51 protein-coding genes (2 of these 51 only partly in view) are annotated in these 57,671 nt (G+C 59.9%); 8 read left to right on the forward strand and 43 right to left on the reverse strand.

What is annotated here, in order from left to right; all coding sequences use genetic code 11:
* From PI93_RS20790 to PI93_RS20825, 8 genes are all read right to left on the reverse strand, one after another.
* A protein-coding gene (locus PI93_RS20790) for an ABC transporter ATP-binding protein (RefSeq protein ID WP_236105769.1) crosses the window boundary here: on the reverse strand, positions 1–476 show its 5' portion. The gene continues 400 nt to the left of window position 1, outside the view; only the first 476 of its 876 coding nucleotides appear in the window; its start codon is at positions 474–476; its stop codon lies beyond the left edge, outside the window.
* Positions 473–874, reverse strand: a complete 402-nt coding sequence (locus PI93_RS20795) for a VOC family protein (RefSeq protein WP_039365218.1) — start codon at positions 872–874, stop codon at positions 473–475. Before PI93_RS20795 ends, PI93_RS20790 begins: the two co-directional genes overlap by 4 nt.
* Positions 875–979: 105 nt before the next feature.
* A complete protein-coding gene (locus PI93_RS20800) occupies positions 980–1,975 on the reverse strand; it encodes an ABC transporter substrate-binding protein (protein WP_039365216.1) in 996 nt (331 codons plus the stop codon).
* Positions 1,976–2,038: 63 nt separating this feature from the next.
* A complete protein-coding gene (locus tag PI93_RS20805) occupies positions 2,039–2,968 on the reverse strand; it encodes a fumarylacetoacetate hydrolase family protein (protein WP_039365214.1) in 930 nt (309 codons plus the stop codon).
* Between the two features lie 484 nt (positions 2,969–3,452).
* Positions 3,453–4,952, reverse strand: a complete 1,500-nt coding sequence (mctP, locus tag PI93_RS20810) for a monocarboxylate uptake permease MctP (RefSeq protein ID WP_039365212.1) — start codon at positions 4,950–4,952, stop codon at positions 3,453–3,455.
* Positions 4,952–5,131, reverse strand: a complete 180-nt coding sequence (locus PI93_RS20815) for a DUF3311 domain-containing protein (protein WP_039365210.1) — start codon at positions 5,129–5,131, stop codon at positions 4,952–4,954. The genes mctP and PI93_RS20815 overlap by 1 nt, the downstream gene beginning before the upstream one ends.
* A gap of 424 nt (positions 5,132–5,555) precedes the next feature.
* The gene (locus tag PI93_RS20820; protein ID WP_039365208.1) at positions 5,556–6,539 is read right to left on the reverse strand and encodes a sulfonate ABC transporter substrate-binding protein; all 984 of its coding nucleotides are present in this window, start codon (positions 6,537–6,539) and stop codon (positions 5,556–5,558) included.
* Between the two features lie 247 nt (positions 6,540–6,786).
* Positions 6,787–7,704: an MBL fold metallo-hydrolase gene (locus PI93_RS20825; RefSeq protein WP_039365206.1), complete on the reverse strand. Its 918-nt coding sequence runs from the start codon at positions 7,702–7,704 to the stop codon at positions 6,787–6,789.
* A gap of 437 nt (positions 7,705–8,141) precedes the next feature.
* Between PI93_RS20825 and PI93_RS20830 the strand changes: the two genes are divergently transcribed.
* From PI93_RS20830 to PI93_RS20840, 3 genes are all read left to right on the forward strand, one after another.
* On the forward strand, positions 8,142–9,020 hold the full coding sequence (locus tag PI93_RS20830; protein WP_039365204.1) for an RNA polymerase sigma-70 factor: 879 nt from the start codon (positions 8,142–8,144) through the stop codon (positions 9,018–9,020).
* A gap of 116 nt (positions 9,021–9,136) precedes the next feature.
* Entirely contained in the window at positions 9,137–9,553 is a 417-nt protein-coding gene (locus PI93_RS20835; RefSeq protein ID WP_039365202.1) for a cupin domain-containing protein, read from the forward strand.
* 162 nt (positions 9,554–9,715) lie between these two features.
* Positions 9,716–10,720: a LysR family transcriptional regulator gene (locus PI93_RS20840; protein WP_039365200.1), complete on the forward strand. Its 1,005-nt coding sequence runs from the start codon at positions 9,716–9,718 to the stop codon at positions 10,718–10,720.
* A gap of 4 nt (positions 10,721–10,724) precedes the next feature.
* Here the strand turns inward: PI93_RS20840 and PI93_RS20845 are convergent, their stop codons facing one another.
* From PI93_RS20845 to PI93_RS20905, 13 genes are all read right to left on the reverse strand, one after another.
* Complete coding sequence (locus PI93_RS20845; RefSeq protein WP_039365198.1) at positions 10,725–11,219, reverse strand: Ohr family peroxiredoxin; 495 nt, start codon at positions 11,217–11,219, stop codon at positions 10,725–10,727.
* 21 nt (positions 11,220–11,240) lie between these two features.
* The gene (locus PI93_RS20850; RefSeq protein WP_039365196.1) at positions 11,241–11,996 is read right to left on the reverse strand and encodes an SDR family oxidoreductase; all 756 of its coding nucleotides are present in this window, start codon (positions 11,994–11,996) and stop codon (positions 11,241–11,243) included.
* A gap of 9 nt (positions 11,997–12,005) precedes the next feature.
* The gene (locus PI93_RS20855; RefSeq protein WP_039365307.1) at positions 12,006–12,485 is read right to left on the reverse strand and encodes a carboxymuconolactone decarboxylase family protein; all 480 of its coding nucleotides are present in this window, start codon (positions 12,483–12,485) and stop codon (positions 12,006–12,008) included.
* A gap of 304 nt (positions 12,486–12,789) precedes the next feature.
* Positions 12,790–13,218 (reverse strand): Rossmann-fold NAD(P)-binding domain-containing protein, encoded by a 429-nt coding sequence (locus PI93_RS20860; RefSeq protein WP_039365194.1) that lies wholly within the window; start codon positions 13,216–13,218, stop codon positions 12,790–12,792.
* Complete coding sequence (locus PI93_RS20865; protein WP_052240307.1) at positions 13,215–14,888, reverse strand: GMC family oxidoreductase; 1,674 nt, start codon at positions 14,886–14,888, stop codon at positions 13,215–13,217. Before PI93_RS20865 ends, PI93_RS20860 begins: the two co-directional genes overlap by 4 nt.
* Before the next feature lie 27 nt (positions 14,889–14,915).
* Positions 14,916–16,439 carry an aldehyde dehydrogenase family protein gene (locus PI93_RS20870; RefSeq protein WP_080758954.1) on the reverse strand — a complete coding sequence of 508 codons (1,524 nt, stop codon included), beginning with the start codon at positions 16,437–16,439 and terminating at the stop codon, positions 14,916–14,918.
* A 20-nt stretch (positions 16,440–16,459) separates the two neighbouring features.
* Positions 16,460–17,482: an ABC transporter substrate-binding protein gene (locus PI93_RS20875; protein WP_224786099.1), complete on the reverse strand. Its 1,023-nt coding sequence runs from the start codon at positions 17,480–17,482 to the stop codon at positions 16,460–16,462.
* A gap of 64 nt (positions 17,483–17,546) precedes the next feature.
* Positions 17,547–18,368 (reverse strand): ABC transporter permease, encoded by an 822-nt coding sequence (locus tag PI93_RS20880; RefSeq protein ID WP_052240305.1) that lies wholly within the window; start codon positions 18,366–18,368, stop codon positions 17,547–17,549.
* Complete coding sequence (locus PI93_RS20885) at positions 18,365–19,222, reverse strand: ABC transporter ATP-binding protein (RefSeq protein WP_236105767.1); 858 nt, start codon at positions 19,220–19,222, stop codon at positions 18,365–18,367. Before PI93_RS20885 ends, PI93_RS20880 begins: the two co-directional genes overlap by 4 nt.
* 84 nt (positions 19,223–19,306) lie before the next feature.
* Positions 19,307–19,900, reverse strand: coding sequence for a glutathione S-transferase family protein (locus tag PI93_RS20890; protein WP_039365190.1), 594 nt, complete (start codon positions 19,898–19,900; stop codon positions 19,307–19,309).
* Positions 19,901–19,947: 47 nt separating this feature from the next.
* Positions 19,948–20,319, reverse strand: a complete 372-nt coding sequence (locus PI93_RS20895) for a RidA family protein (protein ID WP_039365188.1) — start codon at positions 20,317–20,319, stop codon at positions 19,948–19,950.
* 34 nt (positions 20,320–20,353) lie between these two features.
* Positions 20,354–21,484, reverse strand: coding sequence for an LVIVD repeat-containing protein (locus PI93_RS20900; protein WP_039365187.1), 1,131 nt, complete (start codon positions 21,482–21,484; stop codon positions 20,354–20,356).
* 11 nt (positions 21,485–21,495) lie between these two features.
* Positions 21,496–22,635 carry a cupin domain-containing protein gene (locus tag PI93_RS20905; protein WP_144400243.1) on the reverse strand — a complete coding sequence of 380 codons (1,140 nt, stop codon included), beginning with the start codon at positions 22,633–22,635 and terminating at the stop codon, positions 21,496–21,498.
* Positions 22,636–22,945: 310 nt separating this feature from the next.
* Here PI93_RS20905 and PI93_RS20910 point away from each other — a divergent pair, with 310 nt between their 5' ends.
* Complete coding sequence (locus PI93_RS20910; RefSeq protein ID WP_052240304.1) at positions 22,946–23,581, forward strand: FadR/GntR family transcriptional regulator; 636 nt, start codon at positions 22,946–22,948, stop codon at positions 23,579–23,581.
* A gap of 143 nt (positions 23,582–23,724) precedes the next feature.
* On the opposite strand, the gene PI93_RS20915 is transcribed toward PI93_RS20910, so the two are convergent.
* The 6 genes from PI93_RS20915 to PI93_RS20940 all read right to left on the reverse strand — a co-directional run bounded on the left by PI93_RS20915 (position 23,725) and on the right by PI93_RS20940 (position 30,050).
* Positions 23,725–24,522, reverse strand: a complete 798-nt coding sequence (locus PI93_RS20915) for a MetQ/NlpA family ABC transporter substrate-binding protein (protein WP_224786096.1) — start codon at positions 24,520–24,522, stop codon at positions 23,725–23,727.
* Between the two features lie 148 nt (positions 24,523–24,670).
* Positions 24,671–25,393: an aspartate/glutamate racemase family protein gene (locus PI93_RS20920; RefSeq protein ID WP_039365182.1), complete on the reverse strand. Its 723-nt coding sequence runs from the start codon at positions 25,391–25,393 to the stop codon at positions 24,671–24,673.
* A gap of 9 nt (positions 25,394–25,402) precedes the next feature.
* Positions 25,403–25,930, reverse strand: a complete 528-nt coding sequence (locus PI93_RS20925) for a carboxymuconolactone decarboxylase family protein (protein ID WP_052240303.1) — start codon at positions 25,928–25,930, stop codon at positions 25,403–25,405.
* A gap of 52 nt (positions 25,931–25,982) precedes the next feature.
* On the reverse strand, positions 25,983–27,071 hold the full coding sequence (locus PI93_RS20930) for an NAD(P)/FAD-dependent oxidoreductase (RefSeq protein WP_052240302.1): 1,089 nt from the start codon (positions 27,069–27,071) through the stop codon (positions 25,983–25,985).
* A gap of 248 nt (positions 27,072–27,319) precedes the next feature.
* Positions 27,320–28,738, reverse strand: a complete 1,419-nt coding sequence (locus tag PI93_RS20935) for an aldehyde dehydrogenase family protein (RefSeq protein ID WP_236105766.1) — start codon at positions 28,736–28,738, stop codon at positions 27,320–27,322.
* 271 nt (positions 28,739–29,009) lie between these two features.
* Entirely contained in the window at positions 29,010–30,050 is a 1,041-nt protein-coding gene (locus tag PI93_RS20940; protein ID WP_224786092.1) for a helix-turn-helix transcriptional regulator, read from the reverse strand.
* A 392-nt stretch (positions 30,051–30,442) separates the two neighbouring features.
* Between PI93_RS20940 and PI93_RS20945 the strand changes: the two genes are divergently transcribed.
* Positions 30,443–31,789, forward strand: coding sequence for a UbiD family decarboxylase (locus tag PI93_RS20945; RefSeq protein WP_039365178.1), 1,347 nt, complete (start codon positions 30,443–30,445; stop codon positions 31,787–31,789).
* Positions 31,786–32,358: a UbiX family flavin prenyltransferase gene (locus PI93_RS20950; RefSeq protein ID WP_052240300.1), complete on the forward strand. Its 573-nt coding sequence runs from the start codon at positions 31,786–31,788 to the stop codon at positions 32,356–32,358. Before PI93_RS20945 ends, PI93_RS20950 begins: the two co-directional genes overlap by 4 nt.
* An 86-nt stretch (positions 32,359–32,444) precedes the next feature.
* Here the strand turns inward: PI93_RS20950 and PI93_RS20955 are convergent, their stop codons facing one another.
* The 8 genes from PI93_RS20955 to PI93_RS20990 all read right to left on the reverse strand — a co-directional run bounded on the left by PI93_RS20955 (position 32,445) and on the right by PI93_RS20990 (position 43,686).
* A complete protein-coding gene (locus tag PI93_RS20955) occupies positions 32,445–33,356 on the reverse strand; it encodes an ABC transporter permease (RefSeq protein ID WP_039365176.1) in 912 nt (303 codons plus the stop codon).
* Positions 33,356–34,144: an ABC transporter ATP-binding protein gene (locus PI93_RS20960; RefSeq protein ID WP_039365174.1), complete on the reverse strand. Its 789-nt coding sequence runs from the start codon at positions 34,142–34,144 to the stop codon at positions 33,356–33,358. Before PI93_RS20960 ends, PI93_RS20955 begins: the two co-directional genes overlap by 1 nt.
* A 50-nt stretch (positions 34,145–34,194) precedes the next feature.
* The gene (locus PI93_RS20965) at positions 34,195–35,193 is read right to left on the reverse strand and encodes an ABC transporter substrate-binding protein (RefSeq protein ID WP_039365172.1); all 999 of its coding nucleotides are present in this window, start codon (positions 35,191–35,193) and stop codon (positions 34,195–34,197) included.
* A gap of 245 nt (positions 35,194–35,438) precedes the next feature.
* Positions 35,439–36,737: a protoporphyrinogen/coproporphyrinogen oxidase gene (locus tag PI93_RS20970; RefSeq protein ID WP_158453265.1), complete on the reverse strand. Its 1,299-nt coding sequence runs from the start codon at positions 36,735–36,737 to the stop codon at positions 35,439–35,441.
* Positions 36,734–38,428, reverse strand: a complete 1,695-nt coding sequence (locus PI93_RS20975) for a thiamine pyrophosphate-dependent enzyme (RefSeq protein WP_039365170.1) — start codon at positions 38,426–38,428, stop codon at positions 36,734–36,736. The genes PI93_RS20970 and PI93_RS20975 overlap by 4 nt, the downstream gene beginning before the upstream one ends.
* Before the next feature lie 60 nt (positions 38,429–38,488).
* The gene (locus PI93_RS20980; RefSeq protein ID WP_039365292.1) at positions 38,489–39,640 is read right to left on the reverse strand and encodes a porin; all 1,152 of its coding nucleotides are present in this window, start codon (positions 39,638–39,640) and stop codon (positions 38,489–38,491) included.
* 120 nt (positions 39,641–39,760) lie between these two features.
* Positions 39,761–41,512, reverse strand: a complete 1,752-nt coding sequence (locus PI93_RS20985) for a hydantoinase B/oxoprolinase family protein (protein ID WP_328803336.1) — start codon at positions 41,510–41,512, stop codon at positions 39,761–39,763.
* Positions 41,509–43,686 (reverse strand): hydantoinase/oxoprolinase family protein, encoded by a 2,178-nt coding sequence (locus PI93_RS20990; protein WP_052240297.1) that lies wholly within the window; start codon positions 43,684–43,686, stop codon positions 41,509–41,511. The genes PI93_RS20985 and PI93_RS20990 overlap by 4 nt, the downstream gene beginning before the upstream one ends.
* A gap of 362 nt (positions 43,687–44,048) precedes the next feature.
* Between PI93_RS20990 and PI93_RS20995 the strand changes: the two genes are divergently transcribed.
* Both PI93_RS20995 and PI93_RS21000 read left to right on the forward strand, forming a co-directional pair.
* Positions 44,049–45,044, forward strand: coding sequence for an ABC transporter substrate-binding protein (locus PI93_RS20995; RefSeq protein WP_039365168.1), 996 nt, complete (start codon positions 44,049–44,051; stop codon positions 45,042–45,044).
* A gap of 64 nt (positions 45,045–45,108) precedes the next feature.
* Positions 45,109–45,843: an aspartate/glutamate racemase family protein gene (locus PI93_RS21000; protein WP_236105764.1), complete on the forward strand. Its 735-nt coding sequence runs from the start codon at positions 45,109–45,111 to the stop codon at positions 45,841–45,843.
* A 1,019-nt stretch (positions 45,844–46,862) separates the two neighbouring features.
* Here PI93_RS21000 and PI93_RS21005 read toward each other — a convergent pair.
* The 8 genes from PI93_RS21005 to PI93_RS21040 all read right to left on the reverse strand — a co-directional run.
* Positions 46,863–48,725, reverse strand: coding sequence for a ShET2/EspL2 family type III secretion system effector toxin (locus PI93_RS21005; protein WP_080758952.1), 1,863 nt, complete (start codon positions 48,723–48,725; stop codon positions 46,863–46,865).
* A gap of 132 nt (positions 48,726–48,857) precedes the next feature.
* The gene (locus PI93_RS21010; RefSeq protein ID WP_039365162.1) at positions 48,858–49,865 is read right to left on the reverse strand and encodes a hypothetical protein; all 1,008 of its coding nucleotides are present in this window, start codon (positions 49,863–49,865) and stop codon (positions 48,858–48,860) included.
* A 992-nt stretch (positions 49,866–50,857) separates the two neighbouring features.
* Positions 50,858–51,586, reverse strand: coding sequence for a hypothetical protein (locus PI93_RS21015; protein ID WP_144400241.1), 729 nt, complete (start codon positions 51,584–51,586; stop codon positions 50,858–50,860).
* Between the two features lie 145 nt (positions 51,587–51,731).
* Positions 51,732–52,505, reverse strand: coding sequence for a fimbrial biogenesis chaperone (locus tag PI93_RS21020; RefSeq protein WP_039365160.1), 774 nt, complete (start codon positions 52,503–52,505; stop codon positions 51,732–51,734).
* Positions 52,506–52,636: 131 nt separating this feature from the next.
* Entirely contained in the window at positions 52,637–53,653 is a 1,017-nt protein-coding gene (locus tag PI93_RS21025) for a hypothetical protein (protein ID WP_144400239.1), read from the reverse strand.
* Between the two features lie 235 nt (positions 53,654–53,888).
* Positions 53,889–56,381 (reverse strand): CS1-pili formation C-terminal domain-containing protein, encoded by a 2,493-nt coding sequence (locus PI93_RS21030; RefSeq protein ID WP_144400237.1) that lies wholly within the window; start codon positions 56,379–56,381, stop codon positions 53,889–53,891.
* A 515-nt stretch (positions 56,382–56,896) separates the two neighbouring features.
* Entirely contained in the window at positions 56,897–57,415 is a 519-nt protein-coding gene (locus PI93_RS21035; RefSeq protein ID WP_039365152.1) for a hypothetical protein, read from the reverse strand.
* Positions 57,415–57,671 carry the 3' portion of a CS1 type fimbrial major subunit gene (locus PI93_RS21040; RefSeq protein ID WP_039365150.1) on the reverse strand. The gene runs 265 nt beyond the window's last position, so only the last 257 of its 522 coding nucleotides appear in the window; its start codon lies beyond the right edge, outside the window; it ends in the stop codon at positions 57,415–57,417. Before PI93_RS21040 ends, PI93_RS21035 begins: the two co-directional genes overlap by 1 nt.

A 57,671-nucleotide genomic window follows, 5' to 3' on the forward strand; every position in this document is an offset into this window, starting at 1 on the left:
TTCAGCATGCCGGGCACCCGCTCGTCGATCACATTGCGAGGTATGCCGCGTGTCTGCGCACACAAGCAAAGATTCTCGACCACGTTCAACCACGGCAACAGGTTGTATGTCTGGAATACGATGCCAACATGCGGGGACGGCGCTTTGACTTCGTTGCCGAACACCCTCACCACTCCGGACGGGTCGCATGGATACAGCCCGCCGATCAGTCGTAGCAACGTGCTCTTGCCGCAGCCGCTGGGGCCGAGCACCGCGACGAACTCGCCACGCGGCACCTCCAGCGAGAGCGGCTCCAGCGCCCGCACTCCGGCTCCCTCAAAGGTCTTTGCGACCTTACGCAGCGAAATTGCCTGCGCTGCGATCCCGTCGCCGGGCGCTGTGGCGCGCGGACGCACGGCGTCGGCCTCGGGCGAACTCATCACCTTCATCGTCAACACATCGCGCTCCTTGCGAGGAATGTGCGAGGCGTGCCTCATTTGCGCGCGCCAACCCAGCCGTTATGGGAGATGTCGAACACGTTGCCGAGCGGATCCCGGAATTTCTTCTCGTAGTACAGCGATGTCTTGTCGATCGGCAGATCCATGAAGAACTCGCCACCGTTCTGCGTGATGGCGCCCGACTGCGCATCGAGGTCGTCGCACCAGAAGCCGATGTGGTGAAAGCCCACAAAGTCCTTACCTTTGTCCAGGCCTGCCGACGCGTCGTTCTTGTAGTTCAACAGCGCGAGACACACCGTGCCGTCCGTGAGATAGACCCCGCTCGCCAGAGGAGAATCGGTCTGCCCCGCAATCGTCATGCCGAACGTTTCGCAGTAGAACTTCGCTGTCTCGGCCGGGTTAGGCACGGCGAGGGCAATGTGGCGCAGCTTGGCCATGGTTGTGCTCCTGTCTGTCGTTTGTGGTTGTTTGGGAAAACGGGCTTCATGAGGGCTGAAGTGCTTCAGTCGAGCCAAATCCTTCAACACCGGTTCATCAGCGAGTCAGTCAACGAACGCGTCTGTATAGATGTCCTCGCTCTTGACCTTGCCCCCCAGCCTGAACGCGCTGTCGATAAAAGCCGCCGTCTTGTTCATGCGCTCCGGCGACATCCAGCCGAGCTGCTTCTTCGACGCAGTCTTGTCGACGATCAGGTCGGCCGTCTCCGACACTTGCTGGGCAAGCACGTCTCGATCGAGCATGGGGTATTGCTTCACGATGATGTCGACCGTCTCTTTCTGGTGTGCCACCAGATAGTCGTAGCCCTTGTAGGTCGCTTGCACGAACTTGCGAACCATCTCGGGGTCCTTCCTGATCAGCTCGTCAGAGGTAACGACGCCGTTGCCGTAGATGTCCAGCCCATAGTCGGCATACTCGATGGCGCGAAGGGTCAGCTTCGCCTGACGCGCATCTTTCTGAATCACCGCGCGGTTCGAGCCGCGCCAGCATTCGGCGAGATCGATGCGGCCCTGAATGAGCGACAGATCCACCACAGAGGGGTCCATCTGCACAAGACGGAGATAGTCGCGCGGCAACTTGTTCTTTTCGAGCCATGCCGGTGCAATGTTCTGCACCGGGGACCCCGCGCCGCCGCCAAGGCGCTTGCCCGCCAAATCCTTCAGCGACGTGGCTTTGGTGTTCTCCTCCACGTAGCAGAGGCCGGCCGGCCAGCGGGTGTTGATCGCCCCCACCATGCGTGTCTGGCCACCGTTGGCTCGGTTGAGCGACACGCTCACCGGATCGCCGTAACCAAACTGAAACGCGCCGCGATCCACCTCGTTGACGGTCCGATTGCCGCCATAACCGCGCACCGCCGTGACGTCGAGCCCCACGTCACGATAGAACCCCTTGTCGATCGCCACCAGCACCCCAGCGGTACTGCCTTGCGGGACCCACGCCAGATTGAACGTCACGGCCTGTCCCGCCTGCGCCGCTCCGGCGGTGAACGCGACGCCCGCAACACACGCGGCCCAGTACTGAATTCGCTTGCCCCACTTCATGGTGTCTCCTGTGAGATGGCTTCTTGCAGTGCACACGAGGTTGCGGACTGACGATCGACTGGCTTATGCGGCAGCCACCGGATTGCGCAGCGTGCCAATGCCCGCGATGTGCGCTTCCATGACATCGCCCGGTTTGAGATAGATGCCACGCCCCATGCCCACACCGGTCGGCGTGCCGGTCGCGATCACGTCTCCCGGCTGCAACGTGAGAATCGTCGACAGATAAGCGATCTGCTCGCGCACGTTGAAGATCATCTCGGCGGTCGAGCCGTTCTGCATCACGTCTTCGTTCACCTTCAGGCGCATGTGAACGTCCTGCGGATCGGGAATCTGGTTGGCCGGCACGATCCACGGGCCGATCGGTGCGAAGGTGTCGAAGCACTTGCCGCGGAACCAGTCGAACTTGAAAGGGAAATCGGTGCGCATGTTCAGATCGCGTGCCGACACGTCGTTCACGACCGTGTAGCCCGCCACGCAATCGAGCGCGCGCTCGACGCTGATGTTGCGAGTCGTCTGACCGATCACCGCACCTAGTTCAATCTCCCAGTCGACCTGTTTGGACGCAGCGGGCATGCGCACGACATCGTTCTGGCCGATCACGGACGTATTCGGCTTCAAGAACACATAGGGTTGGCTGTCCGCCTTGGCCGCCAGCACCGTCCCCATTTCGTTCGCGTGCTCGACGAAATTCGACGCCGCACAGAACACCCGCTGCGGGCGCACCGGCGGCAGGATGTCGTTCACCCCGATCGTCAGCGGACGCATCTCGCTACGCTTCGCCTCTGCCTTCGCCGCGAATCGATCCAATTCCGGCGAAACGTCGGGCCATTGGGCAATCAGACCGTCAACCGACAGCGCCGCCCAGGCGGGCAACGCCCCGTCGAAGACGAGACGTGCCGCGTTGGCCAGATCAAAAAGTTGTTCGCCACTGAGCACCAGCGCCGCGCGCTCCGTCAGGCCGTTCCGGTAATTCGCCAATGCGTACCACACCATTTTTTCGTTCCTCGCGATGTTGTTCGGACCACCGTGCGCGATCACAACACCAAGGTTCGATGTCTCACGCCGCACGGTTAAATGCATGCTAGTCACATCACATATATGTGTAAACGATTTTATACATTTATAGGGTAAGCACCCATTTTTGCTGCGAAGCGGAAAAATGTTGTGGAATTACGCGATGATGGCTGACGAAGCGAGCAAGTGCGCCGACATTCGTCGTGGCGCGATGCGGCAAACGGGGAGATAAAAGAGGGGCGACGGCCGTGGCGAGAGGCCGCGCTGCATCGGAAAACTCAACGGCATCATTGAATGGCGCACGCTGGTCGTCGAGCGAAGTGCGTTGCACCGTGTAGATGCGGCTCGGGATGAAGCGCGCGAAGAGGACTGAGCGAAGGAGAACCGGTGCCACACATGCCGATGACGTGTGGCACCTTGAGTCGCGTGTGATGTCGCGCGACCCGAACGAGCATCAAAAGGTTTAGGCGCTGCGCAGCGCCGGATGCGCCCCCTTGCCAAGCACCACGTTGGCGATCACGGCAACGACGACATTCACCGCCAAGGCGATGAGGCCGGTGTAGAGGGATATCTTGTCCCCACCGAACATAAACGTGTGTACCGGCTTGATCCCGTCTGCGAATGCCAGCCAGCTTCCGTACACGATACCGACGGCCCAACCGCACAACAGCGCACGCGCCCCAAACCAGCTAACGAACAGGCCGAAGACCAGCGCCGGGAATGTCTGCAAAATCCAGACACCGCCGAGCAACTGCAGATCCAATGCGAACTGGGTCGGCAGGAACAGGATGAACACCAACGCCCCGAGTTTCACGACCAGCGACACAATCTTGGCCACTTTCGCCTCGCCTTCATGCGAAATATTCGGGTTGACGTAGGGCTTCCAGAAATTACGCGTGAACAGGTTGGACGCGCCGATGGACATCACGGCGGCCGGCACCAACGCCCCGATGGCAATCGCGGCAAATGCAAAGCCTGCAAACCAGCTCGGGAACAGGCTGTTAAACAGTGCGGGTACGACATCGTTGTTCGTCTGCACCTTCACGCCAGCGGCATAAGCCATGAAACCCAGCAACGCGATCAGGCCGAGCAGCACGGTGTAGGCCGGCAGGAACACGGCGTTCTTGCGAATCGTGTTCGCATCCTTCGCCGCAAAGACCCCGGTCAGCGTGTGCGGATACATGAACGCCGCCAAGGCAGAACCAAGCGCGAGCGTCGCGAACGGCAGGAACTGTGCAGGTTGCAACGTCAACCCCGTCGCGCCGCCCTTCCTGGCAAACACGTCACGTGCCGAATCGAACACAACGCCGTAACCGCCCAGCTTCGCCGGCACGACCACCACCGCCACGAGGACGACGATGTAAATCATCAAATCCTTGACGAACGCGATCAGCGCCGGGGCGCGCAGACCGGCGGCGTAGGTGTAAAGCGCGAGGATCACGAACGCGGCCAGCAACGGAAACTCGCCCGTAAGGCCCAGCGCCTTGATCACCACTTCCATACCGATCAGTTGCAGCGCGATGTAAGGCATCGTTGCCACGACACCCGTTAGCGCAATGGCGAACTCGAGCGGACGCGACTGATACCGGCCGAAAACGACATCCGCCGCTGTCACATGCCCGGCCTTGTGCGCTGCATGCCACAGCTTGGGCATGATCAGGAAAACAATCGGATAGACCAGAATCGTGTACGGCAGCGCGAAAAAGCCGTAGGCGCCCACGGCATAGACCAGCGCGGGCACGGCAATCACCGTGTAAGCCGTGTAGAAATCACCCCCGACAAGAAACCACGTGATCCAGGTACCGAAGTTTCGCCCTCCCAGCCCCCACTCGTCGAGGTTGGCTTTGCCTTTCGGTGCGTCGCCCGTCATCCAGCGCGAAGCCCAAAAACCCATGACGGTCACGAGGATGAAGAAAAACACGAAGACCGCCAGCGCAGTCCAGTTGATGCCCGAAGTGTCCATCACTCTTCCCCTTTCTTCAGACCGTTGCGGAACACTATCCAGATCAGCAACGACGTCAGCGGCACCCAGGCGAATTGATACCAGTAGAAGAAAGGAAAGCCCCAGAGCGATGGCAATTCCCGGTTGTAGAACGGGACCCACAACAAGCCGATAAACGGCAGCAATAGCAGTAACCGCATTTGCGTGTCTCTCCTCGCGTTTTCGTTGGATTGATGCGTATTGACTAGCCACTGATTTGCACTCTAGCCCATCGACGCAGGTTTTGCCGGGCGGGCACGGAACCCTGGAACTGCGGGGCTCGGCGGGGTTTTCGTGGCGTTGTGCGTGTTGAAACGGCAGGTCGGATCGCGTTGCAGTCGCGGTGAATTTGCCATGGCTTTTTCATGGCGAAGTTCGACGAATCGATGAGGAAATGCGCGAGGGTGGAACGGATAGCCCACGTGACAAACGCGGCGCCCGGCAACGATGCCGAACGCTTCGGATATTTCATGAAAGCCCGACATGCGTGACGGGCAGGATGACCGTAGACACGATCATCCCGTTACGCCCGGTGACGGCCACTCGGTGTGGCGAACTCATGGCGGGATTCCCGCCATGGAGCACTCACCCAAGCGATGGCGGTGCCGCCTGTGCGACGTCGATACGCTTGGGCAAGAGATTGAGTTCAAGGAACGCGTCTGCGATCTGCTGCTGCTCGGCCAGCGTCGCGCGCGTGATGCGATCGATGCCGAACTGCTGACGCGACAGTACCAACTCAACCGCATCGCGCGGCACACCCCACAATTGCGCGTACTCGGAAGCCGCGGCCGCACGATTGGCCTCGACCCATTTGTCGACGGCATTGAGCTCTTCGATCACCACGCGCAATACGTCCTCGTTGTGCTGCACGTAGGTGCGCGACGTGAAGAAGTACAACCGGTTCCCGACGAGGCCAGTGCCATCGGTCACGAGACGGGCGTCGAGGGACTTCTGCGCGACGGCGAGGAACGGATCCCACACCAGCCAGGCGTCGACCGAGCCGCGCTCGAACGCGGCGCGCGCGTCGGCGGGTTGCAGGAAAACCGGCGTAATGTCCTGCGGTCTCAGGCCAGCCTGTTGCAGCAGACGGACATAAAGATAGTGGGTGTTTGAGCCTTTCGTGAACGCGACACGCTTGCCCTTGAGCTGCGCGAACGCGCTGATCGGCGAGCCCTTCGGCACGAGCAGGCCTTCGCTCCTGGGCCGCTTCACGCTCTGACCGTAGTACACAAACGGCGCACCGGCCGCGAGGGCGAACACCGGGGGCGCTTCGCCAACGTCGCCGAAATCGATCGAGCCGACGTTGAGCGCCTCCAACTGTGGTGGCCCCGACGGGAATTCGGTCCACGTCACGTGCACACCGAGCGGCGCGAGTTGCTTTTCCAACGTGCCGCGCCCCTTGAGCAACGTCAGCAGCCCTTTCTGATTGCCGATACGCAGCACCCGGCCCCCGGAAGCGGCGCCTGTGCTCGATTGTGCGAATGTGCCCGGGGCGACGACGGCACCCGCTAGCGCGGCGGCGCCGGTCGTAAGCAAGCGGCGGCGGAAGGGGGAGAAGGAGGCGGCCATGGAGAATCCATCGAAGTTGACAGTGTCGTCCAGACTAATCAGCCACCGCCCCGATGGGAACGAATCGCTTGTGGAATGCTTATGACGCTACGCCGAGGTGGCCGTTTTCGGACTCGATAAGTGCCCCATGACAATGCAGACTCGATCGGCGGGACGGTGCCTACGGATCCTCCCGCCGACGGCATGGGGCACGCCCGGCCTAGGCCTGGCGCTTCACGCCCCGGATACCTGAAAACCCGTCACACGCTCAGAAGTCCCAGAGCACCGGCACCCAACGATAAGCGTCGCCGTTGCGTGCAATGCGTCCCACCGAAGGGAACGGCAGATGCGCCGCCACGAGCAACCCTCGGTTTTCCGCCAGCTCTTCGAAGAGCCCGATGCGAACGCGCGTCGACTCTTCCGGGTCGTGTTCGAAGCCGTTCTGCCAATCGGGATGATCGAAGCCGACCGGAAACATGGCGTCGCCGGCAAAGGTCAGTCGTTCGTCGCCCGAAACGATATCGACCACGCAGTGCCCCGGCGTATGGCCGCCCGTGATACGTGCGATCACGCCCGGCGCGACCTCACGTGTCTCCTCGAATACATGCAATTGCTCACGATATTCGTTATAGAAGCTTGTCGCGGTAGTACGCAGGACTGCCGGCACCGGCGTCGGCATGACGGTATGCGAGAAGTCGGGCGAGGTCCAGAACGCAACCTCGGTCGCCGACACGTGGATGCGCACATTCGGGCTTAGGCGCGCCTTGACTTCCGGGACCAGCAGCCCGCCCACGTGGTCCATGTGCATGTGGGTCACGATGATGTCCGTGACAGACTCCAGATCGATTCCCGCCGATTGCAGTCGGCTGGGGAACTGCCCCGCGCGCGGGAAGCCCGGGAACTGCCCGCCCAGTCCGGCGTCGATGAGAATCGTCTGACTGCCGCTGCGAACCACCATCACGTTCAGCGGCCAGTCGAAAGCGTCCGGCGGCATGCACATGCTATCCAGCCATGCCGCCAGATCGGACGGCGCGACATTGGTCGCCATGGTCGAGGTCGGCAGCGGCAACACGCCGTCGCTGATCACCATCGCATCGATATCGCCGACGCGAAGCGCGTAACGGGAAGGCACCAGATCGACAGGGCGGTTGCCGCTGGCAAACAAGATGTTGTCTGAAGTGGGCATCGTAAATCTCCTGAATAATGACCAGCCGGGACGACCGGACTCTGTTTCGTGGGAGGAACTGCGTTGAAACGTCAGCGGTGCCGGACACGCGGGAACGCGGTCCAGCCGGCGTTGATGCTGTCTTGCAGCGGCCGTCGGCCATGCGAAGCACCGGAGTCGTCGACTCCCTTCGCTTACCTCGGAAAAGGCCCTCGCGTATTCGAAGGCGTTCTTCTGTCTGGTGAGGGCATCGTAGGTGCGGCTGCATACGGGCGGTAGATCTGCGGGAGGAAGCGCGCTGTTGTGCTGCGCGCACCAATACTCCGGCGACAGCGCCTCGCGCGCCGCGATCGGCGCTCGATTTGGCGAGACGACGCGACACTCGCTTGCCGACACCCAGGCGCTGCGGCAGAATGAAGCGCTTTCCATCTCACTGCCGCTGGCGTTGGCCACGACACATGACCGACTCCCTACTCCTCTTCGAACGTCAGCGCCCCCGCCTGTATGCCATCGCCTATCGGATGCTGGGCACCGTGGCCGAGGCCGAAGACGTGGTGCAGGAAGCATGGCTGCGCTGGGATGGCACCGACCGTCTCGCCGTCGAGAACGCCGAGGCTTGGCTGGTGACCATCACGACGCGCTTGTCCATCGACCGCCTGCGGGCCGCAAAGGTCGAACGCGAGCATTACACAGGCGCGTGGCTACCCGAGCCAATGCTCATGTCTCCGCCGTCGACCCCCGAGCAGGACCACGAGCTTGCTGACGACGTTTCGGTGGCGTTCCTGTACATGCTGGAGCGCCTCTCCCCCGACGCTCGTGCCGCTTTCCTGATGCGCGACGTGTTCGATGCGGACTATGAGGACATCGCACAAACGTTAGGCAAGACGCCGGCCGCCGTGCGTCAGCTCGTGCGCCGCGCCCGACTGCAGTTACGCGAGGGAACGCCGCGCGAAGCCGTGCCGCGCGCCACGTTGCATCGACTGTTGCTGGCCTTCGCAGACGCCATGCAGCGCAGCGACTTTCACGGTCTCCACGCCCTGCTGAGCGACGACGCCGAACTGATCGGCGACGGTGGCGGCAAGGCCACGAGCTTCAGCAGTCTGGTGGGAGGCAAGCGCCTTGCGCAGTTGTTCTACGCCGGCAAGCGCAGGTTCCGCGACGCGCTGCGCACCGAGGTGGTTCAGGTCAACGGTCAATGGGCTCTGTTGCGGTTCATCGACGACAAGCTTGAGTCCGTACAGTCCTACGAAACGGATGGCAAACGCCTCACGCGTGCACTGGTGCAACGCAACCCCGACAAACTCGCGCGTATCGCCGCCGAGATGGCAAAACCCTGACGCACGGGCCGGCTTTGGTGCGTGGCGCGCAACATGGTGATCCCCTGCGCGGTGCTACCGCAGCACCGCAGGCGCTCCTACGATGAGGACCTCACTTCCCTTGCCGAGGACATGCCATGCTGAAGTTCATGAAGTTCGCCACACGCGCGTTACCCCTTGCCGCTGCCGGCGCATTCCTCGGACCGGTCACCCACGCCGCACCGCCACAACCCATCGTGACCGAGCTGATGGACAAGGCCCTGCCGGACCTTCCCGGCAAAGACGCACTGATGCTCACCGTCGACTACCCTCCCGGCGCAGCCGATCCGATTCATCGTCACAACGCCTATGGCTTTGTGTACGTGCTCGAAGGCAGCATCGTCATGCAGGTCAAGGGCGGTAAGGAAGTCACGCTCAACGCCGGTCAGACGTTCTACGAGGGTCCCGAAGACATCCATACCGTCGGCCGCAATGCCAGCCAGACCAAGCCGGCCAGGTTTCTGGTGGTGTTGATCAAGCAGCAAGGCGCACCTGCCCTGATTCCGGTCAAGTAACCCTCCCCCCGATTTCCCCTACGCCGCTTCCCCGCGCCCCGCTCCCGGGCGTGCCTTGAAGCTGGCCTTCCTTTGGGAGGGCCAGTTTTTTTTGTCTGATGTCACAGAACGCGTTGCTGGGCCGTCTTACCAGCAGGAACAACCAACCGCGAATCTGTCATCATGCCGACGCCCTTACCCGCCTCACCGCTCGCCCCGCCCTCCAATAGTGCGGACGCTCTGGCCGACAGCTTCACGACAAGCTATGCCGGTGTCGTGGCCTTCATCGCCGTGGCGGCGGAAGGCAACTTTGCCAAGGCGGGCGACCGTCTGGGCATCGGACGTTCGGCGGTCAGCCGAAGCGTGCAGAAACTGGAAGATCAGCTCGGCACGCGACTCTTTATTCGTACCACCCGCAGCACCTCACTGAGCGCGGAAGGCAAGCGCTTCTACGAACAGTGCCATCCGGGCGTGGAACGGATCATTCAGGCCCTGGAGGACATGCGAGAGATGCGCCAGGGACCCCCTTCGGGGCAATTGCGAGTGTGCTCGACGGTAGGGTTCGGGCGAAAGATCGTGGCACCCCTGCTCCACGGGTTTCGGGCGGCTAATCCGAACATCTCGATCGATCTGGTGCTTGACGACGGGCCCACGGACTTCACCACGGACCGTATCGACGTATCGTTCAGAAACGGCCGTATGGAAGACAGCCGGGTGATCGCGAAGAAGGTCATTCCCATGCAGATGATGCTGTGCGCCGCCCCCGACTACGCCGCCAAACACGGCCTTCCCAGGACCGTCGACGAGATCGCCAGGCACCAGTGCGTGAATTTCCGGTTTGCGTCCGGACGCGTGTACGAATGGGAGTTCAAGCTCGACGGCCAGTTGCGCAAGGTCTCGCCGAACGCCATGCTGACGTTCAACGACGCGGATCTGGTGCTGCAATCGGTGCTCGACGCTCAGGGTATTGCGCAAATGGCGGCGTATCAGGTGTGCGACCACATACGGGCCGGACGATTGGTCACCTGTCTGCCACAGTTCGCCCCCGACGACCGGGGACACTTCATGTGCTTTCTGAGTCGCCAGCATTTGCCGACACGCATTCGCGTTTTCATCGACTACATGACAGAGCACATACGTGCGATGGACTTGCAGATTCTGGACGACCGGCAACTCAAGCAAGCGTAGACGGCTATTGGGTCAGCCCCACGACGCTCTGAATACCGTGCTGCGTCATCTTGAAATACGGACACAGGCGTTCCGTGTTGCGCACCAGTTCTTCGGCCACGACCTTGGCGATGTCAGGCAAGTGGATGTTGAGGTCGGCGGTGAGGGCAAACAAGCCGTCAACGGGATCCCGGCCAAAGGTGATCGTCGCGGTCACCGAAGCGTCGGGAATCGATAGGCCCGCGCGTTCGGCCAGCATGCTGAGCGCGCCATGAAAGCAGGCCGCATAGCCAGCGGCGAACAACTGTTCAGGATTTGTGCCGCCGCCCACACCGCCCAGCTCGACGGGCAGGCGCAACTCCACGAACAACTCGCCGTCGTCGGAGATCGCGATGCCCGAGGCGCGGCCATCCGCGACCTCCCCGCCGCGTACCGTCACGCTCGTGGTGTACAGAGGATGAAAATCCTCGCCACGGTACTTGTCCAGAAGACTGTGAGGAGGAGGCCGCAGTTTGCTCATTGAAGGTCCCCGTGTTCTCCGCTACTTTTTGTCGTTCGTGCGGCTGAACCAGGTTTCGAAGTCGATCTTGCCCAAACGCGCATCCGGGCCGGGCACCAGCGTGTCGTCGTCGAGCGCCGCACCGAAGTAACGTGCGCCGGGAGTGGCGTGAACCGTGCGCGAGTCGCCGATCTTGCGCAGGTACCGTTGCGCCAGCTCGGCCAATCGTACCCGCTCCGGTCCTGCGACTTCGACGATGCCGTTGACCGGGGCAGCCAGCGCCGCATCGGCCATGGCCAATGCCACGTCATCGGAGGCGATCGGCTGAATGAACGCGGTTGAGAGCTGCACTTCGCCACCTTGCCCCGCCGATTGCACGATACTGCCCAGAAACTCGAAGAACTGCGTGCAATGCACGATGGTGTACGGAATGCCGCCTTGCTCGATAAGGGCTTCCTGCGCAATCTTGGCGCGGAAATACCCGCTCTGGGCCAGACGCTGCGTGCCCACCACCGAGAGCGCAACGTGATGACGCACGCCGGCCCGCGCCTCGGCCGCGAGCAGATTGCGGCCCGACGTCTGAAAGAACGTCAGCACGGCTTCGTCCTCGAACGAGGGGGAGTTGGCCACATCGACCACGGTGTCAACGCCGACGAGTGCATCGTCGAGCCCCTCGCCGGTCAGGGTATTCACGCCCGTGGCAGGCGACGCGGCGATGGCCTCATGCCCACGTTCGATCAGCACCCTGACGAGTTTGCTGCCGATCAACCCAGTCCCACCGATGACCAGAATTTTCATGACGGCTCCTCAGTTGAATTTCGCCTTGTCCAGGCCATAGGCCTTGTCGGCCGAACCCGGCACGGTCCGGAAGCCTACGTTCAGACGGTTCCAGCCGTTGATTGCCATGATCGCGAAACTGAGGTCCGAAATTTCCTTTTCCGTCAGTTCGGCACGCACGCGTTCATAGATTTCGTCCGACACGCCGTGAGCGGCGAGCGTGGTCAGCGCTTCGGTCCAGGCGAGGCAGGCGCGCTCGCGCGGCGTGAATTCGGTGGATTCGCGCCAGATCGCAATGTGATGCAGGCGCAGTTCGTGTTCGCCGCGAATCTTGGCTTCCTTCACGTGCATGTCCAGACAGAAGCCGCAGCCGTTGATCTGGGAAGCACGGATCTCGACGAGACCCAGGATCGACTGCTCGATCGCGCTCGACTTCAGGAGCATGCCCAATTCGACGAGCTTCTTGAACAGTTCGGGCGATTGTGCAAAAGCGTTCAGACGTTGACTCATGATGACTACCTCGATGGGTTGGCGCGTCCCGGCAATGCCTGACGGGCGTCGCAAAAGCTTGAACAACGCCTGAATCGTAGGCCCGTAAGAAAGCCAGCAGAAGGCCCCGGCAAGGGAGCATCGTGTTGCTTCAATAACAACAATGCTGACATGCGCTATTTCGGGAAGGGATTACCGCAGGGGGAGTCATCCGACGGGGTGGCCCGGGGTGCGCGCGTGGCGCGATACCCCGCGTCGGCCTCGCGAGCCGTGGGTGGCGCCAGGCGGCAAGGCTGACGAGCGCCGCAAGCGCGGGCTATCAGGCTCAGAAACTACAACAATCGCAAAGCAATTCCGGATTCAGCAGGTCGGGCGGGCGTCCGCCCAACCTGCCGAAACCGAACGCGGCGACAAGGTTCTCCACCGCACGACCAATATCGGGCGACGACATGGCCCGCACGCCCGCTCGCGTCATCGCCTCGATGTCCATCTGCGGCTCGCTCGGTGTCAGGCAGCACACGGCCTGAAGTGCGTCGAGACCGGCGAGCATCTGCGCATCGATCACATCGCTCGCCCCCACCAGCGCGGCCGCTGCCGAGCGAAGATGCGCGCTCAGAACGTCGCGCGACATCGCCTCTGCCGGGTCGCACATCGCCACATCGAAAAAACGGTCGAGACGTTCGATGGCCGCCTCATCCAGTGGCTGTGTGACGACCACGCGATGCCGCCGCAGTCCGGCGAGCGCGAGCTTCATGCCGGCACCGCTTCGGTGTCTGCGCGCACCACCTCGTCGGTACGCATCGGTACACGCCCGCGAATCATGTCGGCCGCGCGTTCGGCAATCATGATGACCGGCGCGTTGATGTTGCCCGAGGTCAGATCCGGCATCACCGAGGCATCGATCACGCGCAGCCCTCGGACCCCCTTTACGCGCAGTTCGCTATCGACCACCGCCATCGGGTCATCGTCACGCCCCATCCGGCAGGTGCCCGCCGGGTGGTGGACCGTAATCGCCGTCTTGCGAATGAATGCGTCGATATCGGCGTCGGACGAGCTCGACGGTCCTGGCGCGATTTCCGCCCCGATATACGGGGCAAGACTCGGCTGCGCGGCCAGATCGCGCACAATTCGCACGGATGCGCGCAACGCCGCCCAATCGTAAGGCGTCGACAGGAAATTCTGATGGATGCGTGCTTTGGCGGAAGGATCGCTCGAGGCGAGCCGCACCTCCCCTCGACTTTCCGGATGCAGCAACACCGTGCGGCACGCAAACCCATCGTTGAACGGCTGCTTGATCGGCTTGAAGTAGGGCCATGCCCCGAGCGGGGCAGCGGTCAGCAACAGTTGCAAGTCGGGAGCATCGCTGGACACCGGCGCCTCGCCACTATGCATGAAACCGACGACGCCGCCCGGCACATCCGCCGCAAATCCCTTGCCCGTCAGATACGCGCGGATCAATTGCACGCCGATTCGGTCGAGACGCATCATGCGGTGGAATGGCCCCGGTGTCGCGCGGCGATACATCACGATCACCGACGGATGATCCTGAAGATTGCGGCCAACGCCCGGACTTGCCACTTGCGTCCGGATACCGATCGTCGATAGTCGCTCGGGGTCGCCAATGCCCGAGAGCATCAGCAATTGCGGCGTATTGATGACACCGCCCGACAACAACACTTCGCGGCTAGCCAACGCCACGTGCTTGACGCCGTTCTGCCAGTACTCGACCCCGACCGCCTTGTCGCCTTCGAGCACGATGCGAGAGGCGAGCGCATCGACTTCGACCCACAGCCCCGCACGCGCACGCGCCGGATGCAGATAGGCTCTGGCGGCACTACAACGACGGCCGTTGTGAATCGTCATCTGGAGACGGCTGAAGCCGGCTTGTGTCGCGCCGTTGTAGTCATCGATCCAGGGGTGCCCGGCCGTCACGGAGGCTTTGGCAAACGCCCCCAGCAACGGGTCCTCGTAGCGACACCGCTGCACGTTCAGTGGCCCGTCGCCGCCACGAAATGCGTCACCGCCCTCCTCCCAGCGCTCCTGTTTGCGGAAATACGGCAGCACCGCCTCGAAGGACCAGTCGCGCACGCCGTAGTCGCGCGCCCATCGGTCGAAGTCGGCGCGATTGCCCCTGACGTGCGCCATGGCGTTGACCGACGACGACCCGCCAACCACCTTGCCCCGCGCACATTCCACGCTGCGTCCGCCGACATTCTCCTCAGGCTCGCAGTCGTACATCCAGTCGTGCAACCGCTTGGTCAGGATCTTTCCCCAGCCGAGCGGAATATGAATCCACGGGTCGCGATCCCACCCGCCGGCCTCCAGCACGAGCACACGAACGTCGGGGTCTTCGGTCAGACGATTTGCGAGCGTGCAACCCGCCGAACCCGCGCCAACGATGATGTAATCAAATGTGGTTTGCATGCCTGCGTCCTGCAATCGGTTGACGGGTCAGCAAGGCGCGGCAACGCGGCGCAGACTGACGTGAATGTTCTTTTCCTGCGTGAACGACAACATTTCGCCGAGACATTCCTCGCGCCCCATGCCCGACTGCTTCATACCGCCAAAGGGTGCGCCGAGAAAATGTTTGCCGACTTCGTTGATCCACACGTACCCGGCATTCACGCGCGACGCGGTGCGCATGGCCTTCTCCAGATCGTTCGTCCAGATGGCGCATGTCAGCCCATAGTCAAGCGCATTCACGTCGGCAAGCATCTGCGCTTCGTCGCGCCATTTGATGATCGACAGCACGGGACCGAAGATCTCCTCCTGCGCGATGCGCATTTGCGGATCGACATCGGAGAACACCGTCGGCTCGACGTAGTAGCCGTTTGCCAGCGCCGGGTTGTCGGGCACCTTGCCGCCGAACACGAGTCGCGCCCCCTGCTCATGCGCCGATGCAATGTATTCCAGTACCCGCGCGTGTTGCGCATGACTGATGATCGCGCCCATGCTCGTTTTCGGGTCGGTCGGAAGACCGGGCACAAAGGCCTTGCATCGCTCGGCAATACGCTCGATGACCGCCTCGTAGACACTTTCGTGCAGGAACAACCGGCTGGTCGACCCGCACGACTGGCCGCACCAAGTGAAGTTCATGCCGGCCACTGCCCCGGCAGCAAGCGCGTCAGGATCGACATCGGGGTAGGCAATCAGGGCGTTCTTGCCGCCCAGCTCCAGCAACATCGGCTTGATGCGCTCTGCGGCACCCCGCGCCACCGCCCGCCCCGTCGGTATGCTGCCGACCAGCCCGAGCATCGCCACGCCGGGGTGCGACACCAGCGACTCGCCCACCTCTCGCCCGCCGTTGAGAATCGACACGACGCCAGGCGGAAATAGACCGCCAACGATCTCGGCAAGCCGCAACGAGGACAGCGGGGCCTGCTCTGGCGGTTTGATGATCACCGCGTTACCCGCCGCAAGCGGCGCCGCCATCTTGCCCGCGGCGAACATGAACGGATGGTTGAACGCCACGATTCTGGCGACGACGCCGACCGGTTCGCGCACCGTGAAGTCGAGCGCCTCCGGCCCCATCGGAATCGACACCCCCTTCATCTCGGTGACGAGTCCGGCGAAGAACTCGAACAGCGCCGCCGCGACCATCACGTCGCCCGCCATTTCGGCGACGGGATTGCCACAGTCGGCGGCGTCGAGCAACGCGAGATCGGCAGCATGCTTGCGCATTTCGACGGCGGCCGCCTTGAGCACGCGCGCCCGCTCCAGCGGCGGCGTATCGCGCCACACGGCAAATCCCTCGCGGGCGGCGGCGACTGCGGCATCGACATCGCTGGCGTCGCCGATCGCCGCACGGCCGATGCGCGATCCGTCACCAGGGCTAAAAACGTCGGCATAGCGCCCCGAACGCGGAGCGTGCCATGCGCCGCCGTAGTAGAGCCCGTCATGTGCCGGCAGGACCAACCCTGGAACACTGTCTCGCGTTGCGGAGCTTCCGGAAGTCGGGGAAATCTCAGACGTCATGGCTGTCATCTCCGGTCACCTCATTTACGCAACGGCTTGGCGGCCGTCAGGAACTTCATGTCGAAACCGGCACTCGGCTTCGCGCCCGCGTCTATCGAACCCTCTTTCTGGAGGATGTCGAACATCTCGCCCCAGCGTTTGCCATCGACCCAGCCGATGCCGTTCGCCGCCGTGTCGGCCGAATACATCGTGTGCTTGAAATCCGCGTCGAGCTGCTCGGCGAGGATCTTCTCCTGCCCCTTGTATTCGGGGTTGGCCTTGACCACGATGGCGACGGCCTCGTCGGGATGGGCGATGACATAGGCGAACGCTTCCATGTAGGCGTTCACGAAGCGCTGAACGAGTTGCGGATTCGCCGCCACCATCTTGTCCGAGGCGAACATGCCCGAGCCGTACACGTTCAGCCCATGATCGGCCGCCTGCAATATCGAGAGCGAGCCCGGCCCGCCGGTCTTCTCTTCGAGCAACGGCACTTCGGCGTCGATATACCCCGGTACGGCATCGACGCGCCCCATCACCAGATAGTTCTCATAGGGCGGTGCCACCGTGCTCTGCTTGATGTCCGCAAGCGACATGCCGTTCTTGCTCAGGAAGGCCTTGAGGAACACATATGTCGAACCGGCAGGATGCACGCCGACATTCATGCCCTTGAGATCCTTGGCCGAATTGAGCGGCTTACGCGACTTGACCGACACCATCGCCAGCGGGCTTTTCTGATTCACGGCCACGAGCGTGGTATTCGATGCCCCTTGTGTGCGGGCAACCATCAACGTCGAGAGGTCGCCGAATCCGAATTGCGCGCTGCCGTTGGCCACCATGCGCAGTGCGTCGACCGAGCCGGTGCCTTTGCGGATCGCTGTCACGTTGATGCCCTGCTTCGCGAACATGCCCTTGTCGCGCGCCACGAAGAACATCGCGTGGTTGCCGCGCACGATCCAGTCCAGTTGGACGATAACGTCGTCGGCGGCCACCGCCGGGGCTGCCGCCCCCAGCAACGACATCGACACGAGAAGAACCGAAAACAGTTTGCTCAATCTGCTCACGCTGGTACTCCTGCAAGAAGGAACGCTAAGAAAGTTGACGCAACGACATCCCGGCGAATGGCGTTCAGTGACGCGCTTCGCCTCCCCATGTAATGAAGCGGTGCTCGAACCACTCGACGGCGTAATAGAACAGCACGCCGAGCAGCGATACTTCGACGAGTGCCGCAAAGACCAGCGGCATCTGCATCTGTGTCGAGGCGAACTGAATCACGTAGCCCAGCCCTGCCGAGGCGCCGGCAAATTCACCGACGATGGCGCCGATGACGCTCAACGTGATCGCGACCTTGATACCGGCCATCAACGCGGGCAACGAGTGAGGGATCTGCACGCGCATCAGAATCTGGGTTCGTGTTGCGCCGACCGACTTGAGCAGCGCCACCAGATTCGGATCGGCCGAGCGCAGGCCCACCAGCATGTTCAGTGCCACCGGGAAGAACGCCATCACGACGATGAGAAGAATCTTGGGCATCAGGTCGTAGCCGAACCAGAGCACGAATATCGGCGCGAGCGCGATCTTGGGCACGTTCTGGAAGACCACCATCAACGGATAGACAGCGCTGCCCAGCCGCTCGAAACGCGCGATACAGATGGCAAGGGCCGCGCCCACCACGGAGGACAGCACGAATCCGTAAAGCACCTCTCGCGCCGTCACCCACGCGGCGGCGGCAAGTTCGGACTGCTTCGCCACCAATGCACCGACGATCTGCGTGGGTGTCGGCAACACAAATGCCGGCACATCGAACACGCGTAATCCGGCTTCCCACAGCACCAGCAACGCGATCATCAGCGCGACTCCCGGCCCGGCGCGCCACAGACCGCGAAAGGGTTTCGGGGCGGCACGGCCGCGCGCGCCAGCCGGTACGACGTCAGTTGGCGACGCACTCATGATGTCCTCCCGGCCCGATGGCCCTCTTTGAGACGTTTGCGCAGATGCGAGGCCGTCTGGGCAAATGCCAGCGTGGCGTAACTATCTTCGTTGCGGGGATACGCCAGCGGCACCGTCAGACATTCGAGAATGCGCGCGGGCCCGGTCGCCATGACCGTGACTTCGCGCGACAGGAATACGGCTTCGTCAATCGAGTGCGTCACGAAAACGATCGTCTTGCCTGTGCGCTTCCAGAGATCGAGCAGAAAATCGCTCATCTCCTCGCGGGTGATGGCATCGAGCGCGCCGAACGGTTCGTCCATCATCAGCACTTCCGGATCGAGCGCCAACGCTCGCGCGATCGAGACACGCTGCCGCATGCCACCGGACAACTGCGACGGCTTGCGATCCACCGCATGCCCCAGCCCCACGATGTTGAGCAATTCGAGCGCGCGCGTGCGAATGGCATCCTTGTCGCGCAGCGTGCCAACCAATTCCATCAGCAGACAGACGTTATCGAACGCGCTCTTCCACGGCATGAGCGCCGCATCCTGAAACACCAGGCCGATGCGACGCTGCCGGACCGCCTCGGCCGGCGTCATGCCGCCCACGCTTACCCGGCCGGTCGTGGGCGCCTGCAATCCCGCAAGCACCTTGAGCAGCGTGCTTTTGCCACAGCCGGACGGCCCCACCAGCGAGGTGAATCCGCCGCGCTCGACCGACAAATGAATGTCGTTGAGCACACGATTGATACGCCCCTGCGTCTCGAAATCGACGCAAAGACCGCTGACGCTGATGTACGGCTCAGACGATGTCGTCGCCGTCGCCGTCGAGCGGGTCCGCGGCGACATCTCCGGCTGATCGGGACTTGCCATAGGGAGACTCCAGTCTTGCTGTTTTATTGGAATATCGCCGCGCCCCGGTGAGCACGCGGCAAGCACGTCTGCATCGATGCCCGCTTACCCTGCGCTCGTGGCTTTCACGAACGCCGGACGCTGCTCGATGCGGGCCAGCCATGCCGTAATGCCGCGCAACGCCGGCAACTCGAACGGGAAATTCACGCAGCGCTTGACCAGCGGTGCCAACGCCACGTCCGCGAGACTGAACGACTGCCCGGCACACCACGGCACCTCACGCAGATGGGTGTCCAGAATCTTCAGCTCGGCAGCGAGGTTCGGCCCTGTATCGGCGGACTGTTCATCCTTCGGCTTCTTCGCGTCCTTGAAACCCGCGAGATAGACCGGGTTGAGCGATGCCAGTGTCCAGTCCATCCAGCGCTCGACGAACGTGCGCTGCGCGGGATCGTCCGGATACAGCGACGCGTGCCGACTCGCGAGATAGCGCAGGATCGTGTGCGACTCCCAGATGACGAGGTCGCCGTCGGCGAGCGTGGGCACCTTGTTGGTCGGATTCATCGCAAGGTATTCCGGCGTGCCGGTGTTGCCGAACTGGCGGCCGTAATCCAGCCGCTCGTAGGGCTTGCCCAGTTCCTCGAGAAGGAAGATGACTTTCTGCACGTTGCCGGATGTTGCACGTCCGTAGAGCTTCAGCATGTCGGTGTCCTCAGGTGATGTTCAGTGTCTTGGCCGATTCAATGGCTTCACAGCGGCCGGTAAGCGATGCATTCGATCTCGATGCGCGTCGTAATCACGGCGCGCGCCTCGACGGTGGTCCGCGCGAGGCGACCGTCGGGGAAGAACTCCTTGAACACGCCGTTGTATCGGCCGAAGTCGCGGGCGTCTTCGAGATAGACCGTCGCCTTGACGACATCGGCCAGATCGCACTCCGCTTCGCGCAGTGCGCGTTGCACGGCCAGGATCGTTGCGCGGGTCTCTTCCTCGATCGTGCCGCTGACCATGCGCCCCTCTTCGTCCTTGGCGACCTGCCCCGAGACGAAAACGTAGTCCCCCGCCCGAACCGCCGGATGGAACGGCAGGTTGGGGTTCTTTTTGCCATGTACCGAAATCGTCATTACCGTCCTCTTCGTTGTCGTGGGCGTCCGGCGGTCATCCCGGGAAGCATTCGATGATGTCGACGCCCTGCTGCCGGTCGAGCAGATACACGAGACCCCGGTCGTCGATCGTGACGTCGTTGGATGAGGCACGCTCGCAACCGGCGGGGGCGTCAGGTTCGTAGAAGGCAATCTCCTTGGGCGCAAACGGATCGGCGATATCGACCAGCCGCATGCCCTTGGCGAACCATGCAAACGGCAACGTCGTTCCCACAAAGCGCTCCGAGGGCTGGTGACACCCCGACATCGGTTCGCGCGGCGCGCCGTCGGGATCGACACCGGCCACCTGAAACGTCGATATCGGCATCGGCTGGCGTTCGTCGGTGATGTCGTAGACCCAGGCGAACGACGGGGGCGACGGGCGCAGTTTGGCGACGTCTTCGTCCGCCACCACCATGACGCGACGCCCTTTGACGAGGCCCGGGATCGGCAAGGCGGTGTGCGTCGGGTGCGGATGGGCCGGGCTGCTGTTGATGCCGGAGACCAGCTTCGGCGACGACATATCCGAGATATCGAGAATGAAGAAGCCGTGGTGCCAATAGGAAACGTAAAGGCGATCGCCCATGCGCAGCGGGTGATGACACCGCGGGCGCACGTAGTCGTCCCACGGATATTCCTCGCCTGCGCCGACGTTCTGCCCCGGAATCCACCAGCGCCCCACTTCCTCGGGGCACTCGGGCTTCGCCAGATCGAGGATCTTGACGATGTTGCCGACGAAGCCTTCCGCCGTTGGCGAGATATAGGCGTAGCGGCCATCGAAGTCGTAGCGATGCACTCCGCCGGCCTCACCGCCGGAATACCAGCGCGAGATCAGCCGCGGCTCGGACGGTCGCGTGATATCGAAAATGCCGAGCCCACCGCCAAAGTCCGGCGCGCCTTCGCGAAATTTCTCGTAGTTCACGAGCATCACGCCGTCCTGCACGCGAACCTTGTGCGAATGCCAGCCCATCGGCACTTCAAGCGTTGCCAGCAAGCGTGGATGCTTGGGATCGGAGACGTCGTAGATCGACGTGCCCGCTGGCGGACGCATGTGCGAGACATACAGGATGTTGCGATCGATCCACACCTGCCCGCCACCGGGGCAGTCGATGTGGCTCACGAGCCGCGTGTTCCACGCCTTGGCCATGGAGGCGCCCCTTAGTCGAGAAGCATGACGTCGCCGCCAGCGGTCTTGCCCCAGCGTTGGAGCAGGCCGAACGCACGCAAGGCCGGCTCGTCGCTCGCGATGAATACGATGGCCGGCTGCGTGGTGCTCGTATTCTCGTATTCGGCCCACGTCCCGCCGGGTACGGCAAGCGTGTCGAACTGTTTCGTCACGAAGGTTTCGCCATCGAGCACGGCCCGCACTTCGCCTTCCATCGGCGAGACCAGCAGACTGGCCGTCTGCTTCATCGGCAACGTGCGCTCGCCGGGACGCAGCATCTGCATGAAGAACGTCATCGTCTTGTAGACCGGGCCCCCTCGCAGCGGATCGACATACTCGATACGCAATCCTTCGTATGCGTTCTCCGCCCACTCGCGATGCTTCTCCAGCAGCTCGCGCACGGCTTCGTAGCGATAGATGAACATCGGCGACGAGCCATTGGCGCCGCGCCGGTGGTCGACAAAGCGGGGCATCAGCCCGCCAGCGCCATAGGTGATCGCCGAGTAATCCGCAGGAAAGCGCGCGGATTGCTTGCGCATGACGGCACCGCCTTCGCTGTAGTCGTGATCGAACGAGAGTGCGTTGAGCGTTTCGACCAGCGGGTAATCGAGCACCGACAGGTTGATGGCCGGCTCATTGCCGACGTTGCCATGGTTATGCCAGGTGTCGCGCGGCGTGAGCACCATGTCGCCCGGCCCGAATACCACGTCCTCGCCCTCGACGCCGGTGAAGTTTTGCGATCCGGTCAACCCGAGCCGGATCGCACTCGCCGTGTGGCGATGCGGCGGCATGATCTCGTTCGGATCGTTGAGCCGGTAGGCCGTGTACATGGTGGTCACGGTCGCTCGTCTCGGCTTGAGCCCCGGATTGGTCAGGATCAACGAGCGGCGATCTGAGTCGGCGGTGGAAATCAAGCGCGCGGACTGCTGCAACAGCGGTTCAAGCACTTCCTGGTACCGCCAGACATAGGGCACTGCACGCTGGCCCTGCATCAGTTGCTTGATCTCGTCGTGTTCGACGTCCGAGCTTCTGGCCCAAAACGGGAACAGATGCGCGTTGCCAATCTCCTCATACATCTGCCGGGTTTCCTGTTCGCTGGAGCGAACGGTGGCGTCCTGCGTGGCTTGCATCATGCTGCGCTACCTCCGAGTGGGGTTTCACGAACCGCTGATGCAAACGATTAGATCAATACAAATTTTTTGTGTCAACCAAAAATGTATTTGGTCGTTTTGGTTGATATACTTTGGTTGAATTTTTGGTTGAACCAACCTCCAACCATGGGAGGCGAAAAAAACTCACCAGAACGTTGACTGCAAAGCTTGATGACGAATTAGCAAAGCATCCAGTGCGTTAGCCGATGGTTACAAATTCCGCTATCATGCTGCCTCGAAGATTTTTTTGGCATGCAACCAGATGCCTTGGTTGTGGCAAAGAGAAAAAGTGATGGTCGATTTGGTTGAGAGTTTGCGAAGTCGCCTCGCCAACGGCGACGCGCTGCCGGCAGAACGTCAGTTGGCAGACGAGCTGGGCGTGAAACGTCACCAGTTGCGTAATGCACTGAAGGTGCTGCGCGATGAAGGCGAGCTCGAATCTCCGCGCGGGCGAAGCGAGGGACAGTCCCGGCGCAACGGAGAAATATTGGCCGGGCACACGAATGTGCTGGAGGTGATCGAACTTCGGTTGGCGCTCGAGCCATTTCTGGCGCGTCTGGCGGCGGTCAGGGCCACACCGGTCGAAATTTCGCGCATCGAGCGCGCGGCCACGACATCGCCTGGCGCCGATCGGGGATCGACGGACCTCGCGTTTCACCGAGCGGTCGCCGCGGCGTCTGGCAATGCCCTGGCTGCCGACATCTATCAGATCATCCGGCGAGTCGGCTCCGACATTCGCCTACACGTGCAGCAACCGGTGCCGCATTGCCCGGACCGTATCCGGCAGCGTGACCGGGAGCATCAGGCGATAGCGCAAGCCATTCGGAATCGGGCTCCCGATCTGGCCGAAACGGCAATGCGCGAGCATTTGATCCGCGTGCGGGAGCAGATCATGGCGCGGATGGTGCCGGGGAGTCAGAGCAATTAGCGAGCCGTAGCGAACGGCTCGCCGCCGCCGGATCGGTCGGCCGCGCATCACGCCGCAGGGGCCAGTGCGATGCGGCCGTGCCGAAGACGAACGCTCGACGGCACGGCGAGGAAGCCCCCCTCTTTCAAGGGCAATCCCTTTGCTTACCAGGAAGGAATGACCGTCCCGTTGAACTTGGCGAGAATCAACTGCTTGATTCGGTCGGACTCGAAGATTTTGATGAAGCGGGCGATGCGCGGGTCGTCCTTGCGATCGGCCCGGGCTGCCCAGATGATGGCCCACTGCGAGGTCCTGTCTTCGAGCAACAGCGCGTCCTTGGGATTGAGGCCGGCCAATACGCCCTTATTCAGATTCACAACGCCGGCATCCACATCGACCAACACGCGCGGTACCTGGACTTCATCAAGCAGCACGATCTTCAGGTGCTTCGGATTCTCGGCAATGTCGGACAAGCCAACATTGATGCCCGAGCCGGGCTTGAGCTTGATCAGTCCAGCCTTCTGCAACAGAAACAAGGCGCGCGCTTCGTTAGCCGGATCATTCGTAATGGCGATCTTGGCGCCGTCGGGCAGACGATCGAGAGACTTCACTTTGACCGAGTAGATGCCGGCAGGAGCCACATAGCTGGGTTTGATCGACACGATCTTGTACCCGCGCGACTCGTTTTGTCTGAGCATGTACGGTACGTGCTGGAAATTGTTCAGATCGATGTCGCCGGCCTGCGTCGCCTCATTGATCTGCGTCGGCTCCGTGAATTCGATGACCTTCACGGGGAATCCTTCCGCATTGGCAATCTTGGCGGCCTCTTGCAGGAAGTCGCTGTAGGGACCGGGCGAAGCGCCCACACGCAGCGGTTTGTCGGCAGCAATAGCCGGCGCGACCGAAGCCAGAGAGACGGCGGCATATAACAAGCTTGTCTTGGCGAGGCGAAGCAGATTCACGATGGTCTTCCGAAGGTCGAAGTTGCGTTGAGTGGATGAGAAGTCTGTCGATGGAAATGGCGCTGGACGCGAAACGTTTCGCACGCCGTCATGCGCATGTCTCTTAGTCGGGTCAACCGCGGATAGGCGCCGGCAACCCCGGGACGGCTTATTCCGGCGCAAAACGCCGAGGGCGCAGTCCCGCCTGAAACCAGTTCACCAGCGAAACCGTGTCATAGACGGGCACGCCATAAGTGGCCTGAATATCGGCAGAAAACGGCGCCAGATTCGTGCACTCAAGGACGATTGCCGCCACGCTCCGGTGCTCGCTTACAAGACGGCCAGCCAACGCCAGCACCTCCCGGCGCAGCGTTGCATACGGCACCGTGTCGTCGCCCTCGCGAATGGAGCGCACGAACTCGGAGTCCTGTGGCATGCCCAATACCGGCGTGTCGGGATCGATGCCAACGGCTTCCAGATACCTGCCGTTCAGCGATTCGGCGTTGTAGGTGAGAATGCCGACCTGCTTATCGGAGGCGATCAAACGCTTGACGATCGGCACCTGAAGCAGCGCACTGGTCGCCACAGGAACGCCGCAATCGTCGGCCAACGCTTGCTGGTAGATGGAGAGGAAGCCGCAGGTGGTCGTGATGCCGTCGACACCCGCCTCCACCAACTCGCGCGCCGCCTTCTTGAACGGTTCCAGCAGGCTAATGTTGTGCAGTTCGGTCATCTTCGCAGGGACTGCCTCGTCCACGATGCGGTATTGCACCGGGAACGGCCAGGTGCCAGCGTGTCCGATGTCTCCCAGATAGCGCCGGAAATGCGTCTTCACCATCAGGATGCCGACGCTCGCGCCGTAGTAGGTTTTGGAGCGGATGGGGGCGTTCATCGTCATTTCCTATTGAGCGGCCGGGTCTTGCAGGTAACTGTCGATATCGACTTCCAGCAGGCTGTTGAAGATATTGGTGGCGACCATGGTGCCGCCGAAACCGATCAGGTTGACGATGGCGGTATCGTCGAACCGATCCTTCAGGCGAACCCACAGGCTGTCGTCTAATGACTTGGCCCGCTTGCCGCCGATGGTGCTGCCCAGTTCGGTGAGCAGTTGCTCCGTCTCGGTCGGTTCAAAGTCGCGTGCGTCGACGCCCTCGGCCTTGAGTGCCTGACGGAAAAAGGTGGAACACAGCAGGCAGTCCGAGCCGGAGGAGATCGCGAAGGCGTAGACATTGAAAGCCCGCTTACCCAGCAATTTGATCAGTTCGGCTTTGATCAGATACGACCCGTGATAGGCCTGATGGGCCGCAAGGGAATGCAGGATCGTGCCCTTCATGTTGGTGACGCGACCAACGCGCGCGATCTCTTCGTCGTAAGCCAGCTGGCGTTGAGCGTCGAGGGTCTCGCGTTCGACCCGTTTGATACGTGCCATGGAAATCCTTTCTTGAGAGGTAGTAAGTCCGGGGATCGCAGGATCGGAACCCTCAGGCGCGAAAGCGCTCGGGGCGGAAAGTCGCGAGTTCAGGTCGCGCGATCCGATGGAGGATTTCGTCAGCGACAGCCTCGCCAAGGAATGGCGCAAGGGTGACGCCACTGTGCGTAATGACGGAGTAAAAGCCTGGTACCTCCGGCGTTGGCCCCACAGCCGGGTACTGGTCGGCAGGCAGCGCTCGCACCCCCACGCGTAAAGCTTCGGCTTGCACGCCTGCGAGCAGCGGCAGGATCTTGCTGGCCGCATGAAGCAAGCGTTGCGCATCGGATAGATGCTGCGACGCGATGGCGTCGATAGGCAGGTCCAGATCGTTGTGACAGATCATCAGACGCCCGGCGCCATCGGGACGGATATGCACTTCGGGGGAAAAAATCACGCGTCTGATGCTGTGCGCCAACGGCGGCGTGAAGGCCATCAGTCCTGCCGAGGGCTTCAGGGGAATTGGCTGAACGTCAGCAAAGGCCGGCTGGCCGGCCCAGCGGCCAGTGCAATTGACGACCGTGTCGGCATCCAATGCTTCACCGGCTTCGGTACGCACGCCGACGACGCGCTCGCCTCGGCGAATCAATCCCGCCACCGGCGTGTGCGTCAGTAGGCGCGCGCCGCGTTCACAAGCCGCAGCCAGCAGCGCCTGACAATACACGGCCGGGTCGACCCAACCGTCATCGGGAAAATACGCTATCGGCGCATCGCCGATGGCACCGATGTCGATATCCGGTGCCAGCGCGCTTACCTCCGCGTGATCGAGCCATCGCACGCGATACCCCCAGTCTTGCAAGGTGGCGACCTTGGCGCGATAGGTTTGCGGGTTACCGCCCTCCCACGCCAACGTGCCACCGCTATGCCACCAGGGTGCAGATTCGAACTGATCTCGCAGGGTCGCATGCGCGCGCATGCCGGCAACGTTCAGGTCGTGGTACGCGCGTGGCGGTTTGTTGTGTGAATTTACCCAGGCAAACGAAGCACTGCTGGTGCCCCCGGCAATTCGACCGGCGTCGATCACGGTGACCGGAGCGCCGGCGCGAGCAAGGAAATACGCGACCGAAGCACCGATGATTCCGGCACCGACAACGATATACATGACGAATGCTTTCCGAGAGGCCGACAAGACTGCGTGGCGCTAACACGGATATCACGAGGAAATCCCGCCACACGAACAAGTCAGAAGCCTATCGCAGGGTGTTCTGCGCGCGAACCACCGTATTCGTATAAGCAAATTCAGGGGGTTGTGGAAAGGGAAGAAGGAACACAAAGAGCGGTCCGTTGCGAAAGATCTGCAACGGAATCCGCTCTCGACAAGCATCGACATGGAAACTCGGCAATCCGCCCTTACGACAACGTCTCTTCCAACTTTGACAGCGGCGGAACAGCACCTTCGTTGGCGAGCAATGCCCGCTTGCGCACATATCGCAACAGACTGGTCGCGCCGTATCGAGACCCGCCCATGCCCGATTGCTTGAATGCCGTCTTTTCGCCATCGAACATCATCACACGTGGCAATTCGGTGTCGTTGATGCTGACCCCACCAGCCTCCATCTTCAACGCAAAATTCCCTGCAACATGCGTATCGGGACCAAATACCGCACCGGACAACCCGAATTGACTATCGTTCATCAGGTGCGCAGCTTCGTCCTCCGACGCGAATTTCATCACCGGCACGACGGGGCCAAATGTTTCCTCCGTCATCAACGTCATCTCATGACTCACACCGACGACAATGGTCGGATCGATCCAGACGGCACCGTCCACTGTCTGACTCTTGCCGCCCGATACGATGCGGGCGCCTTTTGCCACGGCATCATCGAGTTGGGCATCGATGATCGCGCCTTGCCGCGAAAAAATCATCGGACCGTAATGGCCCCCATCCCCTGCTGCCAGACTACGTTTAAGCGTGCCGGCCTGTCGGACCATCTCATCGACCAGCCGATCATGCAGTGACTCGTGTGCGTAAACCCGTTCGATGGCGTAACACACCTGCCCCGAGTTGTAGAGCGCCGAGCGCAAGATGCTGGTAGCCGCGCGTTCGACATCGGCCCCTTCAAGCACGACGGCGGCATCTTTGCCACCAAGCTCCAGGAATGCCGGAATAAATGCTTCGGCCGCTGCGACGGCAATCTTTCGCCCGGTCGGGATGCTGCCCGTGAACACTACCGCGTCGGCATTGGCTACCAACGCCTGCCCGGTACTCGCGCCACCCTGAACGAGTTGGATGACGTCCTTCAGTCCCGGAACTGCTTCAATCGTTCTCCGAAGCGGTTCGACGAATCGTGGCGTGACTTCGCTCGGTTTGATAATGACGGCCGCACCGGCTACTAACGCTGGAATCGCGTCAATAAAAGAGAGCACCAACGGGAAGTTCCACGGGCTGATGACGCCAACGAGCGAATAGGGAACGTAAGTCACCTTGAAAACGACATCCGGATGCGAAGCGACCTTACGAAAAGGTGTCGCGAGCACCTCAGGCGCCGCTTCACAGAATCCGTGGATGAAGTGAATTACGGCGCCCAGTTCTTCCTCGGAGATGCGCGTACGAGCCGTATCGACCGACAGTGCCGCGACGACATCGGCCCCATGCGCCTTTAGCACATCGGCCCAGGCCATCAGAATTTGCGTGCGATATTCGAGGCCACGCTCGGCCCACTGCCGCTGCGCTGCGCGGGCGCGATCGGCCATGTCGCCGACGGCTTCAGCCGACGCGGCGTTAAGAGAATAGTCGTATTGTCCCGTTCGCGGATTGCGAACTTCCATTGCTGACATGATCGCCTCATTTAAGCAAATTTCAGAAGAAGCATGCTCGGCGCGAAGCTCTCGGCATCGGCACGGCAAACCTTCCTTTGATCGTAACAAGGCAATCCGTGGGCAAAAACAAGGGGAATAGCGAAGCGCCCGATTTCCTATTTCTAAATGCGTGAGTCAAATACTTTACGTCGCCGAAGTCGAAATGCTCACGCAAGACTCAGGCCGCAATGTCGTCGTCTCTTTCGTACCGACGAAGCTGATTTCCGAAGAGGCCCCGTTGTTAGCCGACGGGGCGCTCGGGAAGGCTGTCCTCATCCGGAATCTCTCGAGTGGGAGCCGCACTGTCCGAGCCATTGAGGCGGCGCGCGTCCTTGGGGGAGAAGCCGAAGAAGTCGCGAAATGAGGTAGTGAAACTCGTCTGATGCTGGTAACCGACCGCCAACGCCACCTGTCCGACCGGCAAGCGCTCCTGCACCAGCAACCTGAGGGCTTCGTGCATACGGCACCGTTGGCTGTATTCGAATATCGTCACCCCGTAAAGGAACTTGAAGCCACGCTTCAGTTTTGACGCGTTTGTCCCCACGGCGCGAGCCAGCTCGGGAATTGTCATCGTCTTTTGCAGATCCGCCACGATAAGCTCGCGTGCGCGTCCGATCAGGCGCAAATCGCGCGATGACAATATCTCACCTGACTGACTGACGTCGAGGCTGGCAATCCACATGCCGATACTCGCGCATAGTATTTCGGCGCACTTTGCTTCCACGTATATCAACTCGCGAGCGCCGTGGTAGGGACTCGCCAACAAATGCTCCACCACATGGAGCGCCTCCATGCTCAACCGCATTTGCGAGTGATAGATCTGGTCACTGGTGACCGAGGCAAGCTTCGCTCGAATGCCATCCGCCTCCTCTCCCAGCGAACGCAACACCTTGTCGAAGTATTTCCGCGACACGTACATACCAATCGCGCGCCAAACGCCCGCAGCGCAAGTGACCTGGTATCGTAAATCGGCACCCTGATAGCAAATCATCAGGTTGGGCGCGCTGACATGGACATGTCCCGTCTCGCTAAGATCGACCTCCGCCGGACCGGATACGAGATAGTGGAACTCGACAAACCCTTCCGGTGGAACCATTTCCGAGCGGGCGCGAGCGTAGTGGCAGTCCGACACCACAATAAATATCTCGTCTCGCACGCTGATCATCTTCCAGGTGCCCTCTTCGGACTCGCCCGGTACGTGTACGGTACGGCCATAAAGCCCCAATTCCGCCGCAACCACACAATCGGCGGCGGCCCGCACTCGATGAAACGCTTCCGTCAAGCGCGAACCCGTGCCGGCAAGCGCCGTGCGAAACAACCCGGAGCAGGGCGATGACGCAATGGCCTCGGGGGTGGAAACAGATATCTGTGCGTGAGTCATAAGTCCCTGCCAGTCCGTAAGGCGTTCATGGATTATAGAAGGCGACGTTGGCCGATCGATATTCTGGTTCCCCCCAAATTCGGTCAAATTCGAGTGCCGGAATCTCAAAAAAGTCGCGATCCCTAACTCTGCATACGCTTCGCCAATATCCCCTTCCCTGCCCTGCGATATATCTCTTTCGTGCCTCGAACCAGCGCAACGCAGTTCGGCATACCCATGTCTTCAGACACGTGGCTGCCAGCAGTACGACATTGAGCCAGCCACCGTTTCCCTAACGCTATTGAGGCTTTTGCATGAGACACTTCCTCGCCAAGCTGCACTCACGCGGCGAACTCCTGACTGTCGAACGTGAGGTGGAGCCGCGCTTCGAGGCCGCAGCCGTGGCGCGCCGCCTCCAAACCGTTAGCAACCGGCCGGTGCTCTTCAAACGGGTACGCGGCTCGGCGATGCCGGTGGTAATGAATCTATATAGCGATCATCAGCGCCTTCGCGAGATCATTCGGTGCGCCGACGACGAGACTTTCTGCGCTCGCCTCGACAAAGAAATCACGCTTGCCGCCACACTGGAGAAATCTGTCGAGTTCGTGACACAGCCCGACGACTGGGAGACGGGCAAGCTCTCCGACCTCCCGATTCTCACGTACCACGAACGCGACGGCGCGCCGTACATTACCTCCGGGCTATTCCTGGCCAAAGATCCGAACACCGGCATTCCCAATCTATCGTTTCACCGGTCGATGGTGATATCCGACACCGAACTGCGCATCAGACTCGGTAGCTCACACGACCTTGCCCGTTACCAGCACGCCGCCGAGGCACGCGGCGAGGCGTTGGAAGCCGCCATTCTGATCAGCGCGGCGCCAGAACTCTTTATGGCGGCATGCGTGTCGCTCCCCCCGGATGGCGACGAGATAGCGCTGGCGTCGGCCATGCGCGGCGGCCCCATCGCGATGCGACGTGGCCACACGGTCGCTCTCGACGTGCCGGTCGCAGCGGACATCGTGATAGAAGGCCGGATCTTGCCGAATGTGAGACGCCCAGAAGGCCCGTTCGGCGAATTCATGGGTTATTACGTCGACGTCGGCGACAACCACGTTTTTGAAGTCACGCATGTCGGCTGGCGAAAAAACGCGGTGTTCCACGGGTTGATCTGCGGCTCGAACGAAGATTTGAGGCCATTGGAGGCTGCCACCGCAGCAAGGATCTACAAGTCAGTCGCGTCGCAGGTCCGCGGTGTTCTCGATGTGTCATGCCAGCCCACGGTGATGAATACGGTCATCAAGATCGACAAACAATATGACGGCCACGCGCAACATGTCCTGCTGGCAGCGATGGGCGCACATCTTGACTACAGCAAGCTGTGTATCGTCGTCGACAGCGATATCGACATCTACAACCTCGATGAAGTGATATGGGCCTTTCTTACCCGAGGGCGGGCGGATACCCGCACGCTGGTGATTCCCGACGTACCCGGCTTCTATCGCGACCCGCATAAGGACCACTGGGGACGCCTTGCGATCGACGCAACGAAACCGTGGGGACGAGAATCCGAATTCGAACGTAAATCGATTCCCGGTACCACCACACTGGATCTGCTCGACTACTTGCCGCAATTGGCCGGCGAGGGGCTGACACAATGACGCGCCGAATCGTTGTCGCGATCACCGGTGCGACAGGCGCCGTCTATGGCGTGCGTCTACTCTCGGCATTGCGCGAGAGGGAGGTCGAATCCCACCTGGTGGTCTCGCGAGCCGGGTGGATGACGCTTCATGACGAGATGAATCTCGACAAAGCCGACATGAAAAATGCCGCGAGCTTCATGCACGACATCAACGACGTAGGCGCAACCCTCGCCAGTGGATCGTTCGTGCATGACGGCATGGCCATCGCGCCGTGCTCGATGAAAACGCTTGCGGCAGTCGCCCATGGATTCGATGACAACCTCATCACGCGCGCCGCCGACGTGACGCTAAAGGAGCGTCGCAAGCTCCTGATGCTCGCACGCGAAACGCCACTGACGCTGGCCCATCTGCAAAACATGACGATGGTCACGCAGATGGGAGGTGTAGTGATGCCCCCCTTGCCGGCGTTTTACGCGAAACCAAGGACGGTGGAGGATCTGGTCGGTTATACCGTCAACCGAATGTTGGACCAGTTTGGGCTCAACGCCGAAGACGCCTACCCTCGCTGGAACGGATTCGCCCGCTAAAAAAAGACCGCCCGGCTAGTTTGGAAACCGGGCGGCAGAACCTTCGGACTTCTCGCGAATGCGGTTTCCCGCGATACCACCATGTATCAAGGGGTCACGGGTCTGAGCTTGCGTGACGTGGATCCCTTGCGCTTGCGTGCTGCCATGGCCAGCAGGGTTGCCAATACGAAGACGGCCGTCACGAGCTTGAGATCCGATGGTTGGAAACCCAAGGTCAGCACGATGGAGATCAACTGAAAATACACGATCGATCCAATCACAGGGGCAATCACTTGACGCGTCATCGATCGATTCCCGATGAGCGCTTCACCGAGCAGCAGCGCCGCCAATCCGTTGACAAGCACCCCAAACCCCATATTCACATCGGCAAAACCCTGGTTTTGAGCGAGCACCGCACCTCCCATGGACGCGAACAGGTTCGCGAGCCCGAGACCGCACAAGGTGTACACCTTCACGTTGATGCCCTGCGCCTTCGCCATCGCCGCACTCGATCCAATGGCACGCATCGCCATGCCGTGCTGCGTTCCCAGAAACCAGATCACCAGCCCTGCAATCGCAACATCAATCGCGCCGAGCATGACAATCCGTGGCAGATAACCGCCGTCATCGCCGGGCAACGCGGAGAAGATACTCGCAAAGGTGAACAATGCCGCATTGGGTTGCCCCATCACACGAATATCAACGGAGTAGAGCATCGAGAGCACCAGAATCCCGCACAAGAGGGTATTGATCTTCACCTTCTCGTGAATGAATCCGGTGAGCAGGCCGGCTAAAAAGCCTGCCAATGCGCCGGCAAGTAGCGACGTGACCGGGTCGAGACCCAGCATGAGAAATTTCGCGCAAACACACGCCCCGAACGGGAATGACCCTTCTCCGGTCATGTCCGCGAAATTCAGTATCCGAAACGGAATCATGATGGCGATGGCAATCAGCGCATACGTAAGCCCCTGAAGAATGCCGACAGGAACCAGGTCGAGGAACCCCGAAATCAAATTCATCAGATATTCGCCGTTTGCGGCGCCTCATGCTCAGCGGTTTCGTGAAACGTTGCGATCAGCTTTTCCATCGTCATGCGGCGCTTCGCATCCCCCGTCAAATTGCCCACGACTTTCCCATCCGACATCATGATGAGTCGATTTCCATAGTCCAGCGCATGCTGCATGTTATGCGTGACCATTAGCGTCGTGAGTTGGTGTTCACGGACCACTTGCTCCGTCACCCGCATGACGATCTCCGCGGTGCGCGGATCGAGCGCGGCGGTGTGTTCGTCGAGCAGCAGCAATTGGGGGCGACGCAGCACGGCCATCAGGAGCGACAGTGCCTGACGTTGCCCCCCCGAGAGCAGCGACGCCTTCGCCTTCAATCGCTTTTCGAGCCCAAGATTGAACGAGGCAATGCGCGCCTCGAAGTCACTCATTTGCGCGCTGGTAAGCCCTCTGGCGAAAGTCCGGCGTTGTCCGCGCAGCGCAGCCACCGCCAGGTTTTCCTCGAGACTCAAGGCTGCCGCGGTACCGACGGACGGGTCCTGAAATACACGCGCGATGAATTCGGCTCGCCGGTGTGTGGGCAGCGATGTGACGTCACGTCCGTTGACATTGATGGTGCCGGTATCCGACTCGACCTCTCCGGCGAGCAGATTCAGAAACGTCGATTTACCGGCACCGTTGCCGCCAACGACCACGGCGAAGTCCCCCGCGTTGAGCTCCAGCGAAACATCGGTCAGCGCAATGCGCTCATCCACCGTGCCCGCATGAAACGTCTTGCTGACACCTGAGACCGACAGCATGGGCAATGCGTCCTGTTTCACGTTCTCTCCTGCCCGATTGCGTTTTAAATTCAATTGATAAAGCATTGGCAACTCTCGAAGGATGACGGAACCTGTAGCCCGAGTTTGGCAAACTCGCGACGGCTGATCGACGTGATGTAATCGCTTGATGCGGGCTTGGCCACCGGCAGCGAATTTGTCGCCTCTCCCTTCAGCGCACGTGCGGCAAGACGCGCCGCATTTGCGCCAACCGATTCGAGCGATACCGCAAACGAAGCGGTTGCCATGCCCTGTTTGATCGCCTCTGTCTCGGAGCTGATGATTGGCACGCGCAGGCGCGCCATCGATGCCGCAACGGTCGGAATCGCCGACTGGACCAGATTCGATCCGGTGAGATAGACGAATCCAACCCCCTTGAGCAATTGGGCTCGCTGTGCCAGATCGTTCACGGCATCGACGCTCACCGCCTTGAACGTGAGTCCTGCGCGCTTGGCCGCGGCGTCAAGCGCCTGGTTCGTCACGACATCGTTAGCCTCGCCCGGGCTATATAACGCACCAAATGACGTCAATCCGGGAAACAGGCGCTTCGCAAAAGCCAGCATGGCGTCGAAATCCTGCAAATCCGACGCACCGGTGAAGCGATCGCTACCATGCGTCCAGCTCGGTACAAGACCTGCGGCGACAGGGTCGGTCACTTCCGCGAAGATCAACGGGATTCGTGGGTCTGGAACGGCAGAGCGAGCCACCTGCGAGACCGACGTTGTCAACGTCAGAATCAAGGCCGGCTTCTTCGTCAAAATCTGGGCGAACATCTGCGGCATCAACGCTTGCGTAAAGTTCGCGTCGCTGTACACGTAACTGACGTTCTTCCCCTCGACATAGCCCGCCTTCGCCATTTCGTCCTTGAAGCCGGCGATCGTTCGTGTGAGTGACGGATGCGGTCCCAGGTTGGCAATGCCGATGACCGTCGGCGCGATGGCCGCTTGTGACGCCGCCTCCCCGGACAGGCCAATGCCCAAGGCAGCGCCCATCGCAAGGGAAAGTAGCGTCCGTCGGGATATTGCTCTCATGCGTGACATCTCCATTGCGGCGCGTTGGGTTCGGTGATCTCGCGTGCGCGCTTCATGAATTAGGGGGAATCTGCGTTCGTCTCGGCCGATTCAGCGCAGACATCTGACCGTCTTTTTAGCACCTAACATGGCAGCGAACATATTGAGGTCGACGTCTGTGCCGAAAACCTAAGTTTTGTGGCGTGTCACCCAATCTTTTCCCGCAAAAGCTGTCGCCATACGCTAATCGACAAACCGCGCCAGCCTCATTGACCGGTAATTTGGCCCGCGACGCGAACGCCGCTTGCGCAAGCGCCGCCCAGCAAGGCTTGGGAAACCCAATCCCCGCAGTAACGGATACGCGACGTCCCCGTATCCTGCCAATCGAGGAAGCGACGAAGCACGCTCCCGTAGCCTGGATAGAAGATGGGAATCTTGTGCGGAATCCACTGATTCACTGTCGATAGGCGCCGTCGATCGAAATCGGGAATGCGCGCCCTGACTTCATCGACGACCCACTCATCAAGGCGATCCGTCGCGCATTGCGCCTGCACTTCCCGGATGGCCTCCGGCGTCAGTTGGCAGTAGACCTGGGCGTTCGGGCGGCCCTGTTGAGGGGCGGCATCGAGTTGCTGATACGTTGCGATGCGGGTGGGAGAGTCACGCATGGCAAATTCGATGCCGGGTTCAAGCGAGCCGGAGACGGCGAAATGGGCAACGCCCAACGCGTTATAGCGAATCGCCGCAAGCATCTCGCTCTCCTGTCTTGAAGGCTTGACCAGTAACGGCGCGATTCTCGCCCCTTCGGTTGCGATCACCACGTAATCGGCAAACAGTTCACGACCGTCGGCCAGCGTTACGGCACATTGATCGGCATGTTGCTCGACAGCCGTCACCGCGACGCCTGTCTCGACCGGCAACCTGTTGGCCAGCGCCGCGCACAGTTGCCCCATGCCCCCGGCCAAGGTGAAGACGGTGTCCTCGCCCACCAAATGAGGCATCGTGCTTTGATAGAACAACGCAGAAATAGCATCGGCATCGAAGCTGCGTGTGCCTCGGAACACCGGCTCGATCATCCGCTTGAGAACACCATCGCCGATGCCTTTCCGTATGCATTCGGCCAGCGTGACGTGATCCCAATCCAGTGCGGATACAGCCCAATCCGGGTCAACCCGGCGTTTGCGTGCGCGCAAGGCGACTGCCGCAAGAATCAGACGGCATCGCTCAACCAGCGACAAGCCAGGCGTCAACAGCGCTTTCGACGACGGCATAAGCTCGATGGAGTACGGTCCGTCAGGGCTATCGCAAAGCGCGCTAAGGCCCTTTAGCGGCACGAGTAAAGACCGAATGCCCACTGCCTCGATGATTCGGTGAAGGTCGCGGCTAAAGGGATAGATCAGCCTTGCGCCGCTGTTGTACGCAATGCCATTCTCGAATCGATCCCCCATGCGCCCTCCGACCACGGGAGCCGCTTCGATGACGCGTACAGAAACCCCGGCGGCCTGCAATTCCCAAGCCGCGCTCAAGCCGGCAATGCCGGCGCCGATAACGATAGTGGAAGTCACGATTGAACAGGCTTGGTCAAGGTATCGGGAAGCACGAGTTCGATCAGGGAAACGCCGTCGTGGGACAGCGCGGCATCGAGTGCAGGCGCAAACTCATCCGTCGCCGTTACGCGCCATGCCATCGCGCCGAACGACGTAGCATAGGCAACGAAATCGACGCTCCCCAGACGCGTGCCGACCTCTCGGCCGAACATCCGTTGTTGTGATGCGCGAATCGCGCCATAGGCGCGATTGTTTGCCACCAGCACAAGCAAGCGCAGCCCTAATCTCACGGCGGACTCCAGTTCTTCCCCATGCATAAGAAAACACCCGTCTCCGGCTATGGCAACGGGCCTGTCACAGCTCCCCTGCAAGGCCGCGCCAATCGCGGCAGCCAACCCATATCCCATCGCTCCGCTCTTGGGGCCGAGTTGCGTGTTGGGCAGCCGATGCGGGAAATAGCGTTGCGGCCACATGGCATAGGCACCCGCGCCGGACGTCACGACCGTTTCGTCCGGTAGCCTCTCGCGAAGGTGGGCGTAGACGGCGCGCAGATCGACCGGCCCCGGGCACTCGCCCGTCGCCACGAACTGCGCTCGCTCCCGACGGGTGGATGCCACCCAGGTGGATCGTGCAATTTCCGTCGCGCTAGGCGTGTCAGTGCAGGAAGCATCGCGCCCTCGCCGTTCGTCGGCGATGAGAACGAGTGCCGCGAGTACTGCCTCAGGTCGGGCACATATCGCAAGATCCGCCTGGTAGGCGTTGTTGAGTTCCCCCTCACCAGGATGGACGTGAATCAGCTTGCAAGCCGGCTTCGGAGGCCGCAGCAGTGAAAACCCCTTGAAGACGTTGGCACCGAACGTATTGAGTTCGCCCATTCGCGCGCCGAGAACCAGCACGAGATCCGCCGCTTCGAAACGACGCGCAAGCGGTGCAGCGATGCCAATGCCAACCTCTCCACCGAAATGGGAATGCCCGTTGTCCATCAGATCACGACGACGGTACGAAGTGACAACCGGAACTTGATATCGCTCTGCCACCTTGACCAAATCCCCGATCCCCTGGGATGTCCAGCCTGTCCCGCCAACCCACACGATCGGGCGCTCCGAGCGGCTGAGTGCTTCGGCAATGGCATGCGCGTCGGCCATGTCAACGGAGGCTACGGCACGTCGTGGCGCACAAAGCGAAGGGGCGACCTTTTGTTGCAGCGACACATCCTCGGGCAGGACCAGCACGACGGGCCCGGGTTTTCCGCTGATGGCGGTATGCCAGGCCCTGCTGAGGAACTCGGGAATGCGAGCCGCATCCGGAATCTGAGCGACCCACTTGGCGAGCGGACCGAACGCTGCGTGAAATTCATTGCCCAAAAACGCTTCGCGCTCTGCGGTCTCGGTAGGCGCCTGACCGATGATCAAAATCATCGGTGCGCTATCGGTATCGGCGGTATGCAGCGCGAGGCAGGTATTCAATGCCCCCGGCGCACGCGCCGCCAGACAGATCCCGGGCGTGCCACTGAGCTGCCCAATTGCCTGAGCGGCAAAAGCCATGCCCGCTTCGTGCCGAAAACTCGCCAGCCGTATTTGCGGCGCACGAGAGGCCAATGCATCGAGGATTTCCAGGATGCCCTCCCCCGGTACGTGCGTGACCACGCGCACGCCGAATTCGGCCAGCGTATCGGCAAGGATGTCAGCACCCGAGCGCGGGTTCGTCATATGGCGGCTCTCCAAGTATTGGTGGTGTGCGGCGCTACCAGTGCCGCACTTCCGAGTCTGTCAGAAGCGATGAAAAACGCCTGCGGTGACTGCAACTTGCCGGGTCGTCGTGGAAGCTCCTCCACTCGACGCATATTCGATATTGGCATGCTTGGCGTCGCCAGCGGCCAGTTGGAATATGCCGACGAGGAACAAGGCTGTTCGCTTCGAAAGAAAGTAGTTGTCGATGAGGCTGAACTGATGATATTGGGGCGTGAAGCCGGTCGTGGATATTTTTCCTCGGGTGTACGTGTAAGCGAAGTTGATCTGATTGGCGAGCGTCAGGAAATGACTGACGTTGGCCTCGATGTTGTCAAAGTCGGCTCGCGCGCCCCCCAGCCCCAATTGGGTCACGCCCAGATTCTCATATCGGCTGTGCGACCAGATCAGGGCGGCATTCGTCGAATTGCTGAACGCGTAAGATCCCCCTGCGCCCCAGATCTCCATGCTCGTCGGGGATACGCTGTAAGAGAACGTGGGGGACTGAGCGGAAATCGACGGGAACAGGGCCGTATTCCAAATCCCTTCGCTCGCCGCTATCGACGGCCGGTTCAAGCGCATGTACGCCGCGGACACGGAAACCGGGCCGCCAAGGTAGTTCGCGCCAAAACTCACCCCGCTCTGGTTATTGAAACTCCCGGCTTGCCCGCCGAAACTGTACATTGCGCCCAATTGAACGCCGGCCCAGCGCGGCGATACGTACTTGAGCGTGTTGTTTGCGCGGAACTGATAGTTGAAATTGTCGTTATCGCCCACGTGCGCGGTGTAGCCGTTCCAACGCACCGGGGCCGAGTACTGAGCCAGCCAGTCCTGCGTCAGGTCATATTGACGCCCCGTCGTGAGGGTGCCCCATCGTTCATTTTGCAAACCCACGAACGCCTGCCGTCCGAACTCACGTCCCCCTTGCGCCGACGTGCCGGTATTCGGATTGAAACCACCTTCGAGCGTGAAGATCGCCTTGGTTCCCCCCCCCAGATCCTCCGCCCCTTTGAATCCCCAGCGGCTCGGGCCGTTAGCCGGGCCAACGGATTTCCCGCCCAGCGAATTGTTGGCGTAGATGACACCGCCCATCAGCACACCGTATAACGTGACGCTACTCTGCTGCGCCTGGACGGGCGAACAAAGGACAAATGGCAACATCAACGGCACCAGGGTACAAAGGCTTTTTTTCATGGTCGATCCCGTGATTGACGAAAGTGAGAGACGGTTGACGTGTGTGTGCATCGTCGAATGCAGCGTAAGAAAACGCCCTCACCAGACCAACGTCGCCAAAATAAGAAGAACCGAAATCACTTAACCTTGATCTGTTTTCCGACACAACGACGCCTCCCCTGCGTCGAACCCGTAGTCGCTTGCCGCGCGGCCCTCACTGATATAGCCGAGCCGCAGGTCAGCCTCGACGCTTTCCCGCCTGCGTTCGGTAGCCGGTCCGATCCCGGCCCCGCCGGGGAGATCCAGACACAGGCGACGACCTCGCGGTACGGTTTGCAGCCCCATTCCCGCCATGAGAGTCCCGTCGTCGAGCGCCACTCGCCCGGACAGTCCGTCGAGCGCGCCATCGCGCCCGCGCGCCGGATGCCTCACGCGATCGAACATCCCGAAGAATTGGAAAGGTGCGCCGTCCACTGTGCCGATTTCGAGGCTCTGCCCTAGACCGCCGCGCCAGCGACCTGCTCCGCCGCTATCGCATCGCAGCTCTTTACGCCAGATCACAACCGGATAGTTCGACTCCACGATCTCTGCGGCAATCGACTTCACACCGCTTGGAAAGGCGGTGCCAGACATGCCGTCTTCGCCGACACGCGCGCCAGCACCGCCGCTGTTGAAGAAGAGCGTCTCGAAGCTCTGTCCCGCTCGTTCTGCGTCTTCCCCGGCAGCCATGGCGGCAACGGCGCCCCCGCGCAATTGCGCCCCCCAGATGCAAGACGCCCCCTCTGCGGGGACTTCCTCCGGAAGAATGGCCGCCAGGGCGCCAAAGACCACGTCGGGGAGAAATTGTCCGATGATGTGGCGCGCACACACCGGCCACGGCCGTTCGACATTGAGGATCGAGCCCACCGGTGCCGTGATGTCGATCGGCTCCAGTGAGCCCGCGTTATTGGGCACCTCCGGTGCAATAGCGGCCCGTACCCCGAATGCTGTGTAGGCACGGGTGTAGTTGAGTACCACGTTGATCCCGCGATGACTCGCAGCCGACGACCCCGCGAAATCGACACGAATGCGTCCTCCAACGACTTCTAGTTCCGCCACCAGATCGACCGGCGTATCGAAGCCGTCGATTCGCATGGCATAGCGATACCGGCCCCGAGGTAATCGTGCGATCGCGCGCTGCATCGCGGCGCTTGATCGGTCGATGATGTCGTTCGCGATGGCGTCGAGCCCGAACTCACCGAATTCGTCCAGCATGGCGATGAGTCGCCGTGCACTGGCCTCGTTCGCACCGATGTAAGACAGAATGTCGCCAATCACCTCGTCTGGCTGGCGCACGTTGGCGCGAATGATATCCAGCAGATCCTGATTCACCTCTCCGGCACGGGCCAGCGGCAAACGCGGAATACAAAGCCCTTCCTCGAACACCGAGCGGCCGTCGGGGCCTTGCCCCAACCCGCCGATGTCGACCTGATGACAGGTGCAAGCCAATAGCGCAATCACCGAGTCATTGCGAAACACCGGCGAAACCACCGTCACATCATGCAGATGACCGGAGGCAAGCCACGGATCGTTCGTGATGAAGTGATCGCCGGGACGCATGGTCTCGATCGGAAACGCATCCAGAAAGTGGCCGACCGCAGCGGCCATCGAATTGACGTGGCCCGGCGTTCCTGTGACGGCCTGCGCCACCAGTCGGGCACGCGTATCGAAGACGCCCGCCGACAAATCACCGGCTTCTCGGACAGTTGGACTGAAGGCCGTGCGCATGAGCAGCCGTGCCTGCTCCTCCACCACCGAAATCAGACGAGTCCAGATAATTTGCAGGCGAATCGCTTGGTTGGAGGACGGATCGTCAGGCAGCACGTCACTCACGGGATCCTTTGCATTCATCATTGATATGCTTCCTGTGACACTTGAAATTCGGTCGAGGAACGCTGCCGTTCGAGCACGAGGTGTCCCGATGGCACGCAGCGAGCAGTGAATTCCGGTGGTACGACGATCGTTGTCTCGTCGTCGACAATCACCGCTGGCCCCAGAATCACAGCACCGTCCAAGAGTGTGTGGCGACGATGGAACGCCGCGTCGACACGCGTCTGGGACGATTGATCCAACACCGATCGCACATCGGCGGGCAAGGGCGCCGTTGCCGCCAGCCTTCGAGCGTCCGGAGCCGTGAGCGGGCGCACCTCATTCGTGGCATTCGTGGCATTCGTGGGTATGGGCGGTGTATGCGATACCCGCACGCTCCAACTGAGTATCTCGACATCCGCATGCGGGATCAGGCGACCGAATCGCTGCTGGTATTGATGTTCGAAGTCGGCTCGCAGCACGACGACGCTCGTTTGATCGATCCTCAACGCGCGAATCGGAACCTGTATTTCATGGCCCTGGCCGCGATACCGCATATACGCAAACGCTTGTGTTGCCGTCTCGGCGGCCAGCGCCGGACTGGCATGACCGATGACGCCAGCGGCTTCGTTCCGAAGTTCCTGAAGCAACTCATTGACCTGCAAGGCATCCAGTTCGCTCAGCGTTTGATAGAGACTTCGCGCCGCCTCGAAAGACACGGGGGCCACGAGGAACCCGTAAGCAGAGCCCACCCCCGCCGCGACCGGCACCACGACTCTGTCGATCCCCAACTTCTCCGCTAACCGCGCAGCATGGAGTGGCGCGGACCCGCCGAAGGCGATCAACGTTCTTCCTGCCAACGTTTTTCCAAGCTCAATCGCATGCTCGCGTGCGGCGCCCGCCATCGCCTCGTCTGCGACCTCTGCAACCGCGTAGGCCGCAGTGTCCCGACCGACACCCAACGGCGAGGCGATGGTCCGGTCCAACGCGTCAAGCGCAGCATCCGTATCGAGCGCCAGAGACCCCGCAGCGAAATACTCGGGGTCCAGACGTCCGGCCACCAGATGCGTGTCGGTCAATGTCGCGTGCGCGCCCCCCAGGCCATAACATGCGGGGCCCGGTTGTGACCCCGCACTGGTCGGGCCGACCTTCACGCGGCCGAGCCTATCGATGCCGGCAATGGACCCGCCGCCCGCACCGATCTCGCACAGCTCGACAACGGGGATCCGAAGCGGAATTCCGCTACCGGGTTTGAAGCGATAGAGGCGTGCGACTTCGAGCGCGCGCGACATTTGCGGGCTCCCGTCATCGATGAAACACAACTTTGCCGTGGTGCCCCCGATATCCAGTGAAAGCACGCGATCGAGGCCAAGCGTCCGGCTGACGTGAGACGCCAGCAGCGCCCCTCCGGCGGGGCCCGACTCGAGTAGCCGGACCGGGTAGCGGCGTGCCGTCTCGACATCGCACAACCCGCCGTCGGAGGTCATCAACAATAGGGGAACATCGATGCCCATCGATTTGAGTGCTGCCGACAAGCGCTGCAAATAGGAGGCCATCAGCGGCAGGACATAAGCATTGACACAGGTGGTCGAGAAGCGCTCGAACTCGCGAATCTCCGGAGACACGTCTGACGACAGGCTGAAGGACAACTCGGGCAGTCGCCTCATCAGACGTTCGGCCGTTCGTTTTTCATGGTCTGCGTTCGCGTAACTGTGCAGGAACGCGATTGCGACGCTACGCACGTCTTGCGCGGCAAGCACATCAGCGACGCGATCGACACTTGCCTCGTCAAGCGGGAGCAGCACCTGCCCCTTTGCTCCCATACGCTCGACAACCGTCAATCTGAGATCGCGGGGCACAAGCGGTTCCGGCTTCCTGACCCGAAGGTCATATTGATCGGCGCGCGCCTCGCACCCGGTTTCGATGACGTCGCGAAACCCTGAGGTTGTCACCAGCGCCGTCCTGGCGCCGCGCCGTTCGATTACGGCGTTGGTCGCCAGCGTCGTGCCGTGCAACACGGCTCCAAGCGAGCTCGCCGGCGTGTCGGTAAGCTGCAGAAGGTGGGCGATACCCGCGATGACCGCCTGCTCCGGCGCCTGCGGTGTCGACAGGCATTTGTAGGTGTGCCGTTCGTCGCCAAGCTCAAGCACGAAGTCGGTGAAGGTGCCGCCTATGTCGATACCGATGCGAGGGGGTAGGGAGGCGCGAAGAGAAGACATGGTCGCTCCGTAACAGGCAAAAGGGCGCCGCACATGGCGACGATCAGCCAACAAGTTACGGAACTCGACAGCGGTTTGCGTTGGATATCGGAACTATGACTTACTGATTCGGTAGCGCATCGCCCCTTTCGTCGCCTACCGCGGGATAACCCGTATGCGCGGATCCGATATCCCTCCGCGTTGTGGCCGAGTTTCGACGTCGGACGAATGAAATAGGATTTCGGGCGTGAATTTCACTCCGCCGCGCTACGAATATTGGCGTTCGCCAGAATGAAGCGAGGATGTACTTTCGACCGCACTCCGTCGCCGAAGCCAAGCGATTCGGCGACGGCATCTCCCTTTACCGCTTATCGAGAACGCCCATGCTCCCCAAACTCTTTGCCAAGCGACTGTCTGGCGTCACGTTGATGTTCTCGCTGTTGGCCAGTTCCCTTATCGCCAACGCTGAAACGACCGTCATCGGGATCGCCAATTTTGGCCCTCACCCGGCACTGTCGCGAACCATTTCCGGCTTTAAGGAACAGTTGGCAAAACATGGGTTCATCGAAGGCAAAACCGTCACCTATGCCTACAGCGACGCCAATTTCACGCCCGGCCTCATCCCGCAAACCCTGGCTCAGATCGTCTCGCAGCGGCCCAAGGTGATTCTCACGGTAACAACCCCCGTTGCGCAGGCTGCCGTTCGCAATGTGTCCGATACTCGAATTCCGCTCGTGTTTTCTCAAGTCACCAATCCCGTTGCCGCCGGACTGGTGCCCGATTGGGAGCACGGGAGCGAGCGCATTGTCGGCACGGCAAGCGTGACCGACTACGACGCGGTGCTGACATTCGCGAAGAAGATCTTTCCGCGCGCGAAGTCTTTTGGCGTTCTCTATAACGCAGGGGAAGTCAACGACGTGGCGGCCATCAAGAGCCTGGGGGCCGCTGCGGAAAAGGCCGGCATGAAGATGGTCGCGACCAGCGTCGATACGACAATCGATGTTCCGCAGCGCACCGGCACGATGAAGGGGCTCGACTTCTTCTATGCGATTGGCTCCAATCTCGTGCAGTCTTCGCTTCCCGCCGTTGCCAGCGTGACCGATCGACTCAAAATGCCCATTCTGTCGGCTGAGCACGAACTGATTCGCAAGGGCAACCTCATCGCTGTTGCTTACGCGCCTTCGTATGAATCGCAAGGCGCGCATGCTGCCGATCTCGCGCTGGCACTCATGAATGGCAAGAAGCCGTCGGAACTGGCCGTCTATCGCCCGCAGCCCGGCGACTATCTGGCACTGGTCAATCGAAAAAAGCTTGAGCAACTCGGCTTGGCCGTCCCTCTCGATATGCGGGACTGCAAGTGCTTCGTCGATCCCCAATAATCGGAGAGCCCCTGCGATGAAAAACAGCACGGATGAGCACGTTCGCAAACGGGTTGTGCATGGCGTGACGCTGGGCATTTTGATGCTCGATACCGGCTTCGAGCGGCTGCCCGGCGATATCGGTCACGCATCGACATGGGACTTTCCGGTTCAGTACGCGTTAGTCAAAGGCGTGACCGGGCCACAGGTCATGTCACCGGGCGCCGGTGGCTGTCTCGACAGGTTTGTCGAGGCAGCGCATGATCTTGTGGCGTTGGGCGTGGACGGGATCACAACGAGCTGCGGATTTCTGGCGGCGTACCAGAGTGAGTTGCAGGCGAGATGTCCTGTGCCGATTGCAACGTCGAGCCTGTTACAGATTCCGATGATCTCGAGAGTGCTACCGTTCGGGAAGCGCGTGGGTGTATTAACGGCGAGACGAGAGGCAATGACACCCGCTCACCTGTCGCAGGTAGGCGCACCGCTCGACTTGCCCATCGCGGGCCTGCGTGAGACGTCGCACTTCTTCAATAGCCAACTGCACAATGCCGCGTCGGCAGACCCCTCGCGGAATTTCTCTGACCTGCTTGGCTGTGCCCAGGAACTGCTCGCGGCGCACCCGGATGTGGGCGCGATCGTCAGCGAATGTACGAATTTCTCTCCCTACTCGGCCGCACTCGCCGATACCCTGAAAATTCCGGTGTTCGATATTGTTTCAATGATCGAGTGGTTTCACTACGGCTTACGTCCCAAGCGGTTTCACACGATTCACCATGAGAGGGAGAATCCCTCGCCCCCGACGCCGCCCAAATTTGAGTAGCGCACCGATTTGGCGTCCAATCACGTCGTCGGGAGATTGGACATGAAGAAACATGTCGCCGGAGCTCAGGTCGTTGGGTTGCTGCGGGGGGCCGTGTCATCAGGAATCTGACGGCGCACGGCTTGCGTGCCACGTTTCACGATTGAGTCGGAGCCCTCCCTCGCAAGTGGGCGGAGGGATATCGCAACGTCCCCCAGACACAAAATCAAGCAGCGAGCGCTGCGTGGGGTCGCTTCAGCACCTCAAGCACCTCAGGCCCTCTTGCGACCGGGCGACCGACTTGTCTTGCCAATGCCAGAGCGCTGAAAGCGAGTAACACGATTCCGCGGATGAAAAAACGGGGAAAATAATCCCCGAAAAACTTCACACACAAATTTCCCCATGAGAATTACTTCACTTTACTCCCACGAATTTGCAATTAAATTTCTCAATTAATCTACTTAAAAAGCATTCCACAGAATTTGGATTATTTTCACATACCCGATCCGCCTTCTCCTTACTCCCCTCGCAGATCATCTGATTAGCCTCGTCGCCACTCCTACCGTGAACAGAAAAGGCCGCGATTGGGAAAAGACAAATAGCAAGAAAAATCGCTTTTCTCATAAATACCTCACTTAGCAAAGTCTCAGGAAACTTACCCAACGCTAATGAATCATGATGACTCAAAAAATGAGCCATCAATTTCATTATTGGGATCGCAATCTCCCACGCACATAGGAATATTCCGATTCTGCGAGACCGCTATTTAACGGCAACAACGGGGGAGGAGAAAAAGCAGGGGCTGGTACGAGGAGCACTTTGGCAAAGCGGCGCCAGAGGCGAATCGGGTCTCAAGTGGCTTCAGTTGTCGACATAAACGCAACCGCGGCAGCGCGGTCCTGTGCCGCGATGTGCCTTGCCGTTCAGTCCGTTACGGACATTTTTCCTTGGAAGCGTCCACCGATGTTGCGTCCGGCGCCCGAAATTGGTGCGCGGTGACACCTCGTCGAGGTGACAACGCATGAAGCCGTTGGAACAGATCAAAGCCGAGTTGAAAAATGCATACGACTCACCTCATGGGAATGATGTCGCGGGATCCGCAACGACGCGCCGTGTTTTTGCCGCCCCAATCCGTCTAGCAATTGCATGCGCAGCTGGGCTGGCAGCGTCGAACTTTCGATCAAGTCGATAAATGCGCTAACGGTATCTGTATGTCCACTCATGGATGCGTGACGCATGCCCGATATACCTTCCCTGTCCATCGCAGCCAGAAGATCGAATTGCTGCTCATTGGAGAGACCCGAAGTCAGAACGGACTCAACATACACCCTTACAACGTTAGTGTGCCCGCACCGAAATGCTTCAATAACACTCGGCTCTCCGTCAGGGTCTTTTGCCGCTAGCAACGCACATCGCTGCTCACCTGACAAGCGCGAAGTTGCAATCAGCTTCATGTATGCACGTATTGCATCTGCATGGCCGCATCTGAATGCAGCCCATACACCCGGTGCACCGTCAGGCCTATGTGCTGCCATCAGCGTCAACTTCTGCGTGGAGGAAAGGTCAGAGCCGAGGACCAGGCCCGCATATGCCCGAACTGTTTCAGCGTGACCCTTCTGAAGCGCCATACATATCCCTGGCAAGCCATTCGCGGCCGTACCCGCGAGCAGGCTCACCTTCAGCTCGTCCGACAATTGAGATTTCAAGATCGACTCCACATAGGTATGCACAGTGGCGACATATCCGCCCTGGAGTGCCAAGTGGAGACCGCTGGTTCCCTCCGAATCTTTAGCGGAGAGTCGCTCAGAGCATTGCTCCGGAGACAAACCCGACGCAAAAATCTGGGAAATCGCCGTACCCAATTCACCGGACAAATTTGCGAAGCACAGTTGGTTTAGCGTAATGGCCGAGGGGGTCCCCTCCGGCATACAACGCAGGCGGCTGGCGCCATGAGTCGCTGGCTCTCCTAAAAACAGCGTGGAGCCATCATGAGGCAGGTCGTATTCCTTCATGTCAAACGGGGAGAGAAAGTCCTCCGCTCTCAATGCCAGAATCTCGCCAAGGCCGTCACGATCAATCGAATCCACACGCAACTTGGCACGCAGGTGTGTAACCGTCTGGTTCGGGTCGTAGAACTGAACAATACAATGTCGCCGCGCACCCTCATGCTTGAGTTTTATGCCGAATGCCAGGACATGATTAGGTGTCACGGCAAGAAGACTCCTGCGGTCTTCAGCGCTGACGACCATTTCACGCACACACTCAGCAAGGACGTTACCCCACCCGCCGTTCTCAACCAGGTATCCATACGCGCCAAGGACTCGCGCCTCGAAATTGCGTTCCGCCAGCGGTGAAACACTCCGGCGGATGGACTCCGGACTCTCGAAATCCCTGTATTCGGTGCGCCCGCGGGTACTCTCGAAGTTTCTCGCCCACACTTGGGCAAGATGGCGGCATTCAATCACACCAGCATGAGATGCCCGCATGCTCACAACACCATTCCAGTTGATCGAGGCATCCCGTTTTTCAGATAAATACGGACGTCGTTTCGGAGTCCGAATTTCTTCGTCCGGCTTTTTTTCCGTGATCGCATAGGCCCGTGAAGCAATAGGGGTCAGCGCCAGTGTTTGCTCGCTGCGCCCAGCAGCACCAACCGAGCGGAGTCCATGTGAAATGCCCGCTCGCAATTGTGCGGCGATGGGCTTGTGACTGGATTCCAGAGATTTGAGCACCGTGTTGGTGGTATTTGAGGGCGACTTGCGCGCACAGGAAACCACCTTTTTCAGCGATGTTTCCGATACCCTGTCCATGCGTCCGTGATTCAACTTACGCTGAACCATGGTGTTGAGATCATCCCAAGGGCGAATGGTCCGACAAAAAAATGAAGGTATTGCGATTTTCATTTAATACACAACAAGGATACAAAACTTACGGCATGGACATTTCCGGCAGCCGCCTGCACAAGGTAACGATGCATTGTGCTAGTCGCGAGATCTCGCCAGCCGACTTGAGAATGACCTTTTCCGCAATGCGAGTCATTGGACTCTTCGCAACCCAACCGATATCTTTTTTTTGATAGATTCGAGCCGGTTTTTGCCGCGAGGGGTCGTCGGGGTACCGTTGTGAGAAAAATAGTTCTTCAGTACGATGTAACTGACATTAAACATCTTGGCTACAGCTGGAAGCCCGCCCTTCGGCCACGCTCCCGTTGAGCGTAGGTGATCGCATTGTAGGAGTATCTCGTCGGTGACCGGCTTTTTGCTGGCCCCATTGATAATGTCGTCGGCAGGCGCTCTCATGTCGCCATTTTCAAGAAAATAGGTTGCGAGGTTTTGACGGCTGACATCGTACTTCCTGGCAAGAACTTTGAGCCCGCCCTGATCCGTGAACCATGTTTTGCCGTGCGCCTCCATCTTTGCGTGTATCGCCTTCACGGCCGCGGAAGTTCGCCTCCACCAAGCGATTTTGTCCGGTGGTGGCATCGACGTATCATCGATTACGCGACTAGCGCCCTGCGGGGCCGAACGCTCTTGCGCTTCGATTGTCGAGGTTTCCGGTGTTGCGAGACCGGATGGTCGGTGACCAGAGTTCGGCAGCATATCCGGCTTATATGAGCCCTCAGTCGAATAACTTTCCCGTTGCGCGACCGATATCCACTTTTCGATCGATTCGAGGCGTTTTTCGCCGCGACCGTGCCTCCGCGTACCATCGGCCATGAAATAGTTGCTCAGTGTGCCGTGCTTGACATTCAACGTCTCGGCTACAGCCTGGATCCCCTCCTCCGGCCACGCTCCCGTCGAATGTAGATGCATGCACTGTAGCAGCTTGTTGTTAGTGATTTGTTCTTTGCTGGGCCCGTCGACGATGTCGTTGCCAAGGGAGCGCAGGTCGCCGTTTTCAAAAAAGTAGTGGTTCAAAACTTCAACCTTGATACCGTACTTCTTGGCGAGACCTTTACGTCCGCCCTGATCCTTAAACCACCCGTTGCCGTGGATCTTCGTCTGGGCGTGTATCGCTTTACGGCCGCGGAAGTTCGCTTCCACCGAGCGATTTTGTCCAGTGGTGGCATCGACGTACCGTCGATTACGCGACTAGCGCCCTGCGGGGCCGAACGCTCTTGCGCTTCGATTGTCGAGGTTTCCGGTGCGTCGAGAACAGATGGGCGGTGGCCAGCGTTCAGCAGCGTGCGGCCCCATGGGTATTGGTCCGACGTGGCCCGGCAATCGCGCTCCAGTTCCTCCATCAATTGTGTGATCTCGGGGCGACAGGGACTTGAGTCTGCCGTCGGCTGACCGCCCTGTTCCAGTTCCCACATCAATTGGGCGATCTCGGGGAGCTCGGGGCGACAGGGACTTAAGCCTGCCGTCGGCTGGCAGTCCTGCTCCAGTTCCCGCATCAATTGGGCGATCTCGGGGCGACGGGGACTTGAGTCTGCCGTCGGCTGGCCGCCCTGTTCCAGTTCCCACATCAATTGGGCGATCTCGGGGAGCTCAGGGCACCGCGATTGTAGATCCGACCTCGACGGAATATCGAGCATCTCCACGTCCTGCGGTGCCTGCGGGCCGGCATGCGGGGTATAGACGTGCAACGGTTGCCCAGCCGAATTCGATGGCGCGTAAATGCTCCGGACATCGCAAAGCGCCTGTCGAATCGGATGCGCAGATTCAGAACATGTTGGCCCCTGGTTACAACTCAATGACATGCCGGACGGTCGATTACCACTACACACCGATCGCAGATCGACCATGACAGCCTGCCGCCCACTCAGTGGAAGGTGCGTCGACGGCAACGTCATCATTTGAGGGCTAGGGCGACTTGCTCCGACGGTGGATGTTTGCATCATGGTTTCATGCGAGGGAAATTCAGACTTTGACGCAAGATCGCACAGCTTCCTTTTTTGCAGTTGCAAAAAATGCCCGTCGGATGACGGAGCCTGCCGGATAGGCCTAGGTAGTGCTACCCAGTACACGGAAAAATTTAAGGACGCCCCCACCCGCAAAAGCCTGAGCGTTGCGTTAGTCCCAGCCTCTGGATGTTATCGGGCAAAAGAGGCGACTTTCTTCCCGCCGCGTTCTCTTTCGCGTATTTTCTTCAAAGCATTCTGTACGTCCGATTCAGTCCAAACTACGACATTTCGATTTGGTAGTTTTTCGTTGATCCGTACGCTTCGTTCATCGGAGGAACCCGATAACTCCTCATTCACATATACATGTTCATCGGAGGAATCCGATAACTCCTCATTCGCATATACATGTTTAATAACTTCTGCCTCACATAGCTTGAATGCGTTTCTACATGGAAGCAGGCGTTCATTGTCATTTTTCAGCCAATTTATTCTTGCCTCCATCATTGTTTTGACTTCACTAGAAGCGATTCTGTCTGTAGACAACCCTAGGCGCCTGGCTGCAGCTGCCTGCTCTTTCTCGTAACGCTTCCGGAATAAATAATTTCTAATTTTACCCGGCTCATGCCCGATTTTTATGAATCCATTCTTTAATCGCAAAAAGGCACCGGGGTTGCTATTTTGAGATATTTTCGCGAGGGTCGGCAGGCACGATTCCGCGGCGTCCAAATGTTTCGCATTTTCCTGAATGTTAACATCAATTTTCCTAATATTATTTTTAACGTGACATAGGGCCGCATAGGGAGAGTGATGCCATTCATTTGGTGGCCTCTTATATACCTCCAGGAGGGAATTTGCGTAATTCAAAAGATAAGAAACTTCGTCATTCCGACGATGGCCGCTGATTGAATAAAGGGACATTTCTGTTATTTCTCTTTAAATTTAACATAACACCGAAGCAACCTTGATTACCGCCATTGCGATATCCAAGAAAACTCGAATCTAACGATAACAACTTTAGATGCTTCGCATCTTCATATTTTGATCATCTGACTTATATTCCGTCTCAAACATTCTCAACACTTTCCAAAATTATGCGTTTTCGAGTTCGAGTCTTGCCTTCCAGGAGATCAAATTCGCAAACCATGCCTTGATCGCAGGTCAGCGTTTTATTTTTTCCGGGGCGAACATGATATGTCGTAGGCTGTTCGCACTCAGTGCCAGGCCCCTTGCAGGTTCGATACGATTCAACGGCAATAATCGAATTGCCGCTGTTTTCCACTACATAGTCTTTCCCTTCTTTCCTGACGCTCGTCGCATACCGTTCCTCGGCCGGGCGAACGATGACCATTGCCCCGAACCCGGTGAGCACGTTCAGCCCGGCCGATAGCGAGTCCTGATACGTCTTGATTTCATCGTTATTCAAGACAAAGTCGTCCTTCGCCTTTGGGACCACGGGAACAAAGCGGACGCGATAGTAGCGTTCCGAATCCCGATTTCCGCGATACAGCAATCGCACTGCCTGCATACCGTTCGCTGGAACGATCAGTCTCGCCGGGCTTGCAACCAGGCCTTGCCCATCGGGCTTGCTTAGCAAGGCTGGATCGATGGGAACTTCGACCTGAGTTCCATCGCCTTTGATTTGTATCTCGACCACTTCCACGCGTACAAAAGCTGTTGCATCGCCGGTGTTACGGATTTGTTTGAGGAGCGAGGAATTGCCTCCTCCCAGATAGTCAAACATCGTCCCGATGTTGATGGAGGGGGCGGCCGCATTCGCGCAGACGGGCATCCCGAGAAGTAGTCCAACCAAAGTGGAAATAAGTAGGCGTGCTTTCATTAACAATTGCTCCTTTGATCCGTGGCAAATTCATTGCCCGGAGTGAATGTGTTGGCGTCATCAGGACCGGTGGATAACGCATAGGTACTGGTGAGGGCTACAGCGTCAACATGGATTCGGGCGACGATGGATCACTCCGTGAGCGCATCAAATATGACCGAGATTCGCTCTGCGTATGTGGTTTCCATATTTCTCCCCATCTCGGCAAGCCCGTCGTTGTCGACCCCTATATTGAGAAGGCTCTGCGCATTATTCAGATACCTGTCGACCATCATCTTGACGGGGGTATGTGCCGTGAGAGGGATGCTCGAGAAGGGAAGGCTCGACTCCGTGGTGGCTCCAAGGATCGTCAACCGCAAATCGAGCGGCACTTCAGACGACTTTTCGTTGCGAAGCACGCATCGCCCATCCCGGGCGGGTTGTGTGCCGCAGCGGATGCTCACCTGCAACGGGGAGCCACTGGACAAACCGAAGTCGACATGGCGATCAATTCGGCCTCTGGGTTTTCCCCCGTTAAACCACTGATGCCAGCCCTGTGGGGGGGCGAGATCGACAACGATGAGGCTACTTTGATTGGAGAGGTGAAATGGGTGATTCACGACAAGAACGAATTCCACATCGACCGACTCGCGGCTCACGCGAGCCTGGTCTCCGAAATCGAAGTCCAGTCCGGGCCCCACAAAAAAAGTATGCGAGCCTCGATAGATGCCACTAGGCAAATCCACCGGATAAGGCGGCACCAGTTCGTAACTCAAAGCAAGCGACCCGCTCGGAATTGAAATCTCACCAGCGGAAACGTCGCGCAGCGGCGTTCTGGCGCACCCGCCATTGGAAGGAATTGCCCAGGAAAATGTCATGACATTGGGCGACGTTGGTCTAGGCGCCGGGATGGCTGCGCAACGCCCTGAAAGCGCATGCATGTCACTGCCGAAAATTCCCGCTATGTCGGTCTTGCCGCGGGCAACGTACTGGCCAGCGATGCCGGTCACCCGGAACGTTGCATATGCCACTCGGTTGCTCTTCTCCTCGCGAAGAAGGATCCGCGTTTGAGCATCGGACCACCGAACGAAGAATGCCTCGCGAGATGCCGCACCGGCAGCTATCGGACCATATTCGACTGGACCGACAGGTAAATCGATGGTGTTCATGCCCTGGCACGACCATGCGCCACTACGACATAGTCGGCTCGCCGGGGTAACGTTCACGAAACCGTTACCTTTGACTGCTCGCGTGGACGGTCTGTACTCCGCCGAGATGGTGACGTCAGAGGCGTTGGCAAACAGCGAGTAACCACCAACGCCAATGAGCAGAGCAACGGACGCTACAAACCCTTGAATTGTTCTGCAAAGGTGAGACGTTCGATACCACGCGCGATTCGATCGGTTAGCCATTGTCATGCCCCTGTGACGTTGTTGTACTGAGCGATTCCGCGCACACCAGATCACCGACAATTAGCGAGTCTCCTTCGCGGAGATAGGTATTCGTGTCCAGCGTAAGTTCACACAGTCGCCTCCCCCCTCGCTCCACGGTAATGTGCGGCGTACGCTCGCTTGCCTCAATGGCGAAAAACCCGTCGGCTTCCGTGACGGCTCGCCCCACCTCAGAAGCCACTCGCACGGCGCGCACGGGCGCCCTGTCGTGCGCGACGAGGCGCCCCATGACTGTGACGGTTTTCATCACTCGAACCTTCTGGTAGGCCACGCCGCCCTTGTTGACGTGATAGCTGCTTGTTGCCGGTTGCAGTGACGCGGCAGGGGCCGAGGTTTGGTCGAAGTAATAGTGAACACTGCCTTTTTCGAAAGCACTGACTGGAAAGATATTTCGTCCCCGCGTTATGTCGATGACCGTCCCATTCACATTTCGCGCATGCAGCTTGATGTCGTTGCTCTCGGTTTCGACATCAACAATCATGACGGCCTGACTGGTGGCCAGATTGGATAATCCCGACACGGCGATGGCATCGGGACTGGCCACTACGGTACTGGACATATTGATACCCCCGCCGGCTCCCCCACGGTTGGACGAGCGCGACGCATACGCGTCACCGCGGACGAATTCATGTTGAAATTGTGTTGTGCCGCCTAGCCCGAAACCAAGGCTATCGATAGAGGCATTAGCGCCAACGGATGTGAAGAACCCGCCGTCCAAATCCCGTCGCACACCGATCGATGCGAACTGATTGCCTCTCTCTTTCCCGCCGCTGAGACCCAGGTTGGCGTTGTAGTTGTTGCGATCTTTGCTCAAATAGATGCTAAGCCCCAGCTCCGCCCCCCGATTGCGGGAGTGAGCAAAGGCACTGTTTGGACGATCGAACAGGGAAGCTCGCCAAGTGCAATCCACACCGAATACGGCATGTCGATGCAACAAGGACAGTTCGCCGCCGAATCCCCGGCTTCTTCCCCGACTGAATGTTGCGCGTGATGTCAGGCTGGAAGTTGTGGATAGGCGGTGGCTCCACGTAAGCGCCGTGTCGAGTACGGTTCCCGTCTGCGAACGGTTGTGTTTGCTGGCGTGCTGCCAGCTTCGATTGTGGCTCAGGCTGATGCTGCCGCTGCGATATGGAAAAAGGAGCTGTATATCGCCCCCCATGCCATGTTTGCTCGAACGAAAAACGTTGCCGTAGCAGCGAGCAAGTTCGGAAATCTGCCAATCGATCGAAATGCCAAACACATTGGCGCCGCCCCCGCGCTGCACGGTCGCGCCCAGCACTACTCGTGGCGTCGCCAAATAGTTGAACGCGGCGCCAGCCGAAAGCGCATGCGAAGCGGTGTCGCCTACCAGATCGCGCTCCTGTCCCGCGAACAGCGCATAACGCCATGATTGCGTGGGATCCAGCCAGTTATTCGGCTTGTAAATAAGTTCCTGCTGTGAGGAGACGACTTTTCCGTCCTCCACAATGCGAATCTCGACCTCGTAGATTCCTCCGGGCAGTGAGTACGTGTCTACAACCTGCAGTCCGGGTTGAACGGGTTGGGCAAAAATCAATACGCGATCACGAAGCACTTCGACCACGGAGGGGCGATTGGCAGTGACGTACACCGGGTAGAGGCTGGGTCGCTGACCGTCGATGACGAGCGTATCGGAGGTGCCGTACAAAACGCCAAGTGTTGTTGCAGCCAACCCACCGGGGGTGCGAGGAGTTCGCACACCGGAAGCAAGGTCGGGAACAAAAACACCTGCGCGGAGAAATCGGCCTTCGAATTCCCGCTGCACATACAGGCTGGGGATCGCATAGGCTTGTTGCTCCGAGCGTTTCCCGCCAGTTAATCCTGTCAGCAAGCTCCCCGAAAATCCCCACTGACCGATACTGCCTAACGCATCGACGGAGTAGCGGCCGGTGACGCCTTGCCCATTGCCGCCGACGGCATTCAGGAAGTTGTTCAGGATCAGGCCGTTGCTATGACCTTGCGGGCGAGCATGGTACTTCTGCTTGGCTCCACTTTGCTCCGCTCGGCGGGTCACGATGGACAGTACCGAATCCTGTAGGTTGTAGTGGATGGCAAGCAGATCGCCGCAATTTTCCTCGCATGCCCCCAACGTTCGCGGACCTTTTAACAACCGCATGATTTTCTCTCGGTCGGCATCGCTTAACGTTGTGCCATGCTCCTGGCGCTCCAACTCAATGAGATGAACCTCTCCCTCCCGGCTCAAAGTAATCATTGCGCTTCCCGCAGGGTGGCCGTTGTAATCAACGCTGACCATCAAAGGAACGTCAAAGAAGTGCTCCGCGAAATCCGTCGGGAGATTCTCCGCTTGGGTCAACAACTCCGTGCCGCGTTGCTTCGCATCGATGTTTGCGCGCGCCTCGAACGGGAGAGCCAATCCCAGGGCGACACAAGCTGCCCTACAGAAAACTGCGCAATTCACTTTTGCCACTCAATCCAATATCTCAAGCGAAACGACTCTCACATGCTCGGTCAGTACATCTTCCGAACATGTGCTCCTCCTCCGATCAAGAAGGTCTCGGTAAATTGGCCCGGTCTGATGACGCCGCTGATCCTCTTCTCGTCGCCGGCACAAGCGGCTACGACGCTGTGTACTTCGAGCCTCATGGCAAGCGGAATCACAGCAAGGGCGCTCCTGAGCGGAGAGATCTGAGGACGAATCTTCATCGATGACTTTGTTGCGCTCGTCCAGCCGCTGATCGAGCGCGATGCGCTACACGTTCGACGAACTAACGCCTCGGGGCGTCGGTGCAAACGAGTCGACCTGCGGAAGCCGCATTTGAGGCGCGCCACGCAGATTCACCCCTCGTACCATGTTTCCGTCGCGAAGGGTGCCCCTGCGGAGCCGCCTGACCAAAGGAGATGAGGTTCCCAGGCCAGGCGGCCCGACTGCTGGCGGACTCGGTCGCAGTAAACAAACCTGCTTTCGCTCCGGTGCTCCGCCGTCTACAGCTTGGGCTCGAATGTGATGGTGAGAGCCCCTCGATACTCGCCTGCTCTCAGGGGCTGACTGCCAACGGGGCGAGGAGCCAGCAGGATTCCGGAGATGTAGGTGCCCCCCGGCACCTCTCGGACGTCACCGGTCGCCACGTCCCCCTCAGCATCTGCCACGATGACTTCGAGCTTGGCGTCCGGCATTTCCGTGTGTGTCAGGAGTGGGCCCTTTTCTCCCCAGTTTGGGGAGTCGAACTTCACTCGAATCGCATCACAGTCGGTTTTGAAGCGAAAGTCAAAACTGCGGAGTAGCTGGCGTTTTCCATCCCAGCTTTGCGGGATCCGAAGGGGTACCGGTTCGTGTTCGAAAACGAATGGATCAAGCGAGTCAACTTCAAGCGTGCCTTGCTTCACGGGAATTTCGCCGGCAAGCGCAACGTTCAGATTGGCAGAGGGCGGCGTGGTTTCGGCGCCAGCGGAAAACGCCAACGAGGTGGCCATGGTGGCCAGCGCAATGTGTTTTATCAGCATTACTCAATCGTCGTTTCGAAAACCAGGCGAAGCTGCGCCGCGTATTTTCCCGGGACAGCGCCACTCTCCGTCTTTCCCTCGGCCTTCGAGGAAATCAGGAGTTGGATTTCCTTTCCTTGCTTTGCGTCGACTGCATTGACAATCGAGGTCGACGTGTCGGTCAGCGCCTTGCCATTCACTCGGGGAGCGAGTGCGTAGTAGGCGTCAGCATCCGTTTCGTGAGTCACACGAGGCTCCTGGTTGTCAGCAAGCTTCA

The organism is Pandoraea fibrosis (assembly GCF_000807775.2).
GTDB lineage: Bacteria > Pseudomonadota > Gammaproteobacteria > Burkholderiales > Burkholderiaceae > Pandoraea > Pandoraea fibrosis.

Bases quoted from the DNA above. Each gene is read 5' to 3' on its own strand.
- PI93_RS20795 (WP_039365218.1), bottom strand. From the start codon at position 874: ATGGCCAAGCTGCGCCACATTGCCCTCGCCGTGCCTAACCCGGCCGAG.
- PI93_RS20800 (WP_039365216.1), bottom strand. From the start codon at position 1,975: ATGAAGTGGGGCAAGCGAATTCAGTACTGGGCCGCGTGTGTTGCGGGC.
- PI93_RS20805 (WP_039365214.1), bottom strand. From the start codon at position 2,968: ATGGTGTGGTACGCATTGGCGAATTACCGGAACGGCCTGACGGAGCGC.
- mctP (WP_039365212.1), bottom strand. From the start codon at position 4,952: ATGGACACTTCGGGCATCAACTGGACTGCGCTGGCGGTCTTCGTGTTT.
- PI93_RS20815 (WP_039365210.1), bottom strand. From the start codon at position 5,131: ATGCGGTTACTGCTATTGCTGCCGTTTATCGGCTTGTTGTGGGTCCCG.
- PI93_RS20820 (WP_039365208.1), bottom strand. From the start codon at position 6,539: ATGGCCGCCTCCTTCTCCCCCTTCCGCCGCCGCTTGCTTACGACCGGC.
- PI93_RS20825 (WP_039365206.1), bottom strand. From the start codon at position 7,704: ATGCCCACTTCAGACAACATCTTGTTTGCCAGCGGCAACCGCCCTGTC.
- PI93_RS20830 (WP_039365204.1), top strand. From the start codon at position 8,142: ATGACCGACTCCCTACTCCTCTTCGAACGTCAGCGCCCCCGCCTGTAT.
- PI93_RS20835 (WP_039365202.1), top strand. From the start codon at position 9,137: ATGCTGAAGTTCATGAAGTTCGCCACACGCGCGTTACCCCTTGCCGCT.
- PI93_RS20840 (WP_039365200.1), top strand. From the start codon at position 9,716: ATGCCGACGCCCTTACCCGCCTCACCGCTCGCCCCGCCCTCCAATAGT.
- PI93_RS20845 (WP_039365198.1), bottom strand. From the start codon at position 11,219: ATGAGCAAACTGCGGCCTCCTCCTCACAGTCTTCTGGACAAGTACCGT.
- PI93_RS20850 (WP_039365196.1), bottom strand. From the start codon at position 11,996: ATGAAAATTCTGGTCATCGGTGGGACTGGGTTGATCGGCAGCAAACTC.
- PI93_RS20855 (WP_039365307.1), bottom strand. From the start codon at position 12,485: ATGAGTCAACGTCTGAACGCTTTTGCACAATCGCCCGAACTGTTCAAG.
- PI93_RS20860 (WP_039365194.1), bottom strand. From the start codon at position 13,218: ATGAAGCTCGCGCTCGCCGGACTGCGGCGGCATCGCGTGGTCGTCACA.
- PI93_RS20865 (WP_052240307.1), bottom strand. From the start codon at position 14,888: ATGCAAACCACATTTGATTACATCATCGTTGGCGCGGGTTCGGCGGGT.
- PI93_RS20870 (WP_080758954.1), bottom strand. From the start codon at position 16,439: ATGACGTCTGAGATTTCCCCGACTTCCGGAAGCTCCGCAACGCGAGAC.
- PI93_RS20880 (WP_052240305.1), bottom strand. From the start codon at position 18,368: ATGAGTGCGTCGCCAACTGACGTCGTACCGGCTGGCGCGCGCGGCCGT.
- PI93_RS20885 (WP_236105767.1), bottom strand. From the start codon at position 19,222: ATGGCAAGTCCCGATCAGCCGGAGATGTCGCCGCGGACCCGCTCGACG.
- PI93_RS20890 (WP_039365190.1), bottom strand. From the start codon at position 19,900: ATGCTGAAGCTCTACGGACGTGCAACATCCGGCAACGTGCAGAAAGTC.
- PI93_RS20895 (WP_039365188.1), bottom strand. From the start codon at position 20,319: ATGACGATTTCGGTACATGGCAAAAAGAACCCCAACCTGCCGTTCCAT.
- PI93_RS20900 (WP_039365187.1), bottom strand. From the start codon at position 21,484: ATGGCCAAGGCGTGGAACACGCGGCTCGTGAGCCACATCGACTGCCCC.
- PI93_RS20905 (WP_144400243.1), bottom strand. From the start codon at position 22,635: ATGATGCAAGCCACGCAGGACGCCACCGTTCGCTCCAGCGAACAGGAA.
- PI93_RS20910 (WP_052240304.1), top strand. From the start codon at position 22,946: ATGGTCGATTTGGTTGAGAGTTTGCGAAGTCGCCTCGCCAACGGCGAC.
- PI93_RS20920 (WP_039365182.1), bottom strand. From the start codon at position 25,393: ATGAACGCCCCCATCCGCTCCAAAACCTACTACGGCGCGAGCGTCGGC.
- PI93_RS20925 (WP_052240303.1), bottom strand. From the start codon at position 25,930: ATGGCACGTATCAAACGGGTCGAACGCGAGACCCTCGACGCTCAACGC.
- PI93_RS20930 (WP_052240302.1), bottom strand. From the start codon at position 27,071: ATGTATATCGTTGTCGGTGCCGGAATCATCGGTGCTTCGGTCGCGTAT.
- PI93_RS20935 (WP_236105766.1), bottom strand. From the start codon at position 28,738: ATGGAAGTTCGCAATCCGCGAACGGGACAATACGACTATTCTCTTAAC.
- PI93_RS20945 (WP_039365178.1), top strand. From the start codon at position 30,443: ATGAGACACTTCCTCGCCAAGCTGCACTCACGCGGCGAACTCCTGACT.
- PI93_RS20950 (WP_052240300.1), top strand. From the start codon at position 31,786: ATGACGCGCCGAATCGTTGTCGCGATCACCGGTGCGACAGGCGCCGTC.
- PI93_RS20955 (WP_039365176.1), bottom strand. From the start codon at position 33,356: ATGAATTTGATTTCGGGGTTCCTCGACCTGGTTCCTGTCGGCATTCTT.
- PI93_RS20960 (WP_039365174.1), bottom strand. From the start codon at position 34,144: ATGCTGTCGGTCTCAGGTGTCAGCAAGACGTTTCATGCGGGCACGGTG.
- PI93_RS20965 (WP_039365172.1), bottom strand. From the start codon at position 35,193: ATGAGAGCAATATCCCGACGGACGCTACTTTCCCTTGCGATGGGCGCT.
- PI93_RS20975 (WP_039365170.1), bottom strand. From the start codon at position 38,428: ATGACGAACCCGCGCTCGGGTGCTGACATCCTTGCCGATACGCTGGCC.
- PI93_RS20980 (WP_039365292.1), bottom strand. From the start codon at position 39,640: ATGAAAAAAAGCCTTTGTACCCTGGTGCCGTTGATGTTGCCATTTGTC.
- PI93_RS20985 (WP_328803336.1), bottom strand. From the start codon at position 41,512: ATGATGAATGCAAAGGATCCCGTGAGTGACGTGCTGCCTGACGATCCG.
- PI93_RS20990 (WP_052240297.1), bottom strand. From the start codon at position 43,686: ATGTCTTCTCTTCGCGCCTCCCTACCCCCTCGCATCGGTATCGACATA.
- PI93_RS20995 (WP_039365168.1), top strand. From the start codon at position 44,049: ATGCTCCCCAAACTCTTTGCCAAGCGACTGTCTGGCGTCACGTTGATG.
- PI93_RS21005 (WP_080758952.1), bottom strand. From the start codon at position 48,725: ATGAAAATCGCAATACCTTCATTTTTTTGTCGGACCATTCGCCCTTGG.
- PI93_RS21015 (WP_144400241.1), bottom strand. From the start codon at position 51,586: ATGTCCCTTTATTCAATCAGCGGCCATCGTCGGAATGACGAAGTTTCT.
- PI93_RS21020 (WP_039365160.1), bottom strand. From the start codon at position 52,505: ATGAAAGCACGCCTACTTATTTCCACTTTGGTTGGACTACTTCTCGGG.
- PI93_RS21025 (WP_144400239.1), bottom strand. From the start codon at position 53,653: ATGAACACCATCGATTTACCTGTCGGTCCAGTCGAATATGGTCCGATA.
- PI93_RS21035 (WP_039365152.1), bottom strand. From the start codon at position 57,415: ATGCTGATAAAACACATTGCGCTGGCCACCATGGCCACCTCGTTGGCG.